The 54,817-nt window shown below is 69.2% G+C and carries 52 protein-coding genes; 22 read left to right on the forward strand and 30 right to left on the reverse strand.

From position 1 onward, the window contains the following. Positions 1 to 23: 23 nt before the first annotated feature. The gene (locus tag ACAM42_RS23280) at positions 24 to 1,358 is read right to left on the reverse strand and encodes an aspartate aminotransferase family protein (RefSeq protein ID WP_369629557.1); all 1,335 of its coding nucleotides are present in this window, start codon (positions 1,356 to 1,358) and stop codon (positions 24 to 26) included. A 204-nt stretch (positions 1,359 to 1,562) separates the two neighbouring features. On the opposite strand from ACAM42_RS23280, the gene ACAM42_RS23285 reads away from it, so the two are divergent. Then, a complete protein-coding gene (locus ACAM42_RS23285) occupies positions 1,563 to 2,429 on the forward strand; it encodes a MurR/RpiR family transcriptional regulator (RefSeq protein ID WP_369629558.1) in 867 nt (288 codons plus the stop codon). 9 nt (positions 2,430 to 2,438) lie between these two features. Here ACAM42_RS23285 and ACAM42_RS23290 read toward each other — a convergent pair whose 3' ends face one another. The 4 genes from ACAM42_RS23290 to ACAM42_RS23305 form a co-directional block, all read right to left on the reverse strand. Continuing rightward, a complete protein-coding gene (locus ACAM42_RS23290; protein ID WP_369629559.1) occupies positions 2,439 to 3,170 on the reverse strand; it encodes a GntR family transcriptional regulator in 732 nt (243 codons plus the stop codon). 164 nt (positions 3,171 to 3,334) lie between these two features. After that, entirely contained in the window at positions 3,335 to 3,799 is a 465-nt protein-coding gene (locus ACAM42_RS23295) for a (2Fe-2S)-binding protein (protein WP_070062620.1), read from the reverse strand. A 28-nt stretch (positions 3,800 to 3,827) separates the two neighbouring features. After that, positions 3,828 to 6,107, reverse strand: a complete 2,280-nt coding sequence (locus tag ACAM42_RS23300; protein ID WP_369629560.1) for a molybdopterin cofactor-binding domain-containing protein — start codon at positions 6,105 to 6,107, stop codon at positions 3,828 to 3,830. 53 nt (positions 6,108 to 6,160) lie between these two features. Further along, entirely contained in the window at positions 6,161 to 6,745 is a 585-nt protein-coding gene (locus ACAM42_RS23305) for a TetR/AcrR family transcriptional regulator (RefSeq protein WP_369629561.1), read from the reverse strand. 160 nt (positions 6,746 to 6,905) lie between these two features. Between ACAM42_RS23305 and ACAM42_RS23310 the strand changes: the two genes are divergently transcribed. Next, positions 6,906 to 7,271: an SPW repeat protein gene (locus ACAM42_RS23310; protein ID WP_062474873.1), complete on the forward strand. Its 366-nt coding sequence runs from the start codon at positions 6,906 to 6,908 to the stop codon at positions 7,269 to 7,271. Between the two features lie 131 nt (positions 7,272 to 7,402). Here the strand turns inward: ACAM42_RS23310 and ACAM42_RS23315 are convergent, their stop codons facing one another. The 4 genes from ACAM42_RS23315 to ACAM42_RS23330 all read right to left on the reverse strand — a co-directional run bounded on the left by ACAM42_RS23315 (position 7,403) and on the right by ACAM42_RS23330 (position 17,676). Continuing rightward, a complete protein-coding gene (locus tag ACAM42_RS23315) occupies positions 7,403 to 8,902 on the reverse strand; it encodes an efflux transporter outer membrane subunit (protein WP_369629562.1) in 1,500 nt (499 codons plus the stop codon). Between the two features lie 11 nt (positions 8,903 to 8,913). Next, complete coding sequence (locus ACAM42_RS23320; protein ID WP_369629563.1) at positions 8,914 to 12,174, reverse strand: efflux RND transporter permease subunit; 3,261 nt, start codon at positions 12,172 to 12,174, stop codon at positions 8,914 to 8,916. Between the two features lie 727 nt (positions 12,175 to 12,901). Next, complete coding sequence (locus tag ACAM42_RS23325) at positions 12,902 to 16,027, reverse strand: efflux RND transporter permease subunit (protein WP_369629564.1); 3,126 nt, start codon at positions 16,025 to 16,027, stop codon at positions 12,902 to 12,904. Further along, entirely contained in the window at positions 16,024 to 17,676 is a 1,653-nt protein-coding gene (locus ACAM42_RS23330) for an efflux RND transporter periplasmic adaptor subunit (protein WP_369629565.1), read from the reverse strand. Before ACAM42_RS23330 ends, ACAM42_RS23325 begins: the two co-directional genes overlap by 4 nt. A gap of 288 nt (positions 17,677 to 17,964) precedes the next feature. Between ACAM42_RS23330 and ACAM42_RS23335 the strand changes: the two genes are divergently transcribed. The 5 genes from ACAM42_RS23335 to ACAM42_RS23355 are packed head-to-tail and all read left to right on the forward strand — an operon-like array spanning position 17,965 to position 21,753. After that, entirely contained in the window at positions 17,965 to 18,486 is a 522-nt protein-coding gene (locus ACAM42_RS23335; RefSeq protein ID WP_369629566.1) for a DUF6622 family protein, read from the forward strand. 48 nt (positions 18,487 to 18,534) lie between these two features. Further along, positions 18,535 to 19,500 carry a sterol desaturase family protein gene (locus ACAM42_RS23340; protein ID WP_369629567.1) on the forward strand — a complete coding sequence of 322 codons (966 nt, stop codon included), beginning with the start codon at positions 18,535 to 18,537 and terminating at the stop codon, positions 19,498 to 19,500. Beyond that, positions 19,497 to 19,796, forward strand: a complete 300-nt coding sequence (locus ACAM42_RS23345; protein ID WP_240531166.1) for a 2TM domain-containing protein — start codon at positions 19,497 to 19,499, stop codon at positions 19,794 to 19,796. Before ACAM42_RS23340 ends, ACAM42_RS23345 begins: the two co-directional genes overlap by 4 nt. Next, positions 19,793 to 20,887, forward strand: a complete 1,095-nt coding sequence (locus tag ACAM42_RS23350) for a sensor histidine kinase (protein ID WP_369629568.1) — start codon at positions 19,793 to 19,795, stop codon at positions 20,885 to 20,887. The genes ACAM42_RS23345 and ACAM42_RS23350 overlap by 4 nt, the downstream gene beginning before the upstream one ends. A gap of 26 nt (positions 20,888 to 20,913) precedes the next feature. Next, a complete protein-coding gene (locus tag ACAM42_RS23355; protein ID WP_369629569.1) occupies positions 20,914 to 21,753 on the forward strand; it encodes a LytR/AlgR family response regulator transcription factor in 840 nt (279 codons plus the stop codon). An 81-nt stretch (positions 21,754 to 21,834) separates the two neighbouring features. On the opposite strand, the gene ACAM42_RS23360 is transcribed toward ACAM42_RS23355, so the two are convergent. After that, positions 21,835 to 22,194 (reverse strand): hypothetical protein, encoded by a 360-nt coding sequence (locus ACAM42_RS23360; RefSeq protein ID WP_070062581.1) that lies wholly within the window; start codon positions 22,192 to 22,194, stop codon positions 21,835 to 21,837. A gap of 137 nt (positions 22,195 to 22,331) precedes the next feature. On the opposite strand from ACAM42_RS23360, the gene ACAM42_RS23365 reads away from it, so the two are divergent. From ACAM42_RS23365 to ACAM42_RS23390, 6 genes are all read left to right on the forward strand, one after another. Beyond that, positions 22,332 to 24,149 (forward strand): glutamine--tRNA ligase/YqeY domain fusion protein, encoded by a 1,818-nt coding sequence (locus ACAM42_RS23365; RefSeq protein ID WP_369629570.1) that lies wholly within the window; start codon positions 22,332 to 22,334, stop codon positions 24,147 to 24,149. A 96-nt stretch (positions 24,150 to 24,245) separates the two neighbouring features. Then, positions 24,246 to 24,812 carry a pseudouridine synthase gene (locus ACAM42_RS23370; protein WP_369629571.1) on the forward strand — a complete coding sequence of 189 codons (567 nt, stop codon included), beginning with the start codon at positions 24,246 to 24,248 and terminating at the stop codon, positions 24,810 to 24,812. Between the two features lie 43 nt (positions 24,813 to 24,855). Then, complete coding sequence (locus ACAM42_RS23375) at positions 24,856 to 25,752, forward strand: peptidoglycan DD-metalloendopeptidase family protein (protein ID WP_369629572.1); 897 nt, start codon at positions 24,856 to 24,858, stop codon at positions 25,750 to 25,752. 48 nt (positions 25,753 to 25,800) lie between these two features. Next, complete coding sequence (locus ACAM42_RS23380) at positions 25,801 to 26,676, forward strand: hypothetical protein (RefSeq protein WP_369629573.1); 876 nt, start codon at positions 25,801 to 25,803, stop codon at positions 26,674 to 26,676. 129 nt (positions 26,677 to 26,805) lie between these two features. Next, the gene (locus ACAM42_RS23385) at positions 26,806 to 27,657 is read left to right on the forward strand and encodes a restriction endonuclease (RefSeq protein WP_369629574.1); all 852 of its coding nucleotides are present in this window, start codon (positions 26,806 to 26,808) and stop codon (positions 27,655 to 27,657) included. Between the two features lie 14 nt (positions 27,658 to 27,671). After that, a complete protein-coding gene (locus ACAM42_RS23390; protein ID WP_369629575.1) occupies positions 27,672 to 27,998 on the forward strand; it encodes a hypothetical protein in 327 nt (108 codons plus the stop codon). A gap of 17 nt (positions 27,999 to 28,015) precedes the next feature. Here the strand turns inward: ACAM42_RS23390 and ACAM42_RS23395 are convergent, their stop codons facing one another. The 3 genes from ACAM42_RS23395 to ACAM42_RS23405 all read right to left on the reverse strand — a co-directional run bounded on the left by ACAM42_RS23395 (position 28,016) and on the right by ACAM42_RS23405 (position 31,382). Continuing rightward, positions 28,016 to 28,951: a succinylglutamate desuccinylase/aspartoacylase family protein gene (locus ACAM42_RS23395; RefSeq protein ID WP_095948925.1), complete on the reverse strand. Its 936-nt coding sequence runs from the start codon at positions 28,949 to 28,951 to the stop codon at positions 28,016 to 28,018. A 113-nt stretch (positions 28,952 to 29,064) separates the two neighbouring features. After that, positions 29,065 to 30,267, reverse strand: coding sequence for an ammonium transporter (locus ACAM42_RS23400; RefSeq protein ID WP_369629576.1), 1,203 nt, complete (start codon positions 30,265 to 30,267; stop codon positions 29,065 to 29,067). A gap of 173 nt (positions 30,268 to 30,440) precedes the next feature. Continuing rightward, positions 30,441 to 31,382 (reverse strand): LytTR family DNA-binding domain-containing protein, encoded by a 942-nt coding sequence (locus ACAM42_RS23405; protein WP_369629577.1) that lies wholly within the window; start codon positions 31,380 to 31,382, stop codon positions 30,441 to 30,443. A 146-nt stretch (positions 31,383 to 31,528) separates the two neighbouring features. On the opposite strand from ACAM42_RS23405, the gene ACAM42_RS23410 reads away from it, so the two are divergent. Next, complete coding sequence (locus ACAM42_RS23410) at positions 31,529 to 32,797, forward strand: acyltransferase family protein (RefSeq protein WP_369629578.1); 1,269 nt, start codon at positions 31,529 to 31,531, stop codon at positions 32,795 to 32,797. On the opposite strand, the gene ACAM42_RS23415 is transcribed toward ACAM42_RS23410, so the two are convergent. Beyond that, entirely contained in the window at positions 32,715 to 33,161 is a 447-nt protein-coding gene (locus ACAM42_RS23415) for a PaaI family thioesterase (RefSeq protein WP_062476955.1), read from the reverse strand. The two genes, ACAM42_RS23410 and ACAM42_RS23415, sit on opposite strands and share 83 nt — an antisense overlap. 237 nt (positions 33,162 to 33,398) lie before the next feature. Between ACAM42_RS23415 and ACAM42_RS23420 the strand changes: the two genes are divergently transcribed. Next, positions 33,399 to 35,030, forward strand: coding sequence for a DUF4139 domain-containing protein (locus ACAM42_RS23420; RefSeq protein WP_369629579.1), 1,632 nt, complete (start codon positions 33,399 to 33,401; stop codon positions 35,028 to 35,030). 279 nt (positions 35,031 to 35,309) lie between these two features. On the opposite strand, the gene ACAM42_RS23425 is transcribed toward ACAM42_RS23420, so the two are convergent. From ACAM42_RS23425 to ylqF, 7 genes are all read right to left on the reverse strand, one after another. Beyond that, positions 35,310 to 37,502, reverse strand: a complete 2,193-nt coding sequence (locus ACAM42_RS23425; protein ID WP_369629580.1) for a TonB-dependent receptor — start codon at positions 37,500 to 37,502, stop codon at positions 35,310 to 35,312. 31 nt (positions 37,503 to 37,533) lie between these two features. Beyond that, positions 37,534 to 39,012, reverse strand: coding sequence for an ABC transporter permease subunit (locus ACAM42_RS23430; protein ID WP_369629581.1), 1,479 nt, complete (start codon positions 39,010 to 39,012; stop codon positions 37,534 to 37,536). 15 nt (positions 39,013 to 39,027) lie between these two features. Then, positions 39,028 to 40,428 carry an ABC transporter permease subunit gene (locus ACAM42_RS23435; protein WP_369629582.1) on the reverse strand — a complete coding sequence of 467 codons (1,401 nt, stop codon included), beginning with the start codon at positions 40,426 to 40,428 and terminating at the stop codon, positions 39,028 to 39,030. Positions 40,429 to 40,432: 4 nt separating this feature from the next. Continuing rightward, on the reverse strand, positions 40,433 to 41,137 hold the full coding sequence (locus ACAM42_RS23440) for an ABC transporter ATP-binding protein (protein ID WP_369629583.1): 705 nt from the start codon (positions 41,135 to 41,137) through the stop codon (positions 40,433 to 40,435). A 120-nt stretch (positions 41,138 to 41,257) separates the two neighbouring features. Next, a complete protein-coding gene (gene ykgO / locus ACAM42_RS23445; protein ID WP_013542562.1) occupies positions 41,258 to 41,407 on the reverse strand; it encodes a type B 50S ribosomal protein L36 in 150 nt (49 codons plus the stop codon). 104 nt (positions 41,408 to 41,511) lie between these two features. After that, entirely contained in the window at positions 41,512 to 41,970 is a 459-nt protein-coding gene (locus ACAM42_RS23450) for a Fur family transcriptional regulator (protein WP_369629584.1), read from the reverse strand. A 54-nt stretch (positions 41,971 to 42,024) separates the two neighbouring features. Further along, positions 42,025 to 43,002 (reverse strand): ribosome biogenesis GTPase YlqF, encoded by a 978-nt coding sequence (gene ylqF, locus ACAM42_RS23455; RefSeq protein WP_369629585.1) that lies wholly within the window; start codon positions 43,000 to 43,002, stop codon positions 42,025 to 42,027. 216 nt (positions 43,003 to 43,218) lie between these two features. Here ylqF and bamE point away from each other — a divergent pair, with 216 nt between their 5' ends. From bamE to ACAM42_RS23470, 3 genes are all read left to right on the forward strand, one after another. Continuing rightward, positions 43,219 to 43,821, forward strand: coding sequence for an outer membrane protein assembly factor BamE (gene bamE, locus ACAM42_RS23460; RefSeq protein WP_062476980.1), 603 nt, complete (start codon positions 43,219 to 43,221; stop codon positions 43,819 to 43,821). A gap of 160 nt (positions 43,822 to 43,981) precedes the next feature. Then, positions 43,982 to 44,410: a CBS domain-containing protein gene (locus tag ACAM42_RS23465; RefSeq protein WP_070062567.1), complete on the forward strand. Its 429-nt coding sequence runs from the start codon at positions 43,982 to 43,984 to the stop codon at positions 44,408 to 44,410. A gap of 105 nt (positions 44,411 to 44,515) precedes the next feature. Next, positions 44,516 to 44,878 (forward strand): HPF/RaiA family ribosome-associated protein, encoded by a 363-nt coding sequence (locus ACAM42_RS23470; protein ID WP_062476985.1) that lies wholly within the window; start codon positions 44,516 to 44,518, stop codon positions 44,876 to 44,878. A 12-nt stretch (positions 44,879 to 44,890) separates the two neighbouring features. On the opposite strand, the gene ACAM42_RS23475 is transcribed toward ACAM42_RS23470, so the two are convergent. The 7 genes from ACAM42_RS23475 to ACAM42_RS23505 all read right to left on the reverse strand — a co-directional run bounded on the left by ACAM42_RS23475 (position 44,891) and on the right by ACAM42_RS23505 (position 50,232). Then, positions 44,891 to 45,352: a MerR family transcriptional regulator gene (locus ACAM42_RS23475; protein WP_369629586.1), complete on the reverse strand. Its 462-nt coding sequence runs from the start codon at positions 45,350 to 45,352 to the stop codon at positions 44,891 to 44,893. Then, positions 45,342 to 45,758 carry a nuclear transport factor 2 family protein gene (locus ACAM42_RS23480; protein ID WP_095948937.1) on the reverse strand — a complete coding sequence of 139 codons (417 nt, stop codon included), beginning with the start codon at positions 45,756 to 45,758 and terminating at the stop codon, positions 45,342 to 45,344. The genes ACAM42_RS23475 and ACAM42_RS23480 overlap by 11 nt, the downstream gene beginning before the upstream one ends. 104 nt (positions 45,759 to 45,862) lie before the next feature. Next, a complete protein-coding gene (locus ACAM42_RS23485; protein WP_095948938.1) occupies positions 45,863 to 46,789 on the reverse strand; it encodes an SDR family NAD(P)-dependent oxidoreductase in 927 nt (308 codons plus the stop codon). Positions 46,790 to 46,911: 122 nt separating this feature from the next. Then, positions 46,912 to 47,292, reverse strand: coding sequence for a response regulator transcription factor (locus ACAM42_RS23490; RefSeq protein ID WP_307696152.1), 381 nt, complete (start codon positions 47,290 to 47,292; stop codon positions 46,912 to 46,914). Between the two features lie 162 nt (positions 47,293 to 47,454). Further along, positions 47,455 to 49,011 (reverse strand): glutamate--cysteine ligase, encoded by a 1,557-nt coding sequence (gene gshA, locus ACAM42_RS23495; protein WP_095746179.1) that lies wholly within the window; start codon positions 49,009 to 49,011, stop codon positions 47,455 to 47,457. Positions 49,012 to 49,176: 165 nt separating this feature from the next. Beyond that, the gene (locus ACAM42_RS23500) at positions 49,177 to 49,494 is read right to left on the reverse strand and encodes a putative quinol monooxygenase (RefSeq protein ID WP_139706534.1); all 318 of its coding nucleotides are present in this window, start codon (positions 49,492 to 49,494) and stop codon (positions 49,177 to 49,179) included. Positions 49,495 to 49,569: 75 nt separating this feature from the next. Next, on the reverse strand, positions 49,570 to 50,232 hold the full coding sequence (locus ACAM42_RS23505) for an alpha/beta hydrolase (protein WP_369629587.1): 663 nt from the start codon (positions 50,230 to 50,232) through the stop codon (positions 49,570 to 49,572). A gap of 176 nt (positions 50,233 to 50,408) precedes the next feature. Between ACAM42_RS23505 and ACAM42_RS23510 the strand changes: the two genes are divergently transcribed. Next, positions 50,409 to 50,888 carry a Fur family transcriptional regulator gene (locus ACAM42_RS23510; protein ID WP_369629588.1) on the forward strand — a complete coding sequence of 160 codons (480 nt, stop codon included), beginning with the start codon at positions 50,409 to 50,411 and terminating at the stop codon, positions 50,886 to 50,888. Between the two features lie 24 nt (positions 50,889 to 50,912). After that, positions 50,913 to 51,566 carry an FMN-binding negative transcriptional regulator gene (locus ACAM42_RS23515; RefSeq protein WP_139706538.1) on the forward strand — a complete coding sequence of 218 codons (654 nt, stop codon included), beginning with the start codon at positions 50,913 to 50,915 and terminating at the stop codon, positions 51,564 to 51,566. Between the two features lie 13 nt (positions 51,567 to 51,579). On the opposite strand, the gene zigA is transcribed toward ACAM42_RS23515, so the two are convergent. Beyond that, positions 51,580 to 52,773 carry a zinc metallochaperone GTPase ZigA gene (gene zigA, locus ACAM42_RS23520; protein WP_369629589.1) on the reverse strand — a complete coding sequence of 398 codons (1,194 nt, stop codon included), beginning with the start codon at positions 52,771 to 52,773 and terminating at the stop codon, positions 51,580 to 51,582. Between the two features lie 110 nt (positions 52,774 to 52,883). On the opposite strand from zigA, the gene ACAM42_RS23525 reads away from it, so the two are divergent. Both ACAM42_RS23525 and ACAM42_RS23530 read left to right on the forward strand, forming a co-directional pair. After that, positions 52,884 to 53,300, forward strand: a complete 417-nt coding sequence (locus ACAM42_RS23525; RefSeq protein ID WP_369629590.1) for a hypothetical protein — start codon at positions 52,884 to 52,886, stop codon at positions 53,298 to 53,300. A 23-nt stretch (positions 53,301 to 53,323) separates the two neighbouring features. Then, entirely contained in the window at positions 53,324 to 53,902 is a 579-nt protein-coding gene (locus ACAM42_RS23530) for a GNAT family N-acetyltransferase (protein ID WP_369629591.1), read from the forward strand. Between the two features lie 2 nt (positions 53,903 to 53,904). On the opposite strand, the gene ACAM42_RS23535 is transcribed toward ACAM42_RS23530, so the two are convergent. Continuing rightward, complete coding sequence (locus ACAM42_RS23535) at positions 53,905 to 54,816, reverse strand: SDR family oxidoreductase (RefSeq protein WP_369629592.1); 912 nt, start codon at positions 54,814 to 54,816, stop codon at positions 53,905 to 53,907. Between the last annotated feature and the right edge of the window lies 1 nt (position 54,817).

Raw genomic sequence — 54,817 nt, forward strand, 5'->3', positions numbered from 1 at the left:
GTTGAAGAAAAAGGGGCGGTGGCTCAGCGCGTGGCGCTGCGCGTGACCGCGTCGACCGAGGCCGTGAGCCGCGCGACGATCTCGTGCAGGTGGTCGCGTGTCGCGATGTAGGGCGGCGCCAGCAGCACGTGGTCGCCCTGGCGCCCGTCCACCGTGCCGCCGAAGGGGTAGCACAGCAGGCCGCGCGCCATCGCGTCCTTCTTGAGGCGCGCGTTGACGGCCAGGGCCGGATCGAAGGGCTGCTTGCTCGCGCGGTCGGCCACCAGCTCGACGCCCCAGAAGAAGCCGCGCCCGCGGATGTCGCCCACGTGCGGGTGCTCGCCCAGCGCCTCGGCCAGCATCGCGCCGAAGGCGACGCCGTCGTCGCGCACCTTGGCGACCAGGCCGTCACGGCGGATCACCTGCTGCACCGCGAGCGCCGCCGCGCAGGCCATCGGATGGCCCAGGTAGGTGTGGCCGTGCTGGAAGAAGCCGCTGCCCTTGGACATGGCCTCGACGATGCGGCGCTGCGCCAGCACCGCACCGATCGGCTGGTAACCGCCGCCCAGGCCCTTGGCGATGGTCATCAGGTCGGGCACCACGCCCTCCTGCTCGCAGGCGTGCAGCGAGCCGGTGCGGCCCATGCCGCACATCACCTCGTCGAGGATCAGCAGCACGCCGTACTTGTCGCACACGGCACGCACGGCCTTGAAATAGCCCGGCACCGGCGTGAGCACGCCGGCGGTGGCGCCGCCCACGGTCTCGGCCACGAAAGCGATCACGCGGTCGGCGCCCTGCGCGACGATGGCCGCTTCCAGCTCATCTGCCAGGCGCAGGCCGTACTGCTCGGCGCTCTCGTCGGCACGCTGCTCGCGGTACGGGTAGCACGGCGCGACGTGCGTGGCCGGCACGAGGATGGGCGCGAAGGGCTCGCGCCGCCAGGCGTTGCCGCCCACCGCGAGCGCGCCCAGCGTGTTGCCGTGGTAGCTCTGGCGGCGCGCGATGAAGTGCGTGCGCTGCGGCTGGCCGATTTCCACGAAGTACTGGCGCGCCATCTTCAGCGCCGACTCCACCGCCTCCGAGCCACCGCTCACGAGGTACACGTGGCTCATGCCTTCGGGGGCAGACCCGATGAGCTCGTCGGCCAACTGCTCGGCCACCTCGCTCGTGAAGAAGCTGGTGTGGGCGTAGGCCAGTGTGTCGATCTGCGCGTGCATGGCGGCCATCACCTCGGGATGGCCGTGGCCGAGCGAGGACACGGCCGCGCCGCCCGAGGCATCGAGGTACTCGCGCCCTTCGGCGTCGCGGATGAACATGCCCTGCGCGCTGGCGGCAACGGGCGGGGTCTGGCGAAGGTGGCGGTGGAAGACGTGCGTCATGGCGGGAGAAAAGCGGGGGCCTGTGTTTGGAACTAACGTTTCGTCCGAATTATTGTTTGGAACATTTGTTCCGTCAACTCCAGGGATTTCCCTGCTCCGGTACATTCGTTCCAGACACCGCACGAAAAGAGACACCGCCATGAGCGCTGCGCCGGGCCGCCTCAAGCAAGCTCGCACCGCAGTGCGAAGCACGAAGGTATTTCGATGAACGCCAAAGAACTGATCCGCCAACGCTTCAACGACCTGAGCCCTGCCCTGCAGCAGGTGGCGCGCTACGTGCTCGACCACCCCAACGAAGTGGTCACGGGCTCGATGCGCAACGTCGGCACGCGCGCGCAGAGCACGCCGGCCACGCTGGTGCGTTTCGCGCAGCACCTGGGCTTCGAGGGCTGGCCGCAGCTGAAGGAGGCCTTCGCCGCCGACATGGGCCTGGGCACCGAGACCTACGGCGGGCGCGCCAAGCAGCTGGTGGGCCGCGCCGCCGACCAGGGCCTGGCGGGCGAGATGTTCGAGGTGCAGCGGCGCAACCTGGAGCTCACGCACCAGCAGAGCGGGCCGGCGCTGCTCAAGGCCTGCGCGCTGCTGGAGAAGGCGCCGGCCGTGCACGCGGCGGGCTTTCGCGCCTGCTTTCCGATCGCGTTCTCGTTCGTGTACGTGTACCGGCTCTTTCGCACCAGCGTGCACCTGGTGGACGGCCAGGGCGGCTCGCTCGAGATGCAGCAGCGCGCCTTTGCCAAGGGCGACGCGCTGGTGGTGGCGAGCTTTGCGCCCTACTCGCGCGAAGCCTTGCAGGTGGCCGAGGCGGCGAAGGCGGCGGGTTGCCGCATCGTGGCGATCACCGACAGCGTAACCTCGCCGCTGTCGCTGCTGGCGGACGAGACGCTGCTCTTCACCATCCACAGCCCCTCGTTCTTCCCGTCGGTGGCGGCCGGCGTGGCGGTGACGGAAGCGCTGGTCGAACTGCTGGCGAGCCGCGCGGGCAAGCCGGTGATCCGGCGCATCGACCAGGCCGAGGCGCAGCTGTTCGAGTCGGGGGCCTACCTCATGGCGCCGGTGGCGCGGGGCGGCTGAGAGACGGAATCAGGCCAGCGCGCGGGTGCGGCCGGCGCTCTGACGCAGGTAGAGCACCAGCAGGTCGCGGTTGGCATTGATGTGCTCGCGCATCGCGGCTTCGGCGCCCGAGGCCTCCTGCCGGCCCAGCGCCTCGACGATGCAGCGGTGCTCTTCGAGCGCCTGCAGGGCCTGGCTGTGCCGATACAGCAGCATCGCGGCGTCGTGCCTGTGCGGGCGCGAGCGGCTGTCGAAGATCACCGGCAGCTGGCAGGCGCGCTGCACGGCCTCGCTGAGCCAGCGGTTGTCGGCCAGCGACAGCAGCTTGTGGTGGAAGGCCTGGTTCAGGTCCTGCCACAGGTCGGCCCGCTCGTCGGTCCATTCGCCGCTGTCGTGCAGCAGCGCATGCTGCTCGTCGACCATGGCCGTCAGGTCGGCCAGCGCCTCGTCGTCCAGGCCGCGCTCGCTGAGCAGGCGGCAGCCCATGCCTTCGAGCGTGGCGCGCACGCTGAAGGCGTCGAACACGTCCTTGGCGTCGAAACGGCGCACCTGGAAACCCCGCTGCGGGTGGTAGACCAGCAACCCCTCGTCGGCCAGCCGCGCCATGGCGCCGCGCACAGGGGTGCGCGACACGCCAAGCTCATTGGCGAGCGAAATCTCCATCAGGTGGGCGCCGGGGGCGATCGCACCGTCGAAGATGCGGGTGCGCAGCGTGTCGGCCACGGACAGAACGCGCGTCCGCGAGGGATCTGGGGGGGTCATCGAAAGTCGGAAACAGGGGACGGCCGGAAGCGGGCCGCGCGGATGGTACGGCGGCGTATCGAAGCTTCATATCCCCAATTTCCGTAAAAATACCGTTCTGGCGACTTTTTCGAGAATTACGGAAAAATTATTAACTTCTGTAAACAACCACCCCGGTTTCTGCGTTACCGCCCCGCTGTTTCTGCCGCCAGGTGGATCGCGGCGCGAATCCGGGGGTAGGTGCCGCAGCGGCAGATGTTGCCGCGCATGGCGTCCGACACCTGGTCGTCGCTGGGCTTCGGGGTCGCCTTGAGCAGCGCGCAGGCCGACATGAGCTGGCCGCTCTGGCAATAGCCGCACTGCACCACGTCGACCTCGGTCCAGGCCGCGCGCAGGGCGTCGGCCTCCCGGCCCTTCAGGCCCTCGATGGTGGTGACTTCGCGCCCGCCCACGGCCTCCAGCGGGGTGACGCAGGAGCGCACGGCCTGGCCGTCCAGGTGCACGGTGCAGGCGCCGCACAGCGCCTTGCCGCAGCCGAACTTGGTGCCGACGAGCTTCATTTCGCCGCGCAGCACCCACAGCAGCGGGGTGTCGGGCTCGGCGCTCACGGTGGCAGTCTGGCCGTTGATCTTCAGCGTGGTGGTGGTCATGGGGTGTCTTTCTTGCTGTTCCGGGAGATCAGGCCAGCCGCAGCGGCAGGCTGCGCAGGCGCTGGCCGGTCAGCGCGAACACGGCATTGGCCACGGCGGGCGCGATGGGCGGCGTGCCCGGCTCGCCGACACCGCCGGGCGGCACCTCGGCGCCGGTGCCGGCGAGGATGTCGACCTCGATGGCCGGGCACTCGTCGATGCGCAGCGGCGTGTAGTCGTGGAAGTTGCTCTGCTGCACCTGGCCGCGCGCCACGGTGATCTCGCCGCGCAGCGCGGCCGACAGGCCGAACACGATGCCGCCTTCCATCTGCTGGCGGATGAGGTTCGGGTTGACCGGCAGGCCGCAGTCGATCACGCACACCACGCGGTGCACGCGGATCTGCCGCTCGGGCGTCACCGACACCTCGGCCACCTGCGCCACGATGCTGCCGAAGGCGCGGTGGATGGCCACGCCGCGCGCGCGCTTGGTGCCGTCGGGCCCATCGGCCAGCGGCTCGCCCCACTTCGAGAGTTCAGCCACGCGCTTGAGCACGGCCAGGTGGCGCGCGTCCTTCGCGAGCAGGCCGGCGCGGAAAGCCACCGGGTCCTTGCCGGCGGCGACGGCGCATTCGTCGATGAAGCTCTCGACGAAGAAGCCGTTCTGCGAATGCGCCACCGAGCGCCAGATGCCGGTGGTGACGGCCGATTCCACAGGCACGTGCGCCACGCGGGCCTGCGGGAAATCGTAGGCGGTGTTCCAGGCGCCGTCGGTCGAGTTGTCCATGAACGACGGCGCACCCAGGCTGGAGCCGGCGCTGGTGGTCTGCCACGCCACCAGCGCGCCCGCCGCGTCGAAGCCGGCCTTGCACAGCGCCACGTAGGCCGGGCGGTAGAAGTCGTGCGTCATGTCTTCCTCGCGCGACCAGATCAGCTGCACCGGCGCGCCGCCGGCCTCGCGCGCGAGTTGCGCGGCCTGCACCAGGAAGTCGATGAAGTAGCGCCGCCCGAAGCCGCCGCCCAGGTAGGTGACGTGCAGCGTGACCTTCTCGGCATCGATCCCCAGCGCCTTGGCGACCGCCGCACGCGCGAAGCCCGGCGCCTGCGTGGGCGCCCAGACGGTGGCGGCGCCATCCTTGAACTGCACGGTGCAGTTCATCGGCTCCATGGTGGCGTGCGCCAGGAAGGGCACGCGGTACTCGACCTCGATCGTGCGCGCTGCGGACTTCAGTGCCGCCGCCACGCCGCCGGTATCGAGGCGCGCATTGCCCGCGTCGGCGTCGAGCGTGCGCGCGAGGCGGTCGATCATCTCGGCGCTCGACAGGCTCGCGGCCGGGCCGTGATCCCATTCGATGTCGACCTGCTTCAGCGCACGCATCGCGTGGTACGGCGTGTCGGCGATCACGGCCACGCCGCCCGCCGTGCTGCCGGTGCCCACGAGGCTCGCGGCCACCGGTTCCAGCGCCATCACCTTGCGCACGCCGGGCAGCGCCTCAGCGGCCTTGGCATCGAAGCGCGCGACGCGGCCGGCCAGCGTCGGGCACATGGCGATGCTGGCGTACAGCAGGCCCGGCGGCAGCACGTCGATGCCGTAGGTGGCCGTGCCATTGAGCTTGCCGGCGTTGTCGATGCGCCGCTGCGGCTGGCCGATGACGCGGAAGTCGGCTTGCGCCTTGAGCTTCACCGCCGTGGGCAGCGGCTGCTGCGCGGCCTTCGCGGCGAGTTCGCCGAAGCGCGCACTGCGGTTGGAGGCCGGGTGCAGCACGCGGCCGGCCTCGGTGCGGCATTCGCTGGCGGGCACCTGCCACTGTGCGGCGGCCGCGCCCACCAGCATGAGCCGCGCCGACGCGCCGGCCTCGCGCACCGGGCCCCACTGGTCGGTGACGCTCGACGAGCCGCCCGTGCCCGAGAGCCCCGGGATCGTGCGCAGCAGCTTGCCCACGACCTGGTGCGCCGCGCGCTTGCCGAAGCCCTCGTCGCCGGGCTTGAAGGGCAGCGCGTCGAGGATCATGGCCTGGTTGTTGTAGATGGCGTCGAAGCCGGCCTGCTCGAGCCGCACCTGCGACACCGCGGCGTCCATTTCTTCGGCCAGCAGCATCGCCAGGCCGGTGTGGGTGCCCTGCCCCATTTCCGATTGCGTCATCACCAGCGTGACGGTGTCGTCGCTGCCCACCTTGACCCAGCCGTTGAGCGCGACCTGCCCGTTGCCCGTCGGCAGCGGCGCACCGGGCACGAGGCGCGAAGCCGCCGGCGTGGCGGCCCAGCCGACGACCAGGGCGCCGGCGGCGCCGAGGGTGCCGAGCACGAAGTGGCGGCGTTTGAGTGTGGGCATGGCGGGGTCTTTCTTCGGTAGGGGTCTTGTCGTTCGTGCGGAAGGTGTCGTCGTCAGGGCGGCACGGCGATGCCTTGCCAGAAGATCTCGAAGCCGGCTTCGGCGTAGTCGAAGGCCGGTTCGGCGTCGCCGGCCTGCGCGATGTAGCCGACGGTGGTCTCGGCCATCGCCGTGAGCATCGCGCCCAGGAATTCCATCGGCCGCTCGACGACCAGCCCGCGCCGCATGCATTCCTGCGCCACCGCTTCCAGGCGCGCGAACGGCGCCATGCCGGCGGCGCGGCTCTCGTCGCTCAGTTCGTCGGAGACCTTGAGCTGCGCCAACACGCGCAGCTTGCCGGGGTGCGCCACGCCCCAGCGCACGTAGCGGTCCCAGATGTGGCGGAACTGGGTGCGCGGATCGGCCGCCTCGGGCCAGTCAGCCAGCATCACGCCGGCCAGCTCGGTCTTCAGCGCGCGGTACAGCGCGTCGGTCAGCAGCGCCTTGCTCGCGAAGTAGGTGAACAGCGTGCCCTCGGCCACGCCCGCGGTGCGCGAGATCGCCGAGGTCGGCGTGGCCCACACGCCGCGCCGGCCGAACTCGACCAGCGCCGCCTCGAGGATGGCGTTGTGCTTGTCTGCGCTGCGGGGCCTGGCCATGCGTCGACGGTCTCCATCGTTCGTTTAGTTGAGTGCGCACTCAAGTATAGGAAGGCGGCGCCGATCCGCAAGCCCCGCGCCATGCCGCATGGCGGAACCACGGCGCGGCGCGGCAGTCCAACCAGAGTCGTGGCGTCGTGCTGCGACAGGAGGTACGACCATGAAGCATGTGAAGCATTGGCAGGACCCCGTCAACGCCGTCGCCGGCGTGTGGCTGATCGTCTCGCCATGGGTACTGGGCTTTCAGGGCAATTCGCTCGCCATGTGGACCATGGTGGCGACCGGCATCGTGCTGGGCGCCGTGGCCTTGGGCGCGACCTTCGTGCCGCACCAGTGGGAAGAGTGGACCGAAGTGGCGCTGGCAGCCTGGCTGGCGGTGTCGCCCTGGTTGCTCGACTTCCGCATGGTCGAGCCGGCGCTGGTCAATGCAGTCCTCGTGGCTGCGGTGATCATGGTGCTCGCCCTCTGGGTCCTGGTGACAGACAAGGACTACCTGGGCGAGGCCCTCGACCGACCAGCGCACTGATGGGGAGAGAGCGATCCTGTGAGCGCCGAGCGGTGACCACCGCCGCGAAGCGACGACGCCCGGTCCGGTGTTCGCGCCGGTCGGGCCGACGGGCCAGGCAGGTTCCCATGCCCGCCCGCAACACCCGCCCCTTACGGTGTGCGGGAAGCGGCGCTGTTGTTTGAAGTGCTGTTGCCGGCCGGACGGGTCGCCCCCATCCAGTCGGCCTGCCAACCGCCGCCCATGGCCTGGATCAGCGCGATTGCCGCGGCCTGGCGATTGACCTGAAGCTGCACGAGCGCGCGCCGCGCGCTCAGTGCGGCGGCCTGCGCCTGCACCACATCGGTGTAGCTCACCTGCCCCGCGCGATACCGGTTGAGCAGTTGCTGCTCGGTCTTGTCGGCCGCTGCCGTGGCCTCGCGGCGCAAGCCTTCCTGCTGCGCCAGCGTGGCGCCGGTGGTCAGCTGGTCTTCCACGGCCTGGAACGCGGCCAGCACGGTCTGCCGGTAGCGCGCCACGCTGGCTTCGTGGCCGGCCTTGGCGGCATCGACGCTGGCGCTGATGGCGCCCGCGTCGAACACCACCTGCGCCACCGACAGGCCCAGCCCCCACAGCGTGTTGGCCGCGCCGAAGAGGTCTCTCACGCGGCTGGCGTTGCTGCCGACCGAGGCCGTGAGCGAGATGTTCGGGTAATAGGCCGAGCGCGCCACGCCGATCTGCGCATTGGCCGCGGCCACCGCGCGCTCCGCCGCTGCGATGTCGGGGCGGCGCTGCAGCAGCGTCGAGGGTACGCCGGTCGGCACGCCGGGCACCGTGGGCGTCCAGCGCGCGGGCGGCAGGCTGAAGTCGGCCGGCGCCACGCCCACCAGCATCGCGATGGCGTGCTCCAGCGTGGCGCGCGTGCGCTGCAGGCCCACGCGGTCGGCCTTGGCATTCACCAGCTGGGTCTGCGCCTGCAGCACGTCGGTCTGCGCGGCAATGCCGGCGGCGTAGCGGTTGCTCGTGATCTCGAAGGCGCGCTGGTAGCCGAGGATGGTTTCGTCGAGCAGCACGATCTCGGCGTCGGCCTCGCGCAGCGAGAAGTAGTTGGTCGCCAGGTCGCCGACGGCCGACAGCCGCGCCGAGGCCAGGTCGGCCTCGCTGGCCTGCGCGTTGGCCTGCGCGCTGTTCACGGCCTCGCGCAGGCGGCCCCACACGTCGGGCGTCCAGCTCGCGCCCAGCGTGGCGCCGAAGGTGTTCGACGGGCTGGCCGAGGCGTTGCCGCCCACCGTGCCCGAGCGCTTGCCGCTGCCGTCGAAGGACACCGACGGGAACAGCCCCGCGCGCTGCTCGCGCACCAGCGCCTGCGCCTGCGTGTAGCTGGCGACGGCAGCGGCGATGTTCTGGTTCGACACCTGCACGCGCGCCGCGAGTTCGTCGAGCGTGGCGTCGCCGAAGAGCTTCCACCACTCGCCGCGGTCGAGCGCGTCGGCCGGCGCGGCGGGCAGCCAGCCGTCGGCGGCGGGCTGCTCCTTCCAGCCGGCCGATGCCGCCGACTCGGGCACCTTGTAGGCCGCGCCCACGGCGCAGCCGGCGAGCACGGCGGCCAGCGCGAGCGTGCTCAGCGCGAAGAAACGGCGTGAAGAACCGAAGGAAGAAATGGAGGCATTCATGGTCATGGGTCTCAGACGGCCGGCGCGCGGCTCAGCGCGTGTTCGTTCTTGCCGCGGCGGCGCAGCTTGTCCAGCAGCAGGTACACCACCGGCGTGGTGAGCAGCGTCAGCAGCTGGCTCGCGATGAGTCCGCCGATGATCGCCACGCCCAGCGGCCGGCGCAGCTCGGCGCCCTCGCCGAAGCCGATGGCCAGCGGCAGCGCACCGAGCGCGGCGGCCAGCGTGGTCATCAGGATCGGGCGGAAGCGCAGCAGGCAGGCCTCGCGCACCGCCTCGAGCGGGCTCAGGCCGCGCGAGCGCTCGGCCTCCAGCGCGAAGTCGATGATCAAAATGGCGTTCTTCTTCACGATGCCGATCAGCAGGAACACGCCGATCAACGCGATGATGGAAAACTCCATGCGGAACATCAAGAGCGCCAGCACCGCGCCCACGCCGGCCGAAGGCAGCGTCGACAGCACCGTCACCGGATGCACCAGGCTCTCGTACAGGATGCCCAGCACGATGTAGATCACCACCAGCGCCGCCACGATCAGCATCGCCTGCTGCCCCTGCGACTGCTGCGCGCTCAGTGCGGTGCCGGCAAAGGCGCCGCGCACGTTGGTCGGCATGGCGATGTTGGCCTCGGCCTTGGCGATGGCCTCGCGCGCGTCGCCGAGGTTGGCGCCCTCGGCCAGGTTGAACGAGATGGTGGTGGCGAGCTCGCCGTCCTCATGGCTCACCGACGTGGCCACCGACTGCTCCTCGAACTTCGCCACCGCCGACAGCGGCACCAGCGCGGTGGCCGTGTTGCTCAGCACGTTGCCGGTCGAGGCGTTGCGCGAGCCGGCGTTGGCCGACACCGGCACCGTCGCGGCGGCGGCGCTGGCGGAGGCCGCCGTGCCGCCCGTGGACGTCGTGGCCGCCACCTGCGTGGTCACCGCCTGCCCCGCCACCACCGAGGTCTTCGTGGCCGGCACGTACACGTCGCGCAGCGCGTTCGGGCTGCGCGTGTAGCCCGGCGCCCATTCCATCACCACGTGGTACTGGTTGAGCTCGGTGTAGATGGTGGCCACCTGCCGCTGCCCGAAGGCGTTGTACAGCGCGTTGTCGATGGCGGTGGAGGTGAGCCCCAGCCGCCGTGCGCTGTCGCGGTCGACCTTGGCCACCGTCTCCACGCCGTTCTGGTCCTGGTCGGTGTCGATGTCGGTCAGCGTGGGCTGCTGCTTCATCTCGTCGGCCAGCTTCACGGCCCAGGTGCGCAGGTCGGACAGGCTGTCGCTCTTGAGCGTGTACTGGTAGGTGGAGTTGCTGGAGCGCCCGCCCGATCGCACGTCCTGCACCGGACCGAGGAACACGCGCAGCCCCGTCACCTGCGCCAGCTGCGGGCGCAGCCGCGCGATCACGGCCAGGCCGCTGTCCTTGCGCTGGCTGGCCGGCTTCAGGTTGACGAACATGAAGCCGCCGCCCGCGCGCCCGCCGCCCGTGAAGCCCACCACGGTGTCGACCGCCTCGTCCTTGCGGATGATGTCGACCACCTCGCGCAGCTTGGCGCCCATGGCCTGCGACGAAATGCTCTGGTCGGCACGCAGGCCGCCGTTGAGCTGGCCGCTGTCCTGCTGCGGGAAGAAGCCCTTGGGCGCCGCGCTGAACAGGTACACATTGAGCCCCACCACCGCCAGCAGCACGACCATGACGATCGCCTTGCTGTCCAGCGCCCAGTCGAGTGCGCTCTCGTAGCGCTTGAGCATCCAGTCGTAGCTGCGCGCCGCCGCGCGGCCGAAGCGGCCTTGTGGCTTGTTCTTGTCGTGCTCGCCGCCGGGCTTGAGCATCCACGCGCACATCATCGGCGTGGTGGTGAGCGAGATGACCAGCGAGATCAGCACCGCCGCCGACAGCGTGACCGCGAACTCGCGGAACAGCCGCCCCACCTGCCCGCCCATGAACAGCAGCGGAATGAACACCGCCACCAGCGACACGCTGATCGACAGCACCGTGAAGCCCACCTCCTGCGCGCCGAGCAGCGCCGCCTTCATGCGCGACATGCCCGATTCGATGTGGCGGCTGGTGTTCTCCAGCACCACGATGGCGTCGTCCACCACGAAGCCCGTGGCCACGGTGAGCGCCATCAGGCTCAGGTTGTTGAGGCTGAAGCCCAGCAGGTGCATCACCCCGAACGTGCCCAGCAGCGCCACCACCGTGGCCACCGCCGGCACCACCGTCGCGCGCACGCTGCGCAGGAACAGGCTGACCACCAGCACCACCAGCAGCACCGCGATGACCAGCGTCATCTCCACCTCGCGCAGCGAGCTGCGGATGGAGTTGGTGCTGTCCGAGGCGACCTGCAGCGTCACGTCCGGCGGCAGTTGCGCCTGCAGCTCGGGCAGCAGCGCGCGCACGTTGTCGACCGTCTCGATGATGTTGGCCGAGGGCTGGCGCGTGATCAGCACGATGATCGCCGGCTCGCCGTTGAACAGGCCCAGCGTGCGCGTGTCTTCCACGCCGTCGATCACGTCGGCCACCTCGCGCAGCCGCACCGCCGCGCCGTTGCGCCAGGCCACGACCATCGAGGCGTAGTCGCTTGCGCGCAGCGCCGGGGTCTGGGTGTAGATCTGCAGCTTGCGTCCTTCTCCCTGCACCATGCCCTTGGGGCGGTTGGCGTTGGACGCCTGGATGGCGGCGCGCACGTCTTCGGTGCTGATGCCGTAGCGGTTGAGGGCGAAGGGGAGCAGCTCGATCCGTACCGCGGGGAGCGAGCCGCCGCCGATCTCTACGTCACCTACGCCGTCTACTTGCGACAGGCGCTGGCTGACGATGTTGGAGACGGCGTCGTAGATCTGGCCTGGGGTCTTTGTTTTGGACGTGAGGGCCAGGATGATGACTGGCGACGCAGCCGGGTTGGCTTTGCGGTAGGTCGGGTTGCTTCTTAGCGTGGCAGGCAGGTCTACGCGGCTGGCGTTGATGGCTGCCTGGACTTCTCTGGCGGCGCCGTCGATGTTGCGGCTGAGGTCGAATTGCAGCGTGACTCGGGAGGAGCCTACGGAGCTGGTGGACGTCATTTCGTTGACGCCTGCGATGGTTCCCAGGTGTCTTTCCAGTGGCGTGGCGACGCTTGTTGCCATCGTCTCTGGGCTTGCGCCTGGGATCGAGGCTCTTACCGAGATGACTGGATAGTCGACTTGGGGGAGCGGGGAGACTGGTAGGACAAAGAACGCGGCTATGCCTGCCAGGGCGATGCCTATGGTTAGCAGGACTGTGCCTATGGGGCGGCGGACGAAGGGGCGCGATAGGTTCATCGCAGTGCCTCGTTTTGCTTCCCGAGGCCGGGTCTCGGCCCGGCGGCCGACCTACTTTTCTTTGCTTCGCCAAAGAAACGTAGGCAAAAGAAAGGCGACCCTACTGTCTGCGTCCCTCCGCTTCGCTGCGGGCAACCTGCGGTGCTCGCGTTTCGCGGGGTCTCGCCCAAACTCGCTTCGCTCAAACAAGGGCGAGCCCTGATCCGCGAAACGCTGCGCTCCTCGGCGCATACAGAAGGGGTTTGAATACCAACGGGCCATCGCTTCGCTCGGCCAGTGGGCCGCTGCAGGCGCTTTGCGCCTGCAGCGGCTGGGAGTGGTTGGTGCGCTGGCGCTGGTGCTGGTGTCGCCGTTGGCGTTTGCATTGCCCTTGCTGTTGGCAAGGAGCCGCGCGCAGGCGAAGCCGCGCGCATGCGCATTGGATTCGGCTGTTGGTACTGCATGGCCGAGCGAAGCGACGGCCCGAAGCTCCCCTCCCCTCTGGCTGCGCCGAGGAGCGGAGCGTTTCGCGGATCAGGGCTCGCAGCTGTTTGAGCGAAGCGAGTTCTGCGAGACCCCGCGAAACGTGAGCACCGCAGGTTGCCCCGTAGCGAAGCGCAGGGGTCGCAGACAGTGGGGTCGCCTTTTCTTTGCTTACTTTCTTTTGGCGAAGCAAAAGAAAGTGAGTCCGCCGCCGGGCGGAACTCCCGGCCTCGGAAAGCAAGCAAGCGACAGGAGGTAAACCAGATCAAGCCGCCTCCTCCTCAAGCTCAGCAGAAGACCGACGCGCACTACCCCCACCCAACCGATCAAACGCCAGATAAATAACAGGCGTAGTAAACAAAGTCAGCAGCTGACTAACGATCAACCCGCCAAAGATGGCAAGCCCCAGAGGACGTCGCAATTCAGCCCCGTCCCCAAAACTGAACATCAAGGGCACAGCAGCAAACAAAGCCGCCAACGTAGTCATCAAGATCGGCCGAAACCGCAACAACGCAGCCTGATGAATCGCCTCACGAGCCGACTTCCCCTGCGTCCGCTCCGCATCGATAGCAAAGTCGATCATCATGATCGCGTTCTTCTTCACGATGCCGATCAGCAGGATGATCCCGATGATCCCGATCACCCCCAGATCATTGCCAGTCAGCATCAAGGCCAACAAAGCCCCAACCCCCGCAGAAGGCAACGTAGACAAGATCGTCAACGGATGCACATAGCTCTCGTACAGCACCCCCAGCACGATGTACACACAAACCACCGCCGCCAGAATCAACCACAGCTGATTCGACAACGACTTCTCATAGGCCCCAGAAGCCCCCAGAAAAGTCATCGTCACACTGCTAGGCAACCCGATCTCTTTCGCCGCCGCACGAATCGCGGCAACCGAACCACCGAGTGACACCCCCGGCGCCGTATCGAAGTTCAACGTACTCGCCGGATACTGCGCCACGTGCGTGATCTGCAACGGCGCCTGCCGCTCGCTGATCTCCGCAAAGGCCGACAGCGGCGTCGCCGTGCCCGACCCCGCAATGAGGTTCAGTTGCCCCAGCGTCTGCGGCGTATTCACCATGCCAGGCTGCGCTTCCAGAATCACGCGGTACTGATTCGTCTCCGTGAAAATGGTCGACACGATGCGCTGACCGAAGGCGCTGTACAGCGCATCGTCCACCGAACTCGCGGTGATCGACAGCCGCGACGCCGTGTCGCGGTTCACGTTCACATACGCCGCCAGCCCCTGCGCACCGGCATCGCTGCTCACGTTGCGCACCTTGTCCGATTCCTGCAGCTTCGCCACGAGCTTCTGCATCCACTCGGTGACGAGCGCGCTGTTCACGCCTTCGAGCGACACGCGGTACTCGGTCGGTCCGGTCTCGGCGTCGATGGTCAGGTCCTGCGTGGGCTGCAGGTACAGCGTGAGGCCGGCCACCTGCCGCACGCGATCACGCAGGCGCTCCATCACCTCCTGCTGGTTGTCGTGGTTCTTGGTCAGGTTGATGAGCATGCTGCCGGTGTGCAGCATCGTGTTGTTGGCCGCGTCCACGCCGACGAAGGAACTGAGGTTCTCGACGTCATGGTCTTCAAGAATGGCACGCGCGGCCTGCTGCTGCAGCTGCGCCATGCGCTCGAAGGACACATCTTGTGCGGCCTGCACGCGGGCCTGCAGCTGGCCGGTGTCCTGCGTGGGGAACAGGCCCTTGGGGATCGTGAGGTACAGCAGCACGGTCAGCACCAGCGTGAGCAGCGCCACCAGCAGCGTGAGCGGCTGGTGCGCGATCACCCAGTGCAGCGAGCGGTCGTAGCGCACCATCACGCCGTCGAAGAACCGCTGGGCGCGCGCGCCGAAGCCGGTGCCCGATGCGTCTTTCTTCGGCTCGTGCTTGAGCCAGCGCGCCGACATCATCGGCACCAGCGTGAGCGAGACCACGCCCGAGATCAGGATGGTGATCGCCAGCGTCACCGCGAACTCGCGGAACAGGCGGCCCACCACGTCGCCCATGAACAGCAGCGGGATCAGCACGGCGATGAGCGACACAGTCAGCGAGATGATGGTGAAGCCGATCTGCGCAGCGCCCTTGAACGCGGCCTGCAACGGTTTCTCGCCCTCCTCGATGTAGCGCGCGATGTTCTCGATCATGACGATCGCGTCGTCCACCACGAAGCCGGTGGCGATGGTCAGCGCCATCAGGCTCAGGTTGTTCAGGCTGTAGCCCAGCAGGTACATCAGGCCGAAGCTGCCGATGAGAGAGATCGGCACGGCAATGCTGGCGATGACGGTGGCGCGCAGGCTGCCCAGGAAGGCGAAGATCACCAGCACCACGAGCACCACGGCCAGCACCAGCTCCATCTCGACGTGCTGCACCGACGAGCGGATGCCGGCGGTGCGGTCGCTCAGCACCTCGACCTGCAGGCCCGCGGGCATGCCGGCCTGCAGCTCGGGCAGCTGCTTCTTGATGGCGTTGACGGTGGCGATCACGTTGGCGCCGGGCTGGCGCTGCACGTTCAGGATGATGGCCGGCGTGAGCTGCACCTGCCCGTCGACCTTGCGCCCGGCCCAGGCGCCCAACTGCGTGTTCTCGGCGCTGTTGACCACGCGCGCCACGTCGACCATCCGGATCGGCGCGCCGTTCTTGTAGCTGACGATGAGGTTCTTGTAGTCGTCGACCGTGAGCAGCTGGTCGTTCGAGTTGATGGTGTAGGCGCGCTTGGGACCGTCGAAGCTGCCCTTGGCACCGTTGGAGTTGGCCGCGCTGATGGCGGTGCGCAGCGAATCCAGCCCGATGCCATTGGCCGCCAGCGCCTGCGTGTTGGCCTGGATGCGCACGGCCGGGCGCTGCCCGCCGCTGAGCGACACGAGGCCCACGCCGGAGACCTGGCTGATCTTCTGCGCGAGCCGGGTGTTCACGAGGTTCTGCACCTCGGTGAGCGGCAGCGTGTCGGAGGTGATGGCCAGCGTGAGCACCGGCGCGTCGGCCGGGTTGACCTTGGCGTACACCGGCGGCGCAGGCAGGTCGGCCGGCAGCAGCGAGCCGCCGGCGTTGATGGCGGCCTGCACTTCCTGCTCGGCGACGTCGAGCGTCTGGCCCAGCGAGAACTGCAGCGTGATGATCGACACGCCCGCCGCGCTGGTCGAGCTCATGCGGTCCAGGCCCGACATCTGGCCGAACTGGCGCTCCAGCGGCGCGGTGACGGTGTTGCTCATGACCTCAGGGCTGGCCCCGGGGTAGAGCGTCTGGACCTGGATGGTCGGATAGTCGACCTGCGGCAGCGCCGCCAGCGGCAGGAAGCGGAACGCCACCAGGCCGGCCAGCACGATGGCCAGCATCAGCAGCGAGGTGGCGACCGGCCGCAGGATGAACGGGCGCGAGGGGCTCATGGGCTGCGCCGTCCCTCACCGCCGCGTTCGCCGCCACGTTCGGCCATGCGCTGCCAGCGTTCCAGCGCGGCCGGCTCGCCGCGGTCGAGGGCTTCGAGGAAACGCTTGCGGCGTTCAAGTTGTTCGGGATCGTCCTTGGCCGCGTCGAGCATGCGCTGGCGCTGCTCGGGGGTGGGGAGCTTGGCGGGTGTGACTGCGGGGGCTGCTGCAGGTGCAGGCGTTGCTGGCGCTGCAGCCGGCGCAGCCGTTCCGGCGGCAGGTGCAGCCGGTGCCTGCGATGGCGAAGCCGGTGCCGCCGCTTCGGCGGGACGAGCACCGCCGCCCTGCGCACCGCCGGCACCTTCTTGCCGACGTCCTCCACGCCGTCCACCTGGCGCCGCTGCGCCGGAGGCCGCACCGGCCGGCCGATCTACCGTGGTTTGCACGCGCGCGCCGTCCTTCAGGCGGTCGCCGCCTTCGGTGACCACGGTTTCGCCGGGCTGCAGGCCCTTGGTGATCGAGGCGAAATCGACGCTCGATTCGCCGCGCGTCACCGGCCGCTGCGAGGCCGTGTTCTCGGCCGTCACCACGTACACGTAGTCGCCGTTCGGGCCGTGGCGCAGCGCCGTGACCGGCACCACCACCGCGCTGCTCACGGTGCGCAGCAGCAGCCGCAGGTTGACGAACTGGTTCGGGAACAGCGCGCCGTCGGCGTTGGTGAAGCGCGCCTTGGCCTTCACGGTGCCGGTCTGCGTGTCGACCATGTTGTCGAGCGTGGAGAAGCTGCCGTCGGCCAACCGGCGCGTGCGCGTGCGGTCGAAGGCGGTGGTGGCGAGCGTGGCGCCCTGGCCCAGCCGCTCCTGCACCTCGGGCACGCGGTCCTGCGGAATGGCGAACTCGACGTCGATGGGCGCGATCTGCGTGATGGTGGCCACGCCGCCGGTGCTGCCGGTCGAGATGTAGTTGCCCGCGTCCACCGGCCGCAGGCCGATGCGCCCGCTCACCGGCGCCGTGATGCGGCTCCAGGCCAGGTTGAGCTTGGCGGTGTTCTCGTTGGCGCGGTCGATGGCCACGGTGCCTTCGAGCTGCTTGACCAGCGCGGCCTGGGTGTCGACGTCCTGGCGGGCGATGGAGTCCTGCCCGAGCAGCGTCTGGTAGCGCTGCAGCGTGACGCGCGCCGCGGCCAGCTGGGCCTCGTCGCGCTGGCGGGCACCGGCGGCCTGCGCCAGCGCGTTCTCGAAGGGCTGCGGGTCGATGGTGGCGAGCACGTCGCCCTTCTTGACCATCTGGCCTTCCTTGAACAGCACGGCCGTGAGCACGCCCGACACCTGCGGCTGCACCGTCACGTTGGCCAGCGGCGTGACGGTGCCCAGCGCTTCGAGCTGCACCGGGATGTCGGCCTGCCGCGCGACGGCGGTGCCGACGGTGCTGGAGGCCGGGCCTCCGCCGCCCGCCCGACCGCCGCCACCTGGGCGGCCTGCGCCTGCACCCGGTCCGCCCGCGCCCGGTGCCGGCGACTTGGAACGCTGCACCAGGTACCAGGCGCCGCCCCCGAGGGCCACCAACAGAAGCAGGGCCAGCAGGCTCCCGACCCAGCGACGCCGGCGCGCCGGAGGATGGGTCGGCGACACGACGGGTGGCAGGGGCTCGGGGGGCGTTTGGGAATCCATGGGCGGTGCGTGCGAAGGGGTGCGAAAAGGCGGCCTGAAGGGAGGCGGCCTAGAGTACAGCGCGAAATATCACTCCCGCAGTTTTCCGTGCCGTAAAGCGACGGTAAAGCTTCCGTTTGCGTGGCACCCCGCCATTGCCGGGGTCGCCATTCGCGCCGGCGACCGGCACTTCACGCCGCCCACCCGCATTTCGTCGCATGGCCGTGGCGGCGGCCGGGCGGCCTCGGCACAGTCCGCTCCATCGATTCCCTCCCCGCCCTCATTTCCTTCCATCCACCGGAGCCTCTCATGTTGATGCAGATCCTTCTTCACACCCCGAAGTGGGTGTTCGCCGTGTTCGTCCTGCTGGCCTGGCTCGGTGGCCGGCAGCTCGTGGCCAACCGCATCGGCCTGAACCGCGTTCTGGTGATGCCGGTCGCGATGGCCGGCCTGTCGTTCTGGGGCGTGGTGTCGGTGTCCGGCGAGTCGGCCGGCGCCCTGCTCGGCTGGGCCGTGGCCGCGCTGCTGCTCATGGTGCTGGTGCTGCGCCGTCCGCTGCCGCCGACCACGCGCTACGACGCCGCGGCGCGCCAGTTCGAGGTGGCCGGCACCGCCGTGCCACTGATGCTCATGATGGGCATCTTCCTCACCAAGTACGTGGTGGGCGTGTCGCTGGCCCTGCATCCGGAGCTGCGCCACCAGGCCGCCTTCGCCCTGGGCGTGCCGGCGCTGTACGGCGCCTTCAGCGGCATCTTCGCGGCCCGCGCCGCACGCCTGTGGCGGCTGGCCGCCGCGTCGGGCGCGATGGTCAGCGGCGCCCGCGCGGCCTAAGATTCTGCGCACTTCAGCCCCGCCCGCCCTTCGCCGCCAGGAACCGCCATGACCGTGCTCGTGTTGATCCTCAAGATTTCCATCTCGGTGGTGCTGCTTGCCTCGCTGGCCGAAGCGCTGGTGCTGTCGTGGCGCAACGGCTGGCGCAGCTACGACTGGAAGGCGGCGGGTATCTCGGTGTTCGACTTCCTGGTGCGCGAATACCCGCTGCGCTGGCTGCTGCCGCTGGCCTTCTGGGTCGGCGCCATGGACTGGCTCTACGCCCACCGGCTCTTCACGCTGCCGATGGACCACTGGACCGGCTGGCTCGCCTGCTTCATCGGCCAGGAGTTCTGCTACTACTGGTACCACCGCGCCGCGCACCGCGTGCGCTGGTTCTGGTGCACCCACGCCGTGCACCACTCGCCGAACCAGCTGAACCTGTCGGCCGCCTACCGCTTCGGCTGGACCGGCCGGCTCACCGGCACGCTGGCCTTCTTCCTGCTGGCGCCGCTGTTGGGCATGCCGCCGCGGATCATCCTGCTGATGCTCACGCTGAACCTGCTCTACCAGTTCTGGATCCACGCGACCTGGATTCCGAAGCTCGGCCCGCTCGAATGGGTGCTCAACACGCCCTCGGCCCACCGCGTGCACCACGCCTCGAACCTGGAGTACCTGGACGGCAACTACGGCGGCGTGCTGATCGTGTTCGACCGCCTGTTCGGCACCTACATCCCCGAGCGCGCCGACCTGCCCTGCCGCTACGGGCTGGTGAAGCCGATCACCTCGTACAACCTGCTCGAGATCGAGTTCAGCCAGTGGCGCGACCTGTGGCGCGACCTGCGCTCGGCGCGTTCGCTGCGCGCCTTCGTCGGCTACCTCGTGAAGCCGCCGGGCTGGCGCGCGGACGGGCCGGGCGAGACCACCGAGGAGCTGCGCCAGCGCGCGGCCCTGCCACCTTCACCGTCAATGCCGGCATCGGCCGCCAGCGACTTCGTTCCCCTTTCACCTGCCTCTCTCAAGGAGCTGTCATGACCCCCATGTCCCCTTCCTCTTCTTCGTCCGCCGACATCGAGCGGCGCGCCCGCCGCCGCGCCGGCGCCAAGATGGGCTGGTTCATCCATGCCTTCGTCTACGTGGTCGTCAACGTCGGGCTGGTTGCGCTTGCCGCCTCGCGCGGCCACAACTGGGCCGTGTACCCGCTCATGGGCTGGGGCCTGGGCTTGCTGATCCACGGCGCCGTGGTCTGGCTCATCGCGCCCGGCGGCGGCCTGTACGACCGGCTGCTGGAACGCGAGCGCCGCGCGCTGGGCGGCGAGGACCGCCGGTGAGCCTGGGCCTGTCGCTGTCGCCTCTTGCCGCCGGGCTCAGTGCCCGGTTCAGCGCCACCAACCTCCAGTCCATGCTGCGGCATGGGCTGATCACCGCGGTCTTCAACTGCATGATCGCGAGCGCGCTGACCATCGCCGGCGGCGGCAGCTGGGCCGCCCACATGGTCTATTCATTGGCGATCGGCACCGCGAGCTGGCTGTTCATCGATGGCGGCCGGCTCCTCATCACCGGACACCGCGAGGCCCTCTGGCCGAAATGGCCGTGGGGCCCACTGCTGGTCGTAGTGGGCGTGACCTTCGGCTTCCTCACCGGCAACCTCATCGGCGACGCCTGGAGCGGCGCGCCCGCCTTCGACTTCCTCGACCTGCGGGGCCACAAGCTGGCCACGGGCGTCACCGTCACCATCATCGCGGGGGCCGGCATCTGCTTCCTCTTTTACAGCCTCGGCAAGAGCAAGTACATGCAGAGCCAGATCGAACTGGCCCAGCGCAACGCCACCGAAGCCCGCCTCAAGCTGCTCGAAACCCAGCTCGAGCCGCACATGCTGTTCAACACGCTGGCCAACCTGCGCGTGCTGATCACCGTCGATCCGCCGCGCGCCGTGGCCATGCTCGACCGCCTGAACAGCTATCTGCGCATGACGCTCAGCGGCTCGCGCGCGCTGTCGCATCCGCTGTCGGCCGAGTTCGACCGGCTGGGCGACTATCTGGAGCTGATGTCGGTGCGCATGGGCGAGCGCCTGCGCTACACGCTCGACCTGCCCGACGAGCTGCGCGACACGCCCGTGCCGCCGCTGCTGCTGCAGCCGCTGGTCGAAAACAGCATCCGCCACGGGCTCGAGCCCCAGGTCGAAGGCGGCGAGATCGCCGTGCGTGCGCGCCGTGAGGCTGGTCAGTTGGTCATCGAGGTGAGCGACACCGGCGTCGGACTCGATGCGACGCAGCAGCCCTCGGAAGGTGGCGGCTTCGGGCTCGAACAGGTGCGCGAGCGGCTGGCCACCGTGTACGGTGAGCAAGGCCGCCTGAGCCTGGCCCCCGCGCCGACGGGCGGCGGGACGCGCGTCACCCTGAACCTTCCCCTGCCCGCCTGAACAGGCCCCACGACGACAAGAAGACGATGCCCCTCACCGCCCTCATCGCCGAAGACGAACCCCTGCTGGCCCAGGCCCTGCAGGCCGAACTGGCCACCGCCTGGCCCGAGCTGCACGTGGTCGCCACCGCCCGCGACGGCCGCAGCGCCGTGCGCGAGGCGTTAAGGCTGCTGCCGCAGGTGCTGTTCTTCGACATCCGCATGCCCGGCCTGGACGGCCTGGGCGCCGCCGCCGAGCTGGCCGACAGCTGGCCCACCGACGAAGCGCCGATGCCGCAGCTGGTGTTCGTGACCGCCTACGACGAATACGCCGCGCGCGCCTTCGAGGCCGAAGCCATCGACTACGTGCTCAAGCCCGTGCAGCCCGAGCGCCTGCGCAAGACCGTGGCGCGGCTGCGGCAGGCGCTGGCGGCAGCCGCGCCGTCGATGACGCCACCCGTCCCGCCCGACGAGGCGCTGGAGCGCACGCTCGCCCAATGGCGCCAGGTGCTGGGCGCCGCCGGCGGTGCGCCGTCGGCTTCATCGACGTCAGCAGCGCCGCTGCGCATGATCGTCGCCAGCGATGCGGGCGGCGCCACCGTGCGCATGGTGCCGATCGACGAGGTGCTGTATTTCGAAGCCGCCGACAAGTACCTGCGCGTGCTCACCGCCACGCAGGAATACCTGATCCGCACGCCCCTGAAGCAGCTGCTGCCCCAGCTCGATGCCGACACCTTCTGGCAAGTGCACCGGGCGGTGGTGGTGCGCAGCGCGGCCATCGAGGCGGTGCACCGCGACGAGGCCGGCAAGCTGCACCTCGCGCTGCGCGGGCGGGCCGAGAAGATCCCGGTCAGCCGGCTCTACGCCCACCTGTTTCGCGCCATGTGAAATCCAGGCGCCGGGCGCGCAGCAAAAAGCCGGCCTTTTCGGGGCCGGCTTTTTTCATTCAGTCACGAATGGCGTTGTAAATCAGCGCCAGTGGCCGTGTCCGTGGCCATGACCGCGGTGATAACCACGACCGTAGTAGCGCGGGCCGTAATAGGCCGGCGGCGGTGCGTAGTAGACCGGTGCCGGGCGGTAGTACACCGGCGGCGGCGGGCGGTAGTAGACCGGGGGCGGCGGTGCGTAATACACCGGGGCCGGCGGCGCATAGACCGGGGCCGGGTAGTAGGCGGGACCGCCCACGCCGACCGCCACGCCGGGCACGCCGACGCCGATCGACCAGCTCACGTCGCCGCGGGCGCTGGCCGAGGTGGCGGCAAACAGTGCACCGAAGGCCACCGCACCGGCAGCGGCCCATTTGAAGAGGGTAGAACGTGTGACGCTCATGATGTGGGACTCCTTGTTGGGGGGCGTTGTGCGCCCCATGTCTGTATTGAACGCTGCAATTGCAAAGCGGGTGGACGCTGCATTGTGAAGAGCGTTGCCAAAAGTAACCCCGACAGGCCCCCCTCTAGAATGACGCGATGACCTCCCCGACCGACAAAAGCGGCACCAAAACGACCGCTGCACCGAGCAATTTCCTGCGCCACGTGATCGAGAACGACCTCGCACAGGGTGCCTACGCAGGCCGCACCTGGGGCGGTTCCCCGGGCGACGCCGCCCACCACGCCCAGGGCATGCCCGACCCCGCCAAGGTGCGCATGCGCTTTCCGCCCGAGCCCAACGGCTACCTGCACATCGGCCACGCCAAGAGCATCTGGCTGAATTTCGAGCTGGCCAAGGAATACGGCGGCGTGTGCCACCTGCGCTTCGACGACACCAACCCCGAGAAGGAAGAGCAGGAGTACGTCGACTCCATCCGCGACGCCGTGAAGTGGCTCGGCTACGAAACCTACCTGGCCGACCGCCCCAGCGCGCCCGGCACGCTTCAGGAACACGAGTACTTCGCCAGCAGCTACTTCGACTTCATGTACGAAGCCGCCGAGTACCTGATCGGCGCTGGCCTGGCCTATGTCGACGAGCAGACGCCCGAAGAAATGCGCGCCAACCGCGGCGACTTCAACACGCCCGGCACCGGCAGCCGCTTTCGCAGCCGCACGCCCGACGAGAACCTGGCGCGCTTTCGCGAGATGCGCGACGGCAAGCTTGCCGACGGCGCCGCCATCCTGCGCGCCAAGATCGACATGGCGAGCCCCAACATCAACATGCGCGACCCCGCGCTGTACCGCATCCGCCGGGCCACCCACCACAACACGGGCGACAAGTGGTGCATCTACCCGATGTACACCTACGCGCACCCGATCGAAGACGCGCTGGAGCAGATCACCCACTCCATCTGCACGCTCGAGTTCGAAGACCAGCGCCCCTTCTACGACTGGCTGCTCGACCGCCTGGCCGAAGGCGGCCTCGTCGCCAGCCCGCATCCGCGCCAGTACGAGTTCGCCCGCCTGAACGTGACCCACGTGATGACCAGCAAGCGCAAGCTGCGCCAGCTGGTCGAAGAGAAACACGTCGACGGCTGGGACGACCCGCGCATGCCCACCATCGCCGGCCTGCGCCGCCGCGGCTACACGCCCGCCGCGCTGCAGCTGTTCTGCGAACGCAGCGGCACCACCAAGTCGGGCGGCTGGATCGAATACGCCAGCCTCGAAGCCGCGCTGCGCGACACCCTCGACCCCATCGCGCCGCGCGCCATGGCCGTGCTCGACCCGGTGAAGCTCGTCATCACCAACTGGGGTGAGCTGATGGGTGGCGACGATGTGCTCGACGACTGCTCCGCCCCCGTGCACCCGCACCACCCCGAGATGGGCAAGCGCGAGTTCAAGCTCGGCCGCGACGTCTGGATCGAGCGCACCGACTACGAAGACGTGCAGCCCAAGGGCTTCTTCCGCCTGTTCCCCGGCAACAAGGTGCGCCTGAAGTACGGCCACGTCATCGAATGCACCGGCGCCACGCGCGACGCCGACGGCAAGCTCCTCGAAGTGCAGGCCACGCTGGTGCCCGACACCAAGAGCGGCACGCCCGGCGCGGACGCGATCAAGGTCAAGGGCAACATCACCTGGGTCGCCGCGGCGGATGCCGTGCAGGCCGAGGTGCGGTTGTACGAGCGCCTGTTCGCCGAAGCCAACCCGGGCAGCGGCGAGCTGCTGGACGAGCTGAACAAGCACAGCCTCGAGGTGTGCACGGCCTTCGTCGAGCCGTCGCTGGCGAAGGCCGAACCCGGCGTGGGCATCCAGTTCGAGCGGCATGGCTACTTCGTGCGCGACACGAGGGGCGGCGGCGCCGGCGGACAGGTGGTGTTCAACCGCGCGGCGGGGATGCGGGACAGCTGGGCCAAGTAAGCCTGCTGCCGCGCTCACCCGCAAAGCCGGGGCCGTCAGGGCTCCGGCTTTTTTCTTGCGCCGAGCGTCGACAGACCCCGGCTATCCTGTCGGTTCATGAACGCTACGAGCCTTTCTTCGTCCCGCCTCATCCGCTTCAACAAACCCTACGGCGTCCTCAGCCAGTTCACGCCCGAGGGCCGCTGGCGCGGGCTGAAGGACTTCATCGACCTCCCCGGTGTCTACGTCGCCGGCCGCCTCGATGCCGACAGCGAAGGCCTGCTGCTGCTCACCGACGACGGCAAGCTCCAGGCGCGCATCGCCGATCCGCGCTTCAAGATGGAGAAGACCTACTGGGTGCAGGTCGAGGGCGTGCCGACCGACGAAGCGCTGGCGGCGCTGCGCAACGGCGTGCAGCTCAACGACGGCCCCACGCGCCCCGCACGGGCACGCCGGCTCGATCCGCCGCCCGCCGTGTGGAACCGCGAGCCCCCCATCCGCGAGCGCAAGCTCATTCCCACCGCGTGGCTGGAGCTGGCGATCAGCGAAGGCCGCAACCGCCAGGTGCGACGCATGACGGCGGCCGTGGGGCTGCCGACGCTGCGCCTCATCCGCGCCGCCATCGGGCCTTACACGCTCGAGGGGCTCGCGCCCGGAACCTGGCGGGAACAGAGCGGCGACTGAAGCGCCGCACCCTCAACTCCTCATTCGAATCCTGTCCATGCACATGACCCTTCCTCTCTCCGATCTCCCTTCTGCTGCGTTGAACCGCCGCGGCGCCGTGCTCGGCGCCCTCGGCCTGCTGGCGCTGCCTGCCGGCGCCGCAGCCCCGGCCAAGAAGAACAACAAGCCGCAGGCGCCCGATGTCTGGCCGCGCGCCTTGCTGGTGCCGGGCGGCGTCGCCCGCCTGTCGCTCGGCCCTGCGGCCACGCGCCCCAAGGCCTTCGCCGGTGATGTGCCGGTGCTGGTGCTCGGCGATCCGATCGAATGGACCGCGCTGGTCGGCATTCCGCTCGCCACCCCACCGGGCGAAGCCAGCATCAGCGTGCGCGCCGAGGGCAAGCCCGAACGCCAGATCGCCTACACCATCGCCCCGAAGCAGTACCGCGAACAACGCCTGACAGTGGCGCCGCGCACAGTCGACCTGTCGCCCGAAGACGAAGCGCGCTACACCAAGGAACGCGATCACCTGACCGGCGTGATGGCCACGCTCTCCGACCTGCGCCCCGACGCCGCGCTGCAGATGCGCGTGCCCGTGCCGGGCCGCCGCTCCAGCTCGTTCGGCCTGCGCCGTGTGTTCAACGGCCAGTCGCGCAATCCGCACAGCGGCATGGACATCGCGGCCGGCACCGGCACGCCCGTGCGCGCGCCGCTGGCCGGCAAGGTGATCGACACCGGCGACTACTTCTTCAACGGCGGCACCGTCTGGGTCGACCACGGCGGCGGCCTGCTGACGATGTACTGCCACCTGAGCCGCTGGGACGTGAAGGTGGGCGATGTGCTCAAGGCCGGTGACCCGTTGGCCGCGGTGGGCGCGACGGGACGGGTGACCGGGCCGCACTTGCATTGGGGGGTGATGCTGAACCGGACGATGGTGGACCCGGCGTTGTTCGTTGCCAGTTGAGTTGCGCGCGTGGGAACGAGCCCTCACGAGCCTCGGGGATCGCGGCGCATGACCGTCCGGACGAAATCCTTCCTCATCTGGCTTTCCGTCGTCCCTGTGCTCTCGGCCCTGTGCGTCCTTGGCCTGAACCTGTTGCCGTTGTGGTTCGTGTACCTCTTGCCCTATGCGATCGGGGTGGCCTTGCTGATGATCCTCGTGGCGATCGTGGCCGCAGGCGGTGCGACCAAGAGTCTCGGCGCGAGCTTTGGGGGCCTCGCTGCTGGCGTCGTGCTGGTGTTCGTCGCCTACGACATCGTCAAAACCGCTGATCGAGCGGATTGGAACGCTTCATACAACGAATTCCGGCAGTTCAGCCAAGTCGTGGCACGCGGGGATCGAAAGGCCACAGCAGCGGCCCTCGACGATCTCAGGCGCTTCACGCCGGCCGAAGCGCTCTGCATCCTCGGTTCCGAGAGCGGGACCGGCGGCTCAGGCTATCTCATGCCCGAGGGCCCGGACACGCAGCGCACCCGCCAGGGAAATCGCTACTTCATCTCGACGCCGCGACTTTTCGAGGTGGCCGAGATCCTCGTTTCGACGCAGCCTGCTCAGCGCGAAACGCAGGTGGCCCTTTACGACATGCTGCGGGACTTGCACCGGCGCGGCGACCCCGCGGCATTTCCGCACTGGGAACAGCTCTGGCTGCGCACAAAAGCCGCCACGGGCGGCACGGCCGGCTGGCACTTCGACGGCGCCCGTCTGAGATGGCCATCCGAGCAGTGCGGGGGAGACGACGACACGCACCTGGCCGACCTGGTCAAGGAGATCAACAAGCCACCCGAAACACCGGCAGAGTCCCGTGCCCACGAGTCCAGCAGTTCGCAAGCGCGGCAAGCCGCAGACAACGCGCTTCGCGACGCTCAGAACACCGCGGTCGCACGGTGAAGACCCAGGCGCCCGCCCCGGCTTATAAAGAGATCTTTCGAGGAGCGAGGCAAGCGACCGATGGCAAGACAGACAAGAGCCGAGCGCCGACGCGAGCGGGCGCGACAGGAACTGGCCGGCAAGGCCTGGATGGCGATCTTCGTCGGCATCCTGCTGCTGGTGGTCGCTCCCGCCTTCCTGAAAGGGCCGATCGTGGGCACGCTGGGGCCTGCGCTCCGGCCTGCCGGTTGGGTCGCACTGGCGGTCGGGGCCGTGCTGCTGGGCCTGCACTACGTCGTCCGTCGTCAAGCCGCCCCTGTGGAGATCGAGCCCACGGCAGTTCGCGCTCCCGCACGCCCCGCGCCCGCCTCGACAGCCGAGCGTCGCGAGCCCGTGCTGTCGCCCTCGCCATCGACAGCACCCCATGCGGGCCAGGAATCGCAGTGGAGCCCCGCCGTGCTCCACGCCATCGAATGGCGTCGCTTCGAGGCCTTGTGCGAAGCGCTCTACGCACAAGCCGGCTTCACCACGCGCAGCCAATCGCATGGCGCGGACGGCGGTGTCGATATCTGGCTTCAGTCCAGGCATAGTGACGTGCCCCGCATCGTCCAATGCAAGCATTGGCAGAGCAAAGCCGTGGGCGTGAAGGAGATGCGGGAGTTCTTCGGCGTGATGGCTTCGCACCAATTGAAGAGCGGCACCTACGTGACGAGCTCGACCTTCTCGGCGGAAGCGGCGGCATTTGCGAAGGCGAACGGCATCCACGCCCAGGACGGCGCGGCCCTGCTCAAGCTGATCGGCCAGCGCACGCCGGAACAACAAGCGGCACTGCTCGCCGTGGCCTACGAAGGCGAGTACTGGCGCCCCACCTGCGCGAGTTGCGGCACCAAGATGGTGGAAAAGCCATCGTCCAAGAACGACGGCAGCTTCTGGGGCTGCGCCAACTATCCGAAGTGCCGAGGCCGGACGATCCCGAAGTCGAAGACATCCGCGACGGTCTAGCCGGGAAGCGAGCCATGGCCCATCCACCGATGTTCACCGAAGCCTGCCTCGACACCTCGTTCGCACGCACCAGCGAACGCCGCGAAGCCCTCGCCTTGCTCAACACCCGCCTGCACCCCGTCCTGCAGAAAATCGTCGCCGCCGAAGTCGCCTCGGGCAACCGCGTCAATGGCGTCGGCATCGACTGGCCCGACCCGGGCTCGGTGCACGTGACGATGGGCAAACATTTCGGCGACCGCCACGCCAGCGCAGACGCCGCGTTCAGCCTCTGCAACGACCCGCACTACTGGCATGCCGACTACAGCACCGCGGACAAACCACGGCACCTGCTGATCTGCTGAACTGAGGGACGTCGGCCTCAGAGCGGCCTGGTCAGGTACACCGCCTCGCGCCCCACGATCGTTCGCTGCGCGGGCATGAAGATCGTGCAGTCGTCGCACGGCGCGCGGATTTCGTCGGGGCCGTTGGTGGCGATCAGTTCGCCCTTGGCAAAGGTCTCGAAGCCGATCAGCGGGCGCACGAAGGCGAAGTCTTCCGACTTGATGACGTGCGTCTGGAGCAGCTCGAAGCGACGCTGCTCGCCGGGCGCGGGCACGGCCGGGTCCTTGTCGATGAGGCCGAAGTGCGCCAGGAAGTCGAGCGAGATGGCGGTGGCCAGCTCGGAGGCCGAGCGCAGGAAATGCTGGCCGCACTCGGCCACCAGCGCCACGCCCTTGCCGTCGGCCCGGCCATGCTGGCCGTGCTGGATCAGCGGCGTGCCCGAGCCCAGGCCGTCGGGCATCACCAGGTGCACCGACGGGCGGCCGATGGCCATGGCGGCCTCGGCGTTGCGGTCGAAGGCCGGGTACACCCAGAACGGGATCACGGGCTGGCTCGTGGAATGGATGTCGAGGATGTGGTCGGCCGCGCTCACCACCGGGCGCAGCTCGCGGGCGCGGCGCAGCTCGGGGCTGTCCTCGCTGCCGTCGAGCCATTCGGGCGACCACACGCGGTTGAGGTTGTGCACCAACTGGCGGCTGTCGAAAGGCAGCGCCTCGTTGAAGGACTCGTAGGCCGCCACGTTGGCAAAGCTGACGGTGAGCGTGCCGATCTTCGGGCGCACGCCGGTGTCGAGCAGGTGCGTGGCGGCGGTCATGCCGCAGATCTCGTTGCCGTGCGTCAGCGCGTTGATCAGCACATGCGGGCCGGGCTTGCCGGATTCGAAGCGGTGCACGTAGTCGATGCCGACGTTGCCCTCGCGGTAGGCGGACAGGTCGCGGGGGAGGACTTCGAGGGCGGGGGGAGATTGGGTCATGGGGTGGTGAACAGGTGGGATCGGAGGCCGCCGGCAAGTTTGCTACAGCTGGCAAATTCGTGCCGTGCGCCGCAAATCCCCGGATGCGGCTCATGTCCTGAGCCGCATCGCCCTCACCAATTCACTTCGCGCTCCGGCGTCGCCGAAATATGGTGGATCGACAGGTCCGCCCCGTCGTATTCCTCTTCCTGCGACAGCCGCAACCCCATCGTCGCCTTGAGCACGCCGTACACCACCGCGCCGCCGATCAGCGCCCAGACCACGCCAAGCAAGGTGCCGATGAGCTGCGCCCACAGGCTCACGCCGCCGATGCCGCCGAGCGCCTGCGTGCCGAAGATGCCGGCCGCGATGCCGCCCCAGGTGCCGCACAGGCCGTGCAGCGGCCACACGCCGAGCACGTCGTCGATCTTCCATTTGTTCTGGGTGCGCGTGAACATGAAGACGAAGATGGCGCCGGCCACGCCGCCCGCCACGAGCGCGCCCAGCGGGTGCATGAGGTCGGAGCCGGCGCACACGGCCACGAGGCCGGCGAGCGGGCCGTTGTAGACGAAGCCGGGATCGTTCTTGCCCATGGCCAGCGCCACCAGCGTGCCGCCGACCATCGCCATCAGCGAGTTGACGGCGACCAGGCCCGAGATCTTGTCGATGCTCTGCGCGCTCATCACGTTGAAGCCGAACCAGCCCACGCACAGCACCCACGCGCCCAGCGCCAGGAACGGGATGTTCGACGGCGGGTGCGCGCTCAGCGAGCCGTCGCCGCGGTAGCGGTTGCGGCGCGCGCCCAGCAGCAGCACGGCCGGCAGCGCGAGCCAGCCGCCCACGGCGTGCACGACGACCGAGCCGGCGAAGTCGTGGAACTCGTGGCCGGTGACCGAGGCGATCCAGCCCTGGATGCCGAAGGCCTTGTTCCAGGCGATGCCCTCGTACAGCGGGTAGACGAAGCCGACGATCACCGCGGTGGCGATCAGCTGCGGCCAGAACTTGGCGCGCTCGGCGATGCCGCCCGAGATGATGGCCGGGATGGCCGCCGCGAAGGTCAGCAGGAAGAAGAACTTCACCAGCTCGTAGCCGCTTCTTGCCGACAGTTCGGTGGCGCTGACGAAGAAATGCGTGCCGTAGGCCACACCGTAGCCCACCAGGAAGTACACGATGGTCGACACCGAGAAGTCGACCAGGATCTTGACCAGCGCATTGACCTGGTTCTTCTTGCGCACGGTGCCCAGTTCCAGGAAGGCAAAGCCGGCATGCATGGCCAGGACCATGATGGCGCCGAGAAGGATGAACAGCGCGTCAGCGCCCTGTTTGAGTGCGTCCATGAGAGCTTCTTGCAGGTTTTTGGTTTGATTTGGTGCGTCGCACCCGAACGGCTCGGGGCGCCGGCGCAAGAAAGCAAAAATGGTGCCTGATGGCTCTTTGATGGTGCGAAACGACCCAAGAATGGGCCGATTTCGCGGGGTGCGCACCGGATCGGAACGCGACGCCGCAGCGATCAGCCTGCGCCGCCGCGCAGCGCGTCGCGATACCGCCGGCTGCAGGGCACGGTCGTGCCGTCGTGCATGTGCAGCCGGGCGTCGCCGCCGTCGAGCGGCTCGATCTCCTTGATGCGGCCCAGGTTCACGGCGTGGCTGCGGTGCACGCGCACGAAGGTGGCGGGGTCGAGTTGGGTCAGGAAGTCGGTGAGCGTGGCGCGCAGCAGGTAGTCGTGGCCGTTGACGTGCAGGCCGACGTAGTTGCCTTCGGCCTGCAGCCAGTCGATGTCGGTGGCGGCGATGAGGAATTCGCGGCGCAGCTTGCGCACGAGGAAGCGTTCGGGGCGGGTCGGCGGCGGCGCAACGAGTGGGAGCAACTCCTGCATCGAGGGTTGGACTCCTTCCGGTTCCGCCGAAGTCTCTGGCACCGGCGCCACGCCCTCTTCCGGCGGATCGAGCACGCGCGCCTCGCCCTGCAGCCGCAGCATGAAGAGCCGGTAGGCCCACACGCCGAAGACCATCGTGGCGTAGACGCGCACGTCCTTCAGGTACTCGTAGCCCCATCGCCCCATGGCGCCGACGAAGTCGTAGGGCTCGCCGGCGGCCGCATACACCGCGGCACGCAGCCCGAACATCGCCGCGACGTGCGCCAGGCTCAGGAGCACGCTGGCCACCAGGTGCCCCGCAAGAAAGCGCACCCAGTGGTCGCGCGCCAGCGGCGACAGCCGGCGCTCCACGGCCACCAGCACCGGCACCAGGGCCAGCAGCGCGATGTGGCTCGACACCTCCCAGGTAATGACCTCCCAGTTCGCGCGCGGCACGGCGCGGCTGCGGGCGTCGATGAGCGCGACCACGGTGCTGATCGCGGCGTGCACCGTCATCAGCACGATCCAGAAGCCGACCTCGACGTACCGCCGGATCGGTTCGTAGCGCTCGTACAGGTTCTTGTGCGGCTCGCTCATGCGGGGATTCTCGCGAACCGGGGGCCGGATTTCGTCCCCGGGGGCCACCGTTCGTCACAAATCCGGGGCGATCCGTCCCGGCGAGGGTCCGTGGGGCGGGCGCGGGGACCACGATGACCGCCGTTTCTTCATTCCGGGAGCCCGCCATGCCCTCCGATTCCGTTTCAGCCCTCACGTCGCCGCGCCGCCACGACATCGACGCCCTGCGCGCCCTCGCCTTCCTGCTCGTCATCCTCTATCACGTGGGCATGTACTACGTGGCCGACTGGCCCTGGCACCTGAAGAGCCCGCATGCGGCCGACTGGCTGCCGTGGCCGATGCGGGTGCTTAACCTGTGGCGCATGGACTTGGTGTTTCTGATCTCGGGCGTGTCGCTCGGATTTTTGAGCCGGGGCCAGGGCACCTGGGGGCTGCTGCGCAGCCGGGGTCTGCGGTTGATGCTGCCGCTAGCCTTCGGCATGGCGGTGGTCGTGCCCTACCAGGCCTATGCCGAAGGCGTGGCGCGCGGGCTGGTGGCGCCGGGCTTCGGCACCTTCCTGCTGCGCTACCTGTCGATGGGCGCGCCGTGGCCCAAGGGCGCGTTCGCGGGGGCGGAGTTCGGCATCACCTGGAACCACCTCTGGTACCTGCCCTACCTGTTTCTCTACACGGCGCTGGTCGCGTTGACGCTGCCGCTGTGGCGCTCGGCGGCCGGGCAGTGGGTGCGGCGGCGCTTCAACGGGCTGCGGGGCTGGCAGCTGCTCGTGTTGCCCGCGCTGCCGCTCGTGGCGTGGACGGTGCTGCTGGCGCGGCACTTCCCGGCCACGCACAACCTGGTGTGGGACTTCCACCTGCACAGCATCTACTTCACCGTGTTCCTCTACGGCTACTGGATGGGCGTGGACACGGGCATCTGGCGCGAACTCGAACGGCTGCGCCGCGTGTCGCTGCTGCTGGCGGCGGCGGCGATCGGCGCGTTCATCGCGCTGCGCATCGGGGCCCTTGTTCCGCCCAAGGGGCTGCTGATGGACGTGCTGCGCAATGCCTACCTGTGGCTCGCGGTCGCCACCATCCTGGGGCACGGCCACCGCTACCTGAACCGCCCCTGGCCGTGGCTGCGCTGGGCCAACGAGTCGGTCTACCCCTGGTACATGCTGCACCAGACGCTGATCGTCGCGGGCGTGGCGCTGCTTGCACCGCTCGCGCTGGGCCCGGTATGGGAGCCGATGGCGCTGGTCGCCGTGACGATCGCCGGCTGCTGGCTGCTGACCGACGGGCTGATCCGCCGCATCGGCTGGCTGCGCCCGCTGTTCGGGCTGAAGCGCAAGCCCAGGGCCGAGCCTGCGGTGGTGCCTACGCCGCCTGCTTCGGCTTCGGCGTCGTCGACGCCTCGTCCACCGGCACCAGGATGGCGTTCGCCGTCGCCACGAGCTTGAGCTTGTCTTCGCCCTGACCTTCAGGCTGTGCGAACAGCTCGGCCCCGACGAACACCTGCTTGCGCCCCGCCTTCACCACGCGCCCGCGCGCCACGAAGGCCTCGCCGATGGCGGGCGAGATGCAGTTGATGGAGAAGTGCGAAGCCAGCACGCGGCCCGCCACGGTGGCGGCCGCGAAGCCGCTCACGGTGTCGAGCAGCGCGGCGATCATGCCCGCGTGCAGGAAGCCGGTGTACTGGCCCATGTCTTCTTCGCGCCATTTCATGCGCAGTTCGGCCTGCCCGTCGGCGGCCTGGGTGACGTCGAAGCCGGCCCAGCGGTTGAAGGCGGCCGAACGGTTGATGGCCTGGATCGTGTCGAGCATGGGGGTGTCCTTTCAGAGTGAATCAATGGAGGGAAGGCGAGACCCACTCTAGGAAGCGGAGCCGCCGCGCACCGTCTCTTGGGTGACCGGTTCGCCGCCGGCAGATGCCTGCGCGACAGCGGCGCGCCCGCGTCACACCGGCGTCATGAAAAAAACTTTGCGACGCCTTAACCCCGTTCGCCCGCCCCGTCCGTAGAAGCGGAGATTCGTCACCGACTTTCTTCCGGAAGGCTTTCCATGCACACACCGTTCTCCGCCCGTCCTCTCCTGCGTGCCACCGCCCTCGCCGCCCTCTGGCTGACCGCGGGCGCGGGCGCCCATGCACAGCTGCAGGCCGATGCCTCGCGCATCACGCAGGTGAAGGTCTACCCCGGCAGCGCCACGGTGGAGCGCGTGGCGCGCGTCGCGGCGGGCAGCCGCTCGGTCACCTTCGCCTGCCTGCCGGCCGGGCTCGACGTGCAGAGCCTGCAGGTGTCGGCCGGCGCGGCGGTGCGCGTGGGCGAGACCTCGGTGCTCAGCGAGGCGCGCGAGCTCTCGGCCAACTGCGCCACCAGCGCGCTCGACGGCCGCATCCGCGAACTCGAAGACCGCAAGGCCGCGTTGCAGGCCGAGACCGATGCGCTGGGCATGGTCACGGGTTATCTCAAGGGGCTGTCGGGCGGCGAGTCGGGCCCCGGCGCGCGCGCGCCGATGGACGCGCGCAACCTCGCGGCCATGACCGACGCGATGCGCCGTTCGGGCCAGGACGCGCTGCTCAAGCAGCACCAGATCCAGCGCCAGCAGACCGACCTCGACCGCCAGCTCAAGCCGCTGCTGGCCGAGCGCGGCCGCACGCAGGGCCAGGGCGCGCAGGTGACGGCCGTCACCGTCACGCTGGCCGCCAGTGCCGACGCCGACGTGAAGCTCAGCTACCAGGTCAACGGTCCGGGCTGGACGCCCAGCTACCGCGCGCTGCTCGACACCACGACGCGCAAGGTGCGCATCGAACGCCAGGCGCTGGTGGCGCAGGCCACGGGCGAGGACTGGCGCGGCGTGAAGCTGGTGCTGTCCACCGGCCAGCCGCGCCGCGAGACCACGGGGCGCATGCCGAGCGCGTGGCGCATCGGCATCGAACCGCCGCCGCGCGCGAATGCCGAGGCGGCGTACATGGCCTCACCGATGCCTGCCGCCGCCCCGGCCGCCATTGCCGCCGACCGCAAGATGGCCATGGAGCGCGTGCGCGAGCCGCTGTTCGACGTGAGCGTGTTCGACAACAGCTTCGCCACCGAATTTGCCGTGCCGCAAAGCATCGACGTGCCTTCCAACGGCCAGCGCGTGACCCTGGCGCTGGGCCAGCATGAAGACACGGCGCAGCTCGCCGCGCGCACCAGCCCGCGCGTGGACCCGAGCGCCTTCCTGGTCGCCGAGATGGCGCAGCCCGCGGGCGTGTGGCCGGCCGGCCCGATGCAGCTGTACCGCGACGGCAACTTCGTCGGCCAGGGCCGCTGGAACGCGCCGAGCGACGCGAAGCTCACGCTCTCGTTCGGCCGCGACGAGCTGGTGCGCGTGCAGGTCGAGCCCGAGCGCGACAACCAGGGCTCGGGCGGCTTCGTCGGCTCGCGCGCCGAGCGCCAGGTGCAGCGCGCCTACGTGGTCGAGAACCGCCACCGCACACCGATCGCGGTGCAAGTGCTGGAGGCCGCGCCGGTGTCGGTCGACGAGCAGGTGCGCGTGACCACGCGCTTTGCGCCGCAGCCGGCCGATCAGGCGTGGAACAAGCAGCCGGGGCTGGCGATGTGGCGCTTCGACCTGGACGCGGGGCAGACGGCGCGCGTGTCGGCGGACTACACGATCGGGTATCCGAAGGATGCGCGGTTGCAGATGCGCTGAGGGCGTGTGTTCAGGGCGTGTGCACAGGCCACCGGGCACTTCCCTCCGCGAATGTCCCCCGGCCTGCGGCCTCCTCCTTGATTTCGCTGCGGGAAGCACCCAGCGTCCTGCGCACGGGACGCGGCGGTGGTGTGCAGCTGATCAACAAGTGCTCTGACCGCGCTCACGTCGATGGGGTGCCTTGCGCAGCGAAATCAAGGAGGAGGGGCGAAGCCCCGGGGGACATTCGCGGAGCAAGGCTCCCCGTCGGCGGGAGCGCCGCCCTGAACACTCGGCACTTCAGAAATCAAACTTCGCCGACACCTCGAAGGTCCGCCGCGGCGCCAGCAGCACCTGGCTCGCGGCGCGGCCGGTCCAGGTCGCATAGAGCCGGTCCGTCAGGTTGCGCACGCGAAAGCTCAGCAGCGCATTCTTCAGGCGGTAGCTCACGGCCGCATCGACCGTGGTGAAGCCGTTGATGCGGATCTGGTTGGCGTTGTCGGTGTACATCGGCCCCGTGTGGTTCAGCGATGCGAAGTACTCGAACTTCGAGCCGTCGGGCCGGTAGGTGGCGAAGACATTGGCCATGCGCTCGGGCACGTTCGGCGGGGTCTTGCCCACGCGCGAGACGTTGCCGGCTTCGACCAGCGTGTCGAAGCGCGCATCGAGCGCCGCGAGGTTGCCCGCCAGCGTCCATTCGCGCGTGGGCTTCCACACGGCCGACAGCTCGAGGCCGCGTGACGACTGCCGGCCGTTGTTCACCGTGGTGGCGGCGTTGTTCGGGTCGCGCGAGAGCACGTTGTCGAGTTCGATCTTGTACAGCGCGGCGGTCCACTCCAGGTTGGCCGCGGGCAGGCTCTGCTTGAAGCCCACCTCGGCCTGCTTGCCGCGCGACATCGGGAACGCGGCGTTCGAGGCCGACAGCAGGAAGAGCGATCCCACCGGCAGCGTGGCGTTGGTGTATTGCGCATACAGGCTCGACTGCGGCGACAGGTCGTACACCGCGCCGAGGCGCCCCGAGGTGGCGCGGTAGCTCGCACCGAAGCGCGTGACGCTGCCTGCGTTCAGGTCCCAGATGCGGCGGTCGACCTCGGTGCGGTCGTGGCGCAGGCCACCGACCAGCGTGAGGTCGCGCATCGGCTTGAGCGCGTCTTCCACGAAAACCGAGGCAACCTTCACGCGCGAGAAGGTGTCGGCGCGGTTGCCCGCGCCGGTGGTCAGCGCGGGGTTGTCGTCGAAGTAGCCGGTGTACGGATCGAACACGGGCACGCGCAGTTGCGCGGCGGTGGTGGCGCTGCTGTTGGAGAAGCGGCGCTGGCTGCCGAAGCGCGTCTCGCTGTACTCGCCGCCGACGACGAAGCGGTTGTCCAGGCCGGCGATCTTTCCCTTGTGCGTGGCGTCGAAGCGGTCGAGCCAGAAGTCCTGGTCGTGCGTGATGAGCGTCTGGTCGCGCGCGATGCTGGCGGGCGGCACGAAGGTGGCGCTCTCTGAGTTGCGGAACATGCGCTTCGACTGGTTGGCCGAGAACTCGTTGCGCCACGACCAGCCGCCGTCCAGTTGCCCCATGAGGCGCGCGCGCAACCAATAGGTTTCGGACGAGTTCTCGTCGTCGCGCACGTTGTAGTTGGTGCGCGCCATGCGCCGGTCGATCACACGGCCATCGGGCGTGCTGACCACGTTCGTCGGCTGCGTGGCGAAGCTGCGCGGCACGAGCGGCGTGCCCCAGTAGGCGTCGTTGTCGTCGCGCAGGTAGTCGAACGACAGGTCGAGCTTCACCGAGCCGCCCAGGTCCACCAGCAGGCCGCTCGTGAAGTGGTCGATGCGCTCGCCGTTGCGGTCGATGGTGCCCACCTTCGTGTCGTTGCGGCTGTAGTCGAGCCGGTAGGCGCTGGCCTCGCCCAGCGCGCCGCCGAAGCCGAAGGCCGCGCGCGTGGAGCCGTAGCTGCCATACGAGAGCAGCGCCTCCTTGTGCGGGTTGCTGCGGTCGGGCCGCTTGGTCACGAAGTTGACGATGCCGCCAATGGCGCCTTCGCCGTCGAGCACCGAGGCCGGGCCCTTGAGCACTTCGATGCGCTCGTAGTTCCAGGTGTCCTGCACGCGGTTGGTGACGCCCGCGCCCGAGCTGCGCACGCCGTCGTACAGGTACATGAGGCTGGTGAAGCCGCGCAGCGACAGCGTGGTCGGCGACGACGGCGGGCCGCCGCCCGAGAGGCCCGCCATGCCGCGCAGTGCCTCGCTGAAGGTGCGCGCGCCGCGCTGCTGGATCGCGTCCTGCGACAGGATCTCGACCGAGGCCGGCGTCTCGCGCACCGACAGGCCCAGACGCGAGGCCGTGCCGCTCGAATCATTGAGGTGCAGGCTGTTCGCATCGCGGCTGCCTTCGATGGTGACGGTGCCGAGTTCGGCGTTGTTGCTGCTGCTGTCTTGTGCAGAGGCGACTTGCAAGGCGGTGAAGGCGGCCAGCGCGACGGTGGTGCGGGTGAACGGGGTCATGGAACGGTGCGTGGAAGAAATGAAGAAAGCGTCAGGCCACCGAGAAGCGCCGCAGCCGCCAGGCCGCGAGCCCGAACAGCAGCAGGCTCGGCACCAGCAGTTGCAGCACGGCCAGCGCGGCCTGCCCGCGCACGAGCTCGGCGGGCTCCTCGTGCCAGGCGAAGGTGGGCATGCGGTCGAAGTCGGCCGGGGCGAGCGCATCGCGCGCGTCGATGCGCGGGAAGAAGAAGGCCTTCCAGGCCTCGTGGTGCGCCACGGTCTGCGCGTCGAAGCGCGCATGGCGGCGCGCGCCGTTGCCGGCCAGCGCAGTCATGCCTTCGTAGGCCACGGCCGCCGGCGACACGGCGCCGAAGCGGCCCACCAGCGCCTGCTGCGTCGCCTGCTGTGCGTCGAAGCGCGCGAGCGCGGGACGGATCGCTTCGTCGACCTCGCGCTGGATGCGGTAGTTGGCCAGCGAGCGGCCGGCGATCTCGATCTTGCCGTCGCGCGGCACGAGGATGGCACCCTGCCCCACGTGCTGGTACTCGGTGCCCAGCAGGTCCTGGTAGCGCTTCATCGCCTCGGCCGTGACCACGCGCTGGCGCGTGGCCAGCTCGGTGCGCGACGGTGCGGGCGCGGCCTGCGTGACGGCCAGGTTGAGCAGCACCGGCGCCACGAGCACCAGCAGCACCCAGGCGATGACGAGCACCATCGCGTTCGTCGCCGACGAGGCGCCGAAGGCATTGACCGCCACCACCAGCGCGAACCAGAACAGCGCGTAGGCGCCGACCAGCAGCGCCCACCACAGCGTGGCGCTGCCCGCGCCGCCGGCGGTGAGCCCCGCATGGCGCGCGATCCACAGCACCGCCACCGGCAGCAGCACGGCCGGCCCCAGCAGCACGGCCGCGCGCACCGTGAGCTTGCCTGCGAGCAGCGTGCGCAAGCGCAGCGGTTGCGACAGCAGCAGGCGCAAGGTGCCGTTCTCGCGCTCGGCCGACAGCAGGTTGTAGCTGAGCGCGAAGATGAGCAGCGGCAGCAGGTAGACGATGACGAAGGCCAGGTCGAAATGCCCGCTCAGCAGGTGCCACGGGTTCTCGATGTCGCTCGGGTTCATGAACACGACGCGGCTCTGGTTCGTGACCTGGTACTGGCTCGGGAACAGGTCGCTCTGCCCCAGCGCGACCGGGCCCAGCGGCGCGGTCGGCAGCAGCACGTGCTGGCCGCCGTAGCCGCTGGCCATGCGCGAAGGGTCGGCCGGATTCTCGAAGGGTGTGGGCTGCGCGGTGCCGGCCAGGATGGCTTCGAGCAAGGTGCGCTGCGCGGTGCGGGTGTCGCGGTCGGCTTGCGCCACGGCCGCCTGCGCGCGGTCGCGCTGGGCGGTCTGCAGCAGGCCGTTGCCCAACGCATAGGCCACGAGCAAAAGGAACAATGCGCCGACGACCCAAAGCCCGCGCTCGGCGAGCATCAAACGGACTTCCTGGCGCATCACGGCCAGCAGGCGGCGGCCTTGGGGAGGATGGATGGAGGACATGGGTGGCATCCCCTCTCAGAGCGCGCGCTGGCGCAAGGTGGCAAAGGCCGCGAAGGCCGCCGCGAGCAGCAGGCCGACGCACAGCACGAGGAAGCTGCGCGCCTGGTGTCGCAGCGCCCACCCTGCGCCCGGCGGGTGGTAGTCGAAGGGCGGCACGGTGGCCCAGAGCTCGGGCGTGGCCTGGTAGGAGAAGTGGCGGTCGCCGAGCGGATCGGCATGCGCCACGAGGTCCTTGCTCATCAGGTCCTGGATGTTGCGGCGGTGCAGTTCGGCCGCCGTGGTGAAGCGCCGGTGGTGCGAGAAGTCGGTGCCCGCCATGCCCATCGAGAAGCTGCGCACCGCGAGCAGCGGCAGCAGCAGGCCGCTCCATTCCTGCACTTTCTGCTGCTGTTCCCAGGTGTCCCACAAGCGGCCGTAGTGGCGGTCGTACACGGGGTACGAGGCCTGGTCGTCCAGGCGCAGCGCGATGCCCCACTTGCTCAGCGGCACGTCGCGCCCCCAGCGCTCGGTGGTGCCGAAGTTCTGCTGCCAGACCTGGTTCGACACGGCCTTGAGCTCCGCGCCCAGCGCCTGGTTGAACGCCAGCCGCGTCGGGCTCGGGAACCACGTGCGCGAGAGTTCGGAGAGCACGCGCGGCGCCATCACGGCCTGCCCGATCCACAGCGCGAGCAGCACGGTGATCGCCATGCGCGAGGTCGACGACAGCGCCGACACGCCCAGCACCAGGCACACGAAGATGCCGAGGTAGACCGCGTAGCCCAGCGACCACGCGCCCAGCCGCAGCAGCGCATCGATGCGCCCGCCCGGCTCCGCGCCCACCGCCACGGCCACGGCCGCGACCAGCGCCGCCGGCATCAGCAGCACCGCGAGCAGCGCCGACAGCGCGAGCGCCTTGCCGGCCAGCAGGCGCAGCGGGGCCACGCCCAGGCTCAGCGTCTGGCGCAGGATGCCCTGCTCGCGCTCGCCCGCGAAGGCGTTGAAGCCCAGCACGATCACCAGCAGCGGACCGAGCACCTGCAGGATCCAGCCCACCGACAGGTTGCCGAAGCGCTGCAGGCCGGTCGCGTCCTGCGCGGCGTTGAACTTGACCTCGCTCTGGCGGTGCGCCTGCAGCCACACGGTGCTGCCGATGTAGGGGTTGATGCCCGCGTCGACCATCGACAGCGGCGGCTCGGGTTTGAAGGCGTGCATGCCCTGGTGCGCGGCGTCGTGCGGATGGCGCTTGTCCTGGTGCAGCCAGTCGCGGTAGTCCATGGCCTGCGCGGCCACCTGCTCGGCATGCGCGCCGCGCTGGTGCGCCCAGCCGACGGCCAGCGCGGTGAAGAGCAGCACGGCCACGAGACCGCCGGCCCAGTACAGGCGGCCGTCGCGCAGGCGTTCGGTGAATTCGCGTCGGGCGATCCAGCGCATCGTCATCGGGTCAGCCCCTCATGTGTTGCAGGTAGAGGGACTGCAGGTCGGTCTGGCCGATCTGCGCGCCGTCGAGACTCTCGACCAGCCGCCCGCGCTTCATGATCCCGACGCGCGTGGCGGTCTGCTGCGCATGGAACAGGTCGTGCGTGGTGGTGAGCACGGCCACGCCGCGATCGGCCGCGCGGCGCAGCAGGTCGGAGAACTCGGCCGCGGCATGCGGGTCGAGCCCCGAGGTGGGCTCGTCAAGCAGCAGCGCCTTGGCCTCTTTGGCCAGCGCCACCGCGATCCACACCTTCTGGCGCATGCCCTTCGAATACATGCTGACGCGCTTGTCGGCGGCCGCGTGGTCGAGCCCCACCTCGGTCATCAGCGCGAGCAGGCGTTCGCGCGGCAGCTCGTGGCCCAGCGCCAGGCCGGCGAAAAAGCGCAGGTTTTCCAGGCCCGAGAGCGTGCCGTACAGCGTGACCTGCTCGGGGATGTACGCCACGTCCTGCTTGGTCGCGACCGGGTGGCGCGTGACGTCGGTGCCGTTGATCTGCACCGTGCCGTCGGTCGGCGCGATGAAGTTCAGGAACAGGTTGATGGTCGTCGTCTTGCCCGCGCCGTTGGCACCCAGCAGGCAGTAGATGTCGCCGCCGCGGATGTCGAGGTCGAGGCGGTCGAGCGCGGTGTGCGCGCCGTAGCGTTTGGTGAGGCCGGTAGCTCGGAGCATGGCGGAGGGATTCCGATGGAAGGAAGAAGGAAAGGAAAGACGCGCGCAGGCACGCCCCGGCGTGGGCACGCCGATGCGGTCATCGAGGGGGAATGAAGGCGGCAGCGGTGCCGCCGCGCGTCAGCGCTTGTTCTTGTTTTTCGCGCCGCCCTGCCGCGCCTTGAAGCGCGGGTTGGACTTGCAGATGACGTAGGTGCGGCCGCGCCGCGTCACCACCTGGCAATCGCGGTGACGCTTCTTGGCTTCCTTGAGCGAGGACAGGACTTGCATGGACGTGGCCGGGGAGTTCGTTCGGACACGCGAATATACGTTATTGCGAATTAATTCTCAATAACCTTGTTGACCTTTCCCCGGCATCCGGGGCCCCGCCCTCGTCAATGCGGCGGGTGCGCCTTCGGTGCTTTCGCGCCGGCGTCGACGCAGGCCGCGCACAGGCCATGCAGCGTGACTTCGTGGTGCGTCACCTGGAAGCCCTTGGGGGCCAGGTCGTGCATCGGCCCCGGGCACGCGTGCAGCAGGAACACCTGGCCGCAGTGCGAGCAATGGAAGTAGTGATGGTGGTGGTGCCCTGCATCGCCACCGGCGCCGTGCGAAGGGTGGTCGTGCGGGTCGGCCTTGCAGGCCACTTCGTAGCGCGCCGGTTCGCCCGGCAGCTCGACCTTGGCGATCTCGCCGTCGGCCAGCAGCAGCGAGACCTGGCGGTACACCGTCGACAGGCTGATCTCGGGCACGATGGCCCGTGCATGCTCGAGGATTTCGGGGGCGGTCAGCACGCGGCCGGCGTCGCTGAAGGCGGAGAAAACGGCGTTGCGCTGGCGCGTGAGACGTTGCATCTCTCGATGATAGGGGCGGCCCGCGCGGCGTTCAGCGCGGCGCGCGCAAGACCTTCACGCGTCGGCCGTCGGGCCGCTGTCTGACTCGGGCGCCTCGGGCTTGGCCTTGCCCTTCTTGCCGCGCGCCGCCTTCTTCGCGGCGCGCTCGGCGTCGGCGCGCTGGCCGGCGGCCAGCCACTGCGCGAACTCTTCGGGCGTCTCGAGCGTGATGCGCCCCAGGTTGCCGGCGCGGAACTCGTGCATCACGATCTCGGCCGCCTTCTGCAGGTTGACCTTGCCCTTGCCCAGCAGCGCGCCGCGCTTGCGGCCGATGGTGTCGAGGACGTCTTCGTCCTTCATGCCGCCCAGGGTGGCGGCATCGAGCTCGACGAGCTTGAAGCGCGCGACGATGCCCTCGGCGTAGTTCGCCTTGAGGTAGTCCAGCAGCTCCAGCGCCACCTCTTCTTCATCGAAAGCGTTGCGCCCCACCGCGCCGCTGGCCGCGAGGTTGTAGCCGCTCTTGGGCACGATGATGCGCGGCCACAGCATGCCGGGCGTGTCCCACAGGTAGAAGTCGTCGGCCAGCGTGATGCGCTGCTCGAGCTTGGTGATGCCGGCCTCGTCGCCGGTCTTGGCCTTGCGCCCGCCCGTGAGCGTGTTGATGAGGGTCGACTTGCCCACGTTGGGAATGCCGCAGATCAGCACGCGCATCGGCTTGGCCATGCCGCCGCGGTTGGGCGACAGCTCGTGGCAGGCGCGCACGATGCGCTGCGCGGGCATGGTCAGGCTGGCGTCGAGCGCAATGGCGCGGGTGTCGGGCAGCGCGTTGTAGTGCGCCAGCCAGGCCTCGGTGCGCACGGGGTCGGCCAGGTCCTGCTTGTTGAGCACCTTCAGCGTGGGCCGCCCGGCCGTGAGCTCGGCCAGCATCGGGTTGGCGCTGGAGCCGGGCAGGCGCGCGTCGAGCAGTTCGATCACCACGTCGATGTCCTTCACCCGTTCGGTGATGGCCTTCTGGGTCGAATACATGTGACCGGGGAACCACTGGATCGCCATCGATGGATGCTCTTTCTTTCGCGCTGTCTGGAAGGGGACCGGCCTCGCAGGCCGGGTGCGCATTGTGAACCGGGAAACGGACCGATTCCTCGTTGCTGCGCTTTTGATAGCACCAACTGGCGTATTCACTGGCTTGTTGGCCGCCAGATCACCCCTAGAATCCGCGCGCTGCGCCCGCAGCCGTTTCAAAAAGTCACACCGAGGGAGATCCTTTTCATGGTCCAGCGCCTTGCCGCCGCCGCCCTGCTCGCGGCCACCACCATCCTGTCCGCCACCGCGGTGCACGCCCAGCGCCCGTCGCCCCCGCCCGGTCCGCTGACCGACGGTTTCCTGTGCTGCAACATGCGCACCTACGGCGACTCGATCAGCGACATCAACTACGACGAGCAGGGCACGAGCATCGTCCCCGTGGGCACGCCGGCGCGCATCACGGCCTACGACTTCCGCTTCTTCAACCTCGATCTCGCGGGCAAGCCCCAGCGCATCAAGAACGACTACAGCCGCAACATCACGCTGATCGACTTCGCCAAGCGCTACGTGGTCACCGAAGACCCCAAGCGCAAGATCGCAAGCTTTCCGCCCGCGGTGGGCGCCGCCATCCTCGCGGGCAAGGTGATGCCGGGCATGACGCGCGAACAGGTGCTGATGGCGCTGGGCTACCCGGTGGCCAGCGAGAACCCGAGCCTGGACGCGCCGGTGTGGCGCTACTGGCGCGACAGCTGGTCGGAGTTCCAGGTGAACTTCGACGCGCAGGGCCTCGTGAAGGACGTCGCGGGCAATGCCGTGGCGCTGAGCCGCGTGCTCGCCGCCGCGCCCTGAGCACCCTTGATCATCCCCGGGTTCGTGTGCGCGGCATGACACGCGCAACACCCGGGAGGGTTTTGCATCGCGAAGGGCGATTCCGCCCCTATGATTTGTCCGAAGCACGGCGCCGCCACGTGCGTCGGCCGGATCGAAACCCCTGAATGGAGTGCCCGCGATGAAACCCGTCTCCGAACTGCTCAAGCGCCACGATTCCGCCGCCTGGCGCACCTCGCCCGACACCAGCGTGTTCGACGCGCTGGCCACGCTGGCGCATTTCGAAGTGGGCGCGCTCATGGTGATGGACGGCGAAAAGCTCGTGGGCTTTTTGTCCGAGCGCGACTACACCCGCAAGGTGGCGCTGCAGGGCAAGAACTCCAAGGAGATGAAGGTCGCCGAGATCATGACGCCCGACGTGATGACCGTCACCCCGCAGACCCGCACCCGCGCCTGCATGGCGCTCATGAGCCAGCGCAAGTTCCGCCACCTGCCCGTGGTCGACGGCGACAAGGTGGTCGGCATGATCTCCATTCAAGACCTGATGGACGACATCATTTCCGAGCACGAGCAGACCATCACCCAGCTGACCAGTTACATCCAGAGCTGAGCACGCGGCCATGCCCCGGCAAAAAGGGGCAACACACCTACGCGCAGGGGCACTCTTTCGGGTGCACAGTGAAGGCTCGTTCACCATCCAGCAGGGACATACGCAATGCAGATCCAGGTCAACACGAGCAATGGCATCACCAACAAGGACACGCTGGAGCGCTGGGCAGACACCGAGATCAAGCAGCACCTGAGCCGTTTCGTCGAAGACGTGACGCGCGTCGAGGTGCACCTGAGCGACGAGAACCACGACAAGGCCGGCGGCGGCGACAAGTGCTGCGTGATGGAAGCACGCCTGGCGCACCACCAGCCGCTCGCGGTGACACAGCACGCCACCAGCCTCGACGAGGCCTTCCGCGGCGCCGCCGACAAGCTCAAGCGCCTGCTCGACAACACGCTGGGCCGCCTCAACAACCACCGCGCCCGCGACTCGATCCGCCGCGACGGCGAGGGCTTCGTCGCCGAGTAGTCGAGTCGAAGCTCAGCGCGCCGGCTTGCGCTTCGGCGCGGGCAGGCGCTGCGGCGTTTCCACCGGAATGAGCGGCGGGCGCCGCCCGTCGGCCATCCAGGCGTCGTAGAAATCGATCTTGCGATCGACCAGCGACAGCGCCTGCTGCCAGTCGGCGATCGTCTGGTGCACGCGCGCGCGGTGCGCCTGGAGCAGGTCGCGCCGCTGGCGCAGCGTGGCCTTGCCCTGCAATGCGAGCGCCGTGTAGTCGCGCATCTCGGCGATCGACATGCCGGTGCGGCGCAGCCGGTCCATCAGGTCGAGCCAGCCCACATGCAGTTCGCCGTACACGCGCCGCCCGCCCGCATCGCGCGCCACGCCGGGCACGAGGCCCTGCGATTCGTACCAGCGGATGGCGTGCACCGTGCGGCCCGTGCGCGCGGCCAGTTCGCCGATGTGGAACGACGGCGTGGCAGTGCTGGCGTCAACCGGCATGGGCGGTCGGCGCGTCAAGCGCCCGCTCGACCAGCGCGGTGTCGAAGTACTCGGTCAATGTCTTCACCTGGCCTCCTTCGAGTCGGTAGACGTAGCAATAGCGGTTGTTGTAGCGCTTGCCGGCCTTGGTGGGCACGTCGCCGCTGAACAGCACCACCACGCGGTCGCCTTCCGCAATGATGCATTCGGTCTTGCTCACATAGGGCCCGGCGAACTGCCCGAACAGCGGCTTGATCAGCTCCTCGCGGATCGCCTGCTTGCCCTGGTAGGTGCGCGACCAGGGCGTGCTGCCTTCCAGCGTCCAGCTGGCGTCGTCGGCCAGGCTGTCGATGAAGGCCTGGCCGTTGCCCTTGTCCAGCTCCGCGTGGATGCGCTGGACCAGGGCCTTGTTGTCGATCGTGTGCATGGCGTGATTTCCTTGGATGAATGAAGACACCGGACATCCGGTGAATTCATTGGAAATGCTCGAGTGCGCTCGAAGTCAAGCGCCATGCACCGCGTGACGAAGGTTCAGCCCCGGCCGGCGTTCGCCTGGCCCTTGGCGACTTCGTTCGCGCCCTGGGCGGCGCCGCTTTGCGGCACGGCCTCGCCCTCGCGCGCCGTCACTTCCGACAGGCGCGCGGCCAGCTGCTCGGGCGTGTCGGCGGCAATGCCCAGCCAGGCGCCCTGCGTCAGCGTGATGTGGGCGGCCTCGAAGGTGCCGGCGCCGGCGCAGAGGATGGTGCGGTTGGGCGCGTCCTGCGCGGCCAGCACCAGCATCGCGGGCACCACGGCCTCGGGGCGGAAGGCCTCGAGCATGTCCTTGGGGAACAGGTCTTCCGTCATGCGCGTGGCGGCGGTGGGCGCCAGGCAGTTCACGCGGATGTCGTTCTTGGCGCCTTCGATGCTCAGCGTTTGCATGAGGCCCACCAGCGCCAGCTTGGCGGCGCCGTAGTTGCTCTGGCCGAAGTTGCCGTACAGGCCCGACGACGAGGTGGTCATCACGATGCGGCCGTACTTCTGCTCGTTCATGAGCGCCCAGACGGCCTTGGTGCAGTTCACGGCGCCCATCAGGTGCACATCGACCACGAGCTTGAAGTCGTCCAGTTCCATCTTGGCGAAGCTCTTGTCGCGCAGGATGCCGGCGTTGTTCACCAGGATGTCGACGCGGCCCCAGGCGTCGACCGCCTGCTTGACCATGGCCTGCACGGCCTCGAAGTCGGTCACCGAGGCGCCGTTGGCAATGGCTTCGCCGCCGGCCGCCTTGATCTCGTCGACCACCGCCTGCGCGGCGCTGACCGAGCCGCCCGAGCCGTCGCGCGCGCCGCCCAGGTCGTTGACCACCACCTTGGCGCCGCGCGCCGCCAAGGCCAGCGCATGCTGGCGGCCCAGGCCGCCGCCCGCGCCGGTCACGATGGCCACGCGGCCCTGGAAGTCGATGGAGGTGCTGTTGCTCATGAGGTCTCTGCTCGCTGTCTGAACTGTGTGGGTCGGGGTTGGTGAGGGTTGCCAATTGACAACAACCCAACGTTTTACCTCAGTTCCCCGCCCCGTTCGCCGCCGGGCGCCCCCGGCGGGAGTCACCCATGCGACGGCTGGACCGTGGCGCAGTACGCCACCAGCTGGTCGAGTTCGGCCGATTTGTCGAAGAAGGCATCGGCGCCCAGTTGCTGGGAGCGCAGGCGCATGTCGGCGGTGGCGTAGTTGCTGAGCACCACCACCTTCTGGTGCGGCGAGCGCTGGCGGCAGGCGTTCAGCACGGCCAGGCCGTTGCCGCGCTGCAGGAACAGGTCGACGATGGCCAGGTCCCAGTCGCTCTTGTGGTCGCGCAGCCATTCGAGCGCTTCGTCGGCGGTGCTGGCCGAGGCGATCACGTGCGCATCGACCACGTCCTCGAGAAAGTCGACCAGGTTCTCGCGGATCACCGGACTGTCCTCGACCAGGTAGGCATGAAGCGTCATGGTGGGTGTCTCGGGTCCGGAACTGGGCAGCGCATGACACCATCTTCCGGGCTGGCCGCCGCGCCACGGTGAGCCGGACAGGTCAATGGCTGTAGGCCATCGGCCAGCGGCGCTGTCGGCATGCGCCGGCCGGCGCCGCCGTGGCACCGCCGTGAGGATGCTTCAGGCTGCGACCGGCAGGCGGCCGGGGGCCATGCCCAGGCGCGCCGGCGAGACGTACTGCTCGCGGTAGATCTCGAAGGGCATGGTGTCGGCCGCCTCGATGCGCTTTTGCGCCTGGATCGACTCGGCCGTCATCTGCTCGAACCCGGCCTGCTGCGCGGCCGAGAACGGCAGCGCCAGCAGCGCGGCGCGGGTCTGCTCCGACTGGGCGCGCACGAAGCCGACGAAGGAGTTGCCGTGCTGCTGCTCGATGGCCGCGAGCACGCGGGCAGAAGGCAGGCTGTCGGGGTTCTCGAGGCCGGCCTTGGCGGCGCGCACGGCATCGACGTGCTGCGTGCCGCCCTGCGCCGCGTCGAGCGCGGCGGCAATCGGCAGGCACTGCTCGACCAGCTCCAGGCCCCAGTCGGTGAGCGCGACCTCGCGCCCGTCGCGGCGCAGCTTCAGCCCCGGCTCGCGGCCGCGCGCGGCCGTGAGGTGCTGGTTCTGCGCCAGGTCGGCGATTTCTTGCGGCGTGTCGTCGGGGCTGTCGTTCAGCAGGCAGTGCAGCAGGAACACGTCGATGAAGCGCATGGTCTGCGCGTTGATGCCGACGGTCTCGAAGGGGTCGAGGTCCATCAGGCGCACCTCGACGTACTCCACGCCGCGCTCGCGCAGCGCATGCAGCGGGCGCTCGCCGGAGTGGATCACGCGCTTGGGGCGGATGGTGCCGTAGAACTCGTTCTCGATCTGCAGCAGGCTGGTGCCCAGCTGGTTGTAGTCGCCGCCCAGGTTGCGGATGCCGATGGCCTCGTAGGCCGGCCACGGGCGCGTGAGCGCGTCCTGCAGCGAGGCGCCGTAGCCCTCCAGGCTGTTGTAGCTCACGGCCAGCGAGGCCTGCGCCTCGCTCTGGTAGCCCAGGCGGCCCATGCGCAGCGAGGTGCCGTGCGGCATGTACATGCTGCCGTCGCCCAGCGGCTGCAGCTCGTGCGGGCGGCCCGCGACAAAGCTCGAACACAGGGCCGGCGAGGCGCCGAACAGGTACAGCAGCAGGAAGGCCTGGCGGCGGAAATTGCGGATCAGCGCGAAGTACTCTTCGCTCGACACCTCCGGCAGCGACCAGTTGTAGTGAATGCCCGAAATGGTCTGCATGCGGCGGCCATAGCGATGGCTCAGGCCCATGCGGTACACGCTCTTGGCGCGGCCGACGTTCGACGAGCCGTAGCGGCCGATCGGAATGGTCTCGTCGGTCGGCAGGCCGCAGGGCATGCTCGACACCCACAGGCGCTCGTCGCCGAGCTGGTCGAGCACGCGGTAGGTGAACTGGTGCACCCGCGTGAGCTCTTCGAGCGCCGACTCCACGCCCGCGTGCACGCCCGTGATGAGTTCGAGCTGCGATTCGCTGAAGTCGGTCGTGATGTGCGGATGCGTGAGCGCCGAGCCCAGCGCCAGCGGATGCGGCGTGAGGGCCAGCTTGCCGTCGGGCAATGCGCGCAGGCTTTCCTTCTCGATGCCGCGACGCATTCCCTTCAATCGCGCGGCCGGGAGTGCACCCAGCCTCTCCTGCAATCTGTTGCTCATGTTCTTATGACCCATCAATCTTCTGTGGGGCTGGAAGGTAGCACGGGCGGACAGGCACTGCTGAAGCAGGGAATCCCGCATCCGGCTATGCTGTTTTTTGCTACTTTTTTCATAGCTACCCTCTCAAATACCACCGGCCTTGCGGCGCGCAGCGGGGTTCGAAATTCAGGCCTTGGGGCGGCCCGCCGCGAGGTCGATCTCTTCCGACTGGTAGACATGGATCGACGGCACCCCGTCGGCCATGGCCGCGAGCGCCTTGCCGAAAGCGCGCGACGCGTCGACGCGAAAGTGCGCCTGCAGCGCCGCCATGTCGCTCCATCGCTCCACGAAGGTGAGCTGCAGCGGGTCTTGCACGTCGGTCGTGACGTCATGCGAGATGCAGCCGGGCTCGGCGCGCGAGCGCAGCACGTGTTCCACGCTGATGGCCAGCATCGCCTGCAGGGTGTCGGCCTTTGCCAGCGCGTGTCCGATGACCAGGATCATGGGGGCTCCTTCTGTGCGTTCTTTCGGGGTGACAGGATCAGGATGGATGCGCGCGCGGCCCGGCGTGGCGGGCCTTCAGCCGAACACGCGCAGCAGGAAGTGGTTGAGGTCGGCGATCTCTTCCATGCAGACCGAGTGCGCCATCTGGTATTCGTGCCATTCGACGGGGTGGCCCAGCGCCACCAGCGCGTCGCGCGACTGTTCGGCGCGCGCCAGCGGCACCACCGGGTCCTGCCGGCCGTGCGCGAGGAACACGGGCGTGTCGTGGTTGGCGCCGTGGCGCTCGGCCGCCGTGGTCGCGGCGATCGGCAGGTAGCCCGAAAGGCCGACGATGCCGGCCAGCCGCTCGCCGTGGCGCAGCCCCGTCATCAGCGCCATCGCGCAGCCTTGCGAGAAGCCGGCCACCACGATGCGATGGGCGGGGATGCCGCGTGCCTTTTCGTTGGCGATGAGGGCCTCGATGCTCGCCTGCGAGCGGCGCAGGCCGGCCTCGTCCTCGCGCGCCACCAGGTCGGCCACCGCGATGTCGTACCAGGCGGGCATCTCGTAGCCGCCGTTGATGGTCACGGGAATGACGGGCGCGTTGGGGAACACGAAGCGCACCGGGCCCACGGCCGACAGGTCGAGCTCGCCGGCGATCGGCACGAAGTCGTTGCCGTCGGCACCCAGGCCGTGCATCAGGACCACCGAGGCGGTGGGGTTCGGGGCGGTTTCGATTTCGATGGGGGGACGGGACATGGTCAACGAAGGTATTCAGGAATGCGAATGCCCGGACCTTAGCGCATTCGGGCGACCCGGGCCGCGGCGAAACGGCCGGTTGGCTGACTTGCACCTCGCAACATCCGGGCCCTCGGGCCGCCCTGGCGCCCCTGACGGCACAAGGGAGCGCCGGATGCAACACAATGGCGTTTCGCATGAAGACCACCCCGAACCCGTCCCCGAAGACCTCGTCGCCCGGCCCCGCCTTCGACAGCGAGGCGCTGCTGCGCGGCAGCGGGCTGCGCGTGACGCGCGCCGCCCAGACCGTGCTCGAGCTGCTCGAACACGGCTCGCAGCCGCTGACCCACGAGGAAGTGGCCGCCGCCTACACCGCCGCCACGGGCGAGCCGCCCGACCGCGTCACGCTCTACCGCGTGCTCGACCGGCTGGTCGAGGCCGGCCTGTGCGACCGCCGCGTGGGCGCCGACCGGGTCAACCGCTTCGCGCGGCACGTCGACACCGCCTCGGGCAACACCTTCGAATGCGACCAGTGCCACAAGGTGCTGGCCCTGCCCTCCGACCCCGAACTGCCCAAGGTGATGGGCCGGCTCGGCAGGGCACTGCGCAAGCAGGGCATCGACACGCGGCACACGGCGCTCACGCTGCACGGCATGTGCGGCGACTGTGCCCGATAGGTCGCCGAGCCGACCAGGCCGCGCGTGTACGTCTCCCGGCACCACCGCCAGCCCGACCTCGGCGCGAGCCACGCGCTGATCGACGCGCATCCGCTGGGCGCCTGGGTCGTTCAGGGCGCCGACGGGCTGGTCGCCAACCACCTGCCCTTTCTGCTCGACCGCTCGCGCGGCCCGTTCGGCACGCTGCTCGGCCACGTGTCGCGTGCCAATCCCGTGTGGCGCCAGCTCGATGCCCCGGCCCCGTCGGTCGTGATGTTCCAGGGGCCGCAGGCCTACATCACGCCCGGCTGGTACCCCGGCAAGGCCGAGCACGGCCAGGTGGTGCCGACCTGGAACTACGCCGTCGCCCATGCGCACGGCATCGCGCGCGCCATCGACGACGAAGCCTGGCTGCTCGACCTGCTCGCGCGGCTGACCGCGGCGAACGAGGCCGGCCAGCCCGTGCCCTGGCAGACCACGGACGCGCCCGAGACCTTCATCCGCAAGCTGGCGCGCGCCGTGGTGGGCATCGAGATCCCCATCGACCGCCTCGAAGGCAAGCTCAAGGCCAGCCAGGACGAAGCCCTGCAGGACCGTCAAGGCACGGTGCAGGGCCTGGCCGCCGTCGGCAGCGAGAACGCGTCGGCCATGGCGCGGCTGGTGCAGCAGGCGATGCAGCCCGGCAGCGCCGGCGACTGAACCGCCCGCGCGCTCACACGTTCCACGACGGAAACGGATCGGGCAGGTTCTGCCACCACGAGGGGCCGAAGCGCATCTCGTTGGGCGTGAGCAGGCAGGCATCGAGCCGTGCGCGCAGCGCGGCTTCGTCCATGCCGATGCCGATCAGCACCAGCTCCTGGCGCGCGTCGCCGGTGGCGTCGTCCCAGTTCTTGCGGATGAGTTCGAGCCCGTCGGGGTCGGTCGGCCAGTGCTCGCGCGGCACGGCCGCCCACCACAGGCCCGCCACGCCGTAGCGGCAGGCACCACCGGCCTGCGACCATGCACCCGCGCGGGTCGGCCGGCTCGCGAGCCAGAAGAAGCCCTTGGAGCGCACCACGCCCTCCCACTCGCTCTGCACCAGGTCCCAGAAGCGCTGCGGATGGAACGGCAGGCGCGAGCGGTAGACGAAGCTGCGGATGCCGTAGGCCTCGCTCTCGGGCACATGCTCGCCGCGCAGCTCGGCCAGCCAGCCCGGCGCCTGCTCGGCCTGCTCGAAATCGAACAGGCCCGTGTCGAGCACGCGGTCGAGCGCGACGCGGCCAAACTCCGATTCCTCGATGCGCGCACGCGGGTTGAGGCTGCGCAGGATCGCCATCAACCGCTCGCGCTCCTGCGCCGTCACGAGGTCGGTCTTGTTGACCACGAGCACGTCGCAGAACTCGATCTGCTCGATCAGCAGGTCGACCACCGTGCGCGTGTCTTCGTCGCCGAGCGACTGGCCGCGCTGGCCCAGGCTGTCGGCCGAGCCGTAGTCGCGCAGGAAGTTGAAGGCATCGACCACCGTGACCATGGTGTCCAGCCGCGCCACGTCGGCCAGGCTCTGGCCGTCCTCGCCCGCGAAGGTGAAGGTCTCGGCCACGGGCAGCGGCTCGGAGATGCCGGTCGACTCGATCACGAGCTGGTCGAAGCGCCCTTCCTTGGCGAGCCGCTTCACCTCGATCAGCAGGTCTTCGCGCAGCGTGCAGCAGATGCAGCCGTTGCTCATCTCGACCAGCTTCTCGTCGGTGCGCGACAACGCAGCACCGCCCTCGCGCACCAGCGCCGCGTCGATGTTGACCTCGCTCATGTCATTGACGATCACCGCCACGCGGCGGCCCTCGCGGTTGTGCAGGATGTGGTTGAGCAGCGTGGTCTTGCCGGCGCCCAGGAAGCCGGACAGCACGGTGACGGGAAGGCGATCGGCCATGAGGGCAGGCTCCATAGTTGCAACAGAATTGCATTATATGGATTAACGCAACTCAGTTGCATTTCATTCGAACGTGATCGACGGACGCGCGCTCGCCTACCATCCGGCACATGACCGATTTCTCTGCCTTCGTCGCCCCGCCGCCCTCCGACGCGCCGCACGCGGCCGTCGTCGCCGCCGCGTCGGCCTGCCTCGACCGTTTCACGGCCGCGTTCAACGCCTCGGACACGCGCGGCATGGACGCCGAGCTGCACTTTCCGCACACGATGCTTTCGGGCGCGCAGCGGCTCGACTGGCCCGCGCCCGGCCAGCACCCGGCCGATTTCTTCGACACGCTCAAGGCCAGCGGCTGGGCCTCCACACAGTACGAGAAAAAGGAACCTGTGCTCGTGAGCCACGACAAGGTGCACTTCGTCGTGCACTACACGCGGCGTGATGCGGCCGGCGCGGTGCTCAGCACGCACGCCAACCTCTGGATCGTCGTGCAGGCCGAGGGGCGCTGGGGCATCGCCCTGCGCTCGTACTGATCAAAAAACAAGGACCGTTTCCCATGTCCCTTTCCGCACTGCAACTCGTCTGGCCGTCGCCCGAACATTTGCCCGGCTACATCGCGGCCCTGGAGCGCGGCTGGTCGCCCAACAACCTGCGGGCCGAAGCCGGCCGCGAAGAGCTGGCGCTGATCCGCACCGACCCCGACGGCTTTCTCGCCGGCCTGGTCGACCGCGAGGCCAAGGGCCCGCCCATCGCGCTGCCCACCGGTGGCACCGTGCCGCGGCTGCCAGGCTACCGGCGCTGGCTGTGGGACGGCGAGTTCTGCGGCAGTATCCAGCTGCGCTGGCAACCGGGCACCAACGCCCTGCCTTCGTACTGCCTGGGCCACATCGGCTACGGCGTGGTGCCGTGGAAAAGCGGCCGGGGCTATGCCACCGCCGCGCTGCGCGCGCTGCTGCCCGATGCGCGCGGCATCGGCCTGGACCACGTCGAGATCACGACCAGCCCCGACAACCTCGCCTCGCAGCGCGTGATCCGCGCCAACGGCGGCGTGCTGGTCGAGGAGTTCATCACCGAGCCCGGGCTCGGGGGCGCGCCCGAGCTGCGCTTTCGCATCGACGTGCGCGAACTCGGCTGACGCTACATCTCGAACGCTTCGACCTGCCGCCCGTCGATGTCCGTGAAGCCGTAGGCACGCGCGAGGTCGGCCACGCGCAGCACCTGGCCGGTCTTGTCGAGCACCTGCGCATCGCCCGCCAGCGCGGCCACGGCGCGGCCCAGGTAGCGCGGCGATTCGGTGCGCGCCAGCGCGGGGCGCTCCTGCCAGTGCGCCTCGTCGGTCTTGTGGCCCGCGAGCACGAACTCGGTGCGCATCCAGCCCGGCGACACCGCCACCGAGGCCACGCCGTGCGGCTGCAGTTCCTGCGCGATGCCGAAGGCCAGCCGCGTCATCGAGGCCTTGGCGAGGTCGTAGAACAGGTTGCCGCGCAGGTAGTGGCCACGGTCCCAGAAAGTGGTGGTGACGATCAGGCCCTGCTTGCGGCGCACCATTCCCGGCGCGGCGCAGCGACTGGCCACGAGGTGGTTGCGCACGCCGCGGTCGAACATCGAGTCCCAGTTGGCGAGCGGGTGCTCCCAGAACGGCGCCTCGAAGATGCCCGTGAAGCTTTCGTGGCCGCCCCAGGCGTTGTTCACGAGCAGGTCGAGCCGGCCCTGCTCGCGCTCGACGCGCGCGAACAGCGCCGCCACGTCGTCTTCCTTCGTGTGGTCGCAGGCCACGGCAATGCCGTGCCCGCCGAATTGCGTGACCTCGTCGGCGGTGTCGTCGATGGTGCCGGGCAAGGCGGCCAGTTCGGACAGGGCGAGCAGCTGCCCATAGCTGTCGGCCGGCCGCGCGCGGGTGCTGCGCCCGGTCACGTACACGGTGGCGCCGGCCGCGCCCAGTTCCTGCGCGATGCCGCGGCCCGCGCCGCGGCTGGCGCCGGTCACCACGGCCACGCGGCCCGCCAGCGGACGGTGCGCGGCGTCAGGGGTGGAGGGGGCTGCTGTCATG

Source organism: Variovorax sp. V35 (genome assembly GCF_041154465.1).
Classification (GTDB): Bacteria; Pseudomonadota; Gammaproteobacteria; order Burkholderiales; family Burkholderiaceae_C; genus Variovorax; species Variovorax boronicumulans.

What these genes read in the sequence shown, in the direction of transcription:
- ACAM42_RS23475 (WP_369629586.1), bottom strand. Translation starts at nt 45,352, where the DNA reads ATGCCGGTTGACGCCAGCACTGCCACGCCGTCGTTCCACATCGGCGAA.
- ACAM42_RS23375 (WP_369629572.1), top strand. Translation starts at nt 24,856, where the DNA reads ATGACCCTTCCTCTCTCCGATCTCCCTTCTGCTGCGTTGAACCGCCGC.
- ACAM42_RS23405 (WP_369629577.1), bottom strand. Translation starts at nt 31,382, where the DNA reads ATGAGCGAGCCGCACAAGAACCTGTACGAGCGCTACGAACCGATCCGG.
- ACAM42_RS23505 (WP_369629587.1), bottom strand. Translation starts at nt 50,232, where the DNA reads ATGTCCCGTCCCCCCATCGAAATCGAAACCGCCCCGAACCCCACCGCC.
- ACAM42_RS23425 (WP_369629580.1), bottom strand. Translation starts at nt 37,502, where the DNA reads ATGACCCCGTTCACCCGCACCACCGTCGCGCTGGCCGCCTTCACCGCC.
- ACAM42_RS23305 (WP_369629561.1), bottom strand. Translation starts at nt 6,745, where the DNA reads ATGGCCAGGCCCCGCAGCGCAGACAAGCACAACGCCATCCTCGAGGCG.
- ACAM42_RS23370 (WP_369629571.1), top strand. Translation starts at nt 24,246, where the DNA reads ATGAACGCTACGAGCCTTTCTTCGTCCCGCCTCATCCGCTTCAACAAA.
- ACAM42_RS23280 (WP_369629557.1), bottom strand. Translation starts at nt 1,358, where the DNA reads ATGACGCACGTCTTCCACCGCCACCTTCGCCAGACCCCGCCCGTTGCC.
- ACAM42_RS23500 (WP_139706534.1), bottom strand. Translation starts at nt 49,494, where the DNA reads ATGATCCTGGTCATCGGACACGCGCTGGCAAAGGCCGACACCCTGCAG.
- ACAM42_RS23480 (WP_095948937.1), bottom strand. Translation starts at nt 45,758, where the DNA reads ATGCACACGATCGACAACAAGGCCCTGGTCCAGCGCATCCACGCGGAG.
- ACAM42_RS23395 (WP_095948925.1), bottom strand. Translation starts at nt 28,951, where the DNA reads ATGACCCAATCTCCCCCCGCCCTCGAAGTCCTCCCCCGCGACCTGTCC.
- ACAM42_RS23400 (WP_369629576.1), bottom strand. Translation starts at nt 30,267, where the DNA reads ATGGACGCACTCAAACAGGGCGCTGACGCGCTGTTCATCCTTCTCGGC.
- ACAM42_RS23510 (WP_369629588.1), top strand. Translation starts at nt 50,409, where the DNA reads ATGAAGACCACCCCGAACCCGTCCCCGAAGACCTCGTCGCCCGGCCCC.
- ACAM42_RS23430 (WP_369629581.1), bottom strand. Translation starts at nt 39,012, where the DNA reads ATGTCCTCCATCCATCCTCCCCAAGGCCGCCGCCTGCTGGCCGTGATG.
- ACAM42_RS23490 (WP_307696152.1), bottom strand. Translation starts at nt 47,292, where the DNA reads ATGACGCTTCATGCCTACCTGGTCGAGGACAGTCCGGTGATCCGCGAG.
- ykgO (WP_013542562.1), bottom strand. Translation starts at nt 41,407, where the DNA reads ATGCAAGTCCTGTCCTCGCTCAAGGAAGCCAAGAAGCGTCACCGCGAT.
- ACAM42_RS23440 (WP_369629583.1), bottom strand. Translation starts at nt 41,137, where the DNA reads ATGCTCCGAGCTACCGGCCTCACCAAACGCTACGGCGCGCACACCGCG.
- ACAM42_RS23345 (WP_240531166.1), top strand. Translation starts at nt 19,497, where the DNA reads ATGACCCCCATGTCCCCTTCCTCTTCTTCGTCCGCCGACATCGAGCGG.
- ACAM42_RS23320 (WP_369629563.1), bottom strand. Translation starts at nt 12,174, where the DNA reads ATGAACCTATCGCGCCCCTTCGTCCGCCGCCCCATAGGCACAGTCCTG.
- ACAM42_RS23315 (WP_369629562.1), bottom strand. Translation starts at nt 8,902, where the DNA reads ATGAATGCCTCCATTTCTTCCTTCGGTTCTTCACGCCGTTTCTTCGCG.
- ACAM42_RS23295 (WP_070062620.1), bottom strand. Translation starts at nt 3,799, where the DNA reads ATGACCACCACCACGCTGAAGATCAACGGCCAGACTGCCACCGTGAGC.
- ACAM42_RS23300 (WP_369629560.1), bottom strand. Translation starts at nt 6,107, where the DNA reads ATGCCCACACTCAAACGCCGCCACTTCGTGCTCGGCACCCTCGGCGCC.
- ACAM42_RS23530 (WP_369629591.1), top strand. Translation starts at nt 53,324, where the DNA reads ATGTCCCTTTCCGCACTGCAACTCGTCTGGCCGTCGCCCGAACATTTG.
- ACAM42_RS23385 (WP_369629574.1), top strand. Translation starts at nt 26,806, where the DNA reads ATGGCGATCTTCGTCGGCATCCTGCTGCTGGTGGTCGCTCCCGCCTTC.
- ACAM42_RS23470 (WP_062476985.1), top strand. Translation starts at nt 44,516, where the DNA reads ATGCAGATCCAGGTCAACACGAGCAATGGCATCACCAACAAGGACACG.
- ACAM42_RS23525 (WP_369629590.1), top strand. Translation starts at nt 52,884, where the DNA reads ATGACCGATTTCTCTGCCTTCGTCGCCCCGCCGCCCTCCGACGCGCCG.
- ACAM42_RS23390 (WP_369629575.1), top strand. Translation starts at nt 27,672, where the DNA reads ATGGCCCATCCACCGATGTTCACCGAAGCCTGCCTCGACACCTCGTTC.
- ACAM42_RS23310 (WP_062474873.1), top strand. Translation starts at nt 6,906, where the DNA reads ATGAAGCATGTGAAGCATTGGCAGGACCCCGTCAACGCCGTCGCCGGC.
- zigA (WP_369629589.1), bottom strand. Translation starts at nt 52,773, where the DNA reads ATGGCCGATCGCCTTCCCGTCACCGTGCTGTCCGGCTTCCTGGGCGCC.
- ACAM42_RS23330 (WP_369629565.1), bottom strand. Translation starts at nt 17,676, where the DNA reads ATGGATTCCCAAACGCCCCCCGAGCCCCTGCCACCCGTCGTGTCGCCG.
- ylqF (WP_369629585.1), bottom strand. Translation starts at nt 43,002, where the DNA reads ATGGCGATCCAGTGGTTCCCCGGTCACATGTATTCGACCCAGAAGGCC.
- ACAM42_RS23360 (WP_070062581.1), bottom strand. Translation starts at nt 22,194, where the DNA reads ATGAGCGTCACACGTTCTACCCTCTTCAAATGGGCCGCTGCCGGTGCG.
- ACAM42_RS23365 (WP_369629570.1), top strand. Translation starts at nt 22,332, where the DNA reads ATGACCTCCCCGACCGACAAAAGCGGCACCAAAACGACCGCTGCACCG.
- ACAM42_RS23285 (WP_369629558.1), top strand. Translation starts at nt 1,563, where the DNA reads ATGAACGCCAAAGAACTGATCCGCCAACGCTTCAACGACCTGAGCCCT.
- ACAM42_RS23290 (WP_369629559.1), bottom strand. Translation starts at nt 3,170, where the DNA reads ATGACCCCCCCAGATCCCTCGCGGACGCGCGTTCTGTCCGTGGCCGAC.
- ACAM42_RS23325 (WP_369629564.1), bottom strand. Translation starts at nt 16,027, where the DNA reads ATGAGCCCCTCGCGCCCGTTCATCCTGCGGCCGGTCGCCACCTCGCTG.
- ACAM42_RS23415 (WP_062476955.1), bottom strand. Translation starts at nt 33,161, where the DNA reads ATGCTCGACACGATCCAGGCCATCAACCGTTCGGCCGCCTTCAACCGC.
- ACAM42_RS23335 (WP_369629566.1), top strand. Translation starts at nt 17,965, where the DNA reads ATGTTGATGCAGATCCTTCTTCACACCCCGAAGTGGGTGTTCGCCGTG.
- ACAM42_RS23380 (WP_369629573.1), top strand. Translation starts at nt 25,801, where the DNA reads ATGACCGTCCGGACGAAATCCTTCCTCATCTGGCTTTCCGTCGTCCCT.
- bamE (WP_062476980.1), top strand. Translation starts at nt 43,219, where the DNA reads ATGGTCCAGCGCCTTGCCGCCGCCGCCCTGCTCGCGGCCACCACCATC.
- ACAM42_RS23485 (WP_095948938.1), bottom strand. Translation starts at nt 46,789, where the DNA reads ATGAGCAACAGCACCTCCATCGACTTCCAGGGCCGCGTGGCCATCGTG.
- ACAM42_RS23340 (WP_369629567.1), top strand. Translation starts at nt 18,535, where the DNA reads ATGACCGTGCTCGTGTTGATCCTCAAGATTTCCATCTCGGTGGTGCTG.
- ACAM42_RS23535 (WP_369629592.1), bottom strand. Translation starts at nt 54,816, where the DNA reads ATGACAGCAGCCCCCTCCACCCCTGACGCCGCGCACCGTCCGCTGGCG.
- ACAM42_RS23435 (WP_369629582.1), bottom strand. Translation starts at nt 40,428, where the DNA reads ATGACGATGCGCTGGATCGCCCGACGCGAATTCACCGAACGCCTGCGC.
- gshA (WP_095746179.1), bottom strand. Translation starts at nt 49,011, where the DNA reads ATGAGCAACAGATTGCAGGAGAGGCTGGGTGCACTCCCGGCCGCGCGA.
- ACAM42_RS23420 (WP_369629579.1), top strand. Translation starts at nt 33,399, where the DNA reads ATGCACACACCGTTCTCCGCCCGTCCTCTCCTGCGTGCCACCGCCCTC.
- ACAM42_RS23355 (WP_369629569.1), top strand. Translation starts at nt 20,914, where the DNA reads ATGCCCCTCACCGCCCTCATCGCCGAAGACGAACCCCTGCTGGCCCAG.
- ACAM42_RS23465 (WP_070062567.1), top strand. Translation starts at nt 43,982, where the DNA reads ATGAAACCCGTCTCCGAACTGCTCAAGCGCCACGATTCCGCCGCCTGG.
- ACAM42_RS23450 (WP_369629584.1), bottom strand. Translation starts at nt 41,970, where the DNA reads ATGCAACGTCTCACGCGCCAGCGCAACGCCGTTTTCTCCGCCTTCAGC.
- ACAM42_RS23410 (WP_369629578.1), top strand. Translation starts at nt 31,529, where the DNA reads ATGCCCTCCGATTCCGTTTCAGCCCTCACGTCGCCGCGCCGCCACGAC.